This is a genomic window from Pseudomonas urethralis (genome assembly GCF_021602465.1).
In the GTDB taxonomy this organism is placed as follows: Bacteria; Pseudomonadota; Gammaproteobacteria; order Pseudomonadales; family Pseudomonadaceae; genus Aquipseudomonas; species Aquipseudomonas vlassakiae.
In genome coordinates this window covers 1-57,439 of the sequence record NZ_BQIJ01000007.1, presented here as the reverse complement: position 1 = coordinate 57,439, position 57,439 = coordinate 1, and the positions used below count along the sequence as shown (strand labels likewise).

The 57,439-nt window shown below is 64.9% G+C and carries 48 protein-coding genes and 4 tRNA genes (1 of these 52 cut by a window edge); 34 read left to right on the top strand and 18 right to left on the bottom strand.

The annotated features are described in order from the left end of the window. Positions 1-578, bottom strand: partial view of a PAS domain S-box protein gene (locus tag L6D64_RS13395; RefSeq protein ID WP_176510197.1) — the 5' portion only. The gene continues 2,719 nt to the left of window position 1, outside the view; the window shows 578 of its 3,297 coding nt (coding positions 1-578); its start codon is at positions 576-578; the stop codon falls past the left edge of the window. A 62-nt stretch (positions 579-640) separates the two neighbouring features. Next, positions 641-1,519, bottom strand: a complete 879-nt coding sequence (locus L6D64_RS13390; protein WP_176510196.1) for a LysR family transcriptional regulator — start codon at positions 1,517-1,519, stop codon at positions 641-643. A gap of 131 nt (positions 1,520-1,650) precedes the next feature. Here L6D64_RS13390 and leuC point away from each other — a divergent pair, with 131 nt between their 5' ends. From leuC to L6D64_RS13285, 21 genes are all read left to right on the top strand, one after another. Then, positions 1,651-3,084 carry a 3-isopropylmalate dehydratase large subunit gene (gene leuC, locus L6D64_RS13385; RefSeq protein WP_176510195.1) on the top strand — a complete coding sequence of 478 codons (1,434 nt, stop codon included), beginning with the start codon at positions 1,651-1,653 and terminating at the stop codon, positions 3,082-3,084. Next, the gene (gene leuD, locus L6D64_RS13380) at positions 3,081-3,725 is read left to right on the top strand and encodes a 3-isopropylmalate dehydratase small subunit (RefSeq protein WP_176510194.1); all 645 of its coding nucleotides are present in this window, start codon (positions 3,081-3,083) and stop codon (positions 3,723-3,725) included. Before leuC ends, leuD begins: the two co-directional genes overlap by 4 nt. Positions 3,726-3,845: 120 nt before the next feature. Beyond that, positions 3,846-4,610, top strand: coding sequence for a class I SAM-dependent methyltransferase (locus L6D64_RS13375; protein ID WP_176510193.1), 765 nt, complete (start codon positions 3,846-3,848; stop codon positions 4,608-4,610). Between the two features lie 54 nt (positions 4,611-4,664). Next, positions 4,665-5,747: a 3-isopropylmalate dehydrogenase gene (gene leuB, locus L6D64_RS13370; protein ID WP_176510192.1), complete on the top strand. Its 1,083-nt coding sequence runs from the start codon at positions 4,665-4,667 to the stop codon at positions 5,745-5,747. A 63-nt stretch (positions 5,748-5,810) separates the two neighbouring features. Next, positions 5,811-6,923 (top strand): aspartate-semialdehyde dehydrogenase, encoded by a 1,113-nt coding sequence (gene asd, locus L6D64_RS13365; protein ID WP_176510191.1) that lies wholly within the window; start codon positions 5,811-5,813, stop codon positions 6,921-6,923. 247 nt (positions 6,924-7,170) lie between these two features. Further along, positions 7,171-8,175: an aspartate-semialdehyde dehydrogenase gene (locus L6D64_RS13360; RefSeq protein WP_176510190.1), complete on the top strand. Its 1,005-nt coding sequence runs from the start codon at positions 7,171-7,173 to the stop codon at positions 8,173-8,175. Positions 8,176-8,247: 72 nt separating this feature from the next. Next, on the top strand, positions 8,248-10,941 hold the full coding sequence (locus tag L6D64_RS13355; protein WP_176510189.1) for a motility hub landmark protein FimV: 2,694 nt from the start codon (positions 8,248-8,250) through the stop codon (positions 10,939-10,941). 137 nt (positions 10,942-11,078) lie between these two features. Further along, complete coding sequence (truA, locus tag L6D64_RS13350) at positions 11,079-11,933, top strand: tRNA pseudouridine(38-40) synthase TruA (RefSeq protein ID WP_176510188.1); 855 nt, start codon at positions 11,079-11,081, stop codon at positions 11,931-11,933. A 60-nt stretch (positions 11,934-11,993) separates the two neighbouring features. After that, entirely contained in the window at positions 11,994-12,614 is a 621-nt protein-coding gene (locus L6D64_RS13345; protein WP_176510187.1) for a phosphoribosylanthranilate isomerase, read from the top strand. Positions 12,615-12,836: 222 nt separating this feature from the next. Further along, on the top strand, positions 12,837-13,730 hold the full coding sequence (accD, locus tag L6D64_RS13340) for an acetyl-CoA carboxylase, carboxyltransferase subunit beta (RefSeq protein WP_054885750.1): 894 nt from the start codon (positions 12,837-12,839) through the stop codon (positions 13,728-13,730). Beyond that, positions 13,730-15,016 carry a bifunctional tetrahydrofolate synthase/dihydrofolate synthase gene (gene folC / locus L6D64_RS13335; RefSeq protein WP_176510186.1) on the top strand — a complete coding sequence of 429 codons (1,287 nt, stop codon included), beginning with the start codon at positions 13,730-13,732 and terminating at the stop codon, positions 15,014-15,016. The genes accD and folC overlap by 1 nt, the downstream gene beginning before the upstream one ends. Positions 15,017-15,020: 4 nt before the next feature. Continuing rightward, entirely contained in the window at positions 15,021-15,698 is a 678-nt protein-coding gene (locus L6D64_RS13330) for an SPOR domain-containing protein (RefSeq protein WP_176510185.1), read from the top strand. A 130-nt stretch (positions 15,699-15,828) separates the two neighbouring features. Continuing rightward, a complete protein-coding gene (locus L6D64_RS13325) occupies positions 15,829-16,386 on the top strand; it encodes a CvpA family protein (RefSeq protein ID WP_054885753.1) in 558 nt (185 codons plus the stop codon). A gap of 42 nt (positions 16,387-16,428) precedes the next feature. Then, positions 16,429-17,934: an amidophosphoribosyltransferase gene (gene purF, locus L6D64_RS13320; RefSeq protein ID WP_176510184.1), complete on the top strand. Its 1,506-nt coding sequence runs from the start codon at positions 16,429-16,431 to the stop codon at positions 17,932-17,934. Positions 17,935-17,949: 15 nt separating this feature from the next. Next, complete coding sequence (locus L6D64_RS13315; protein ID WP_176510183.1) at positions 17,950-19,161, top strand: O-succinylhomoserine sulfhydrylase; 1,212 nt, start codon at positions 17,950-17,952, stop codon at positions 19,159-19,161. Continuing rightward, the gene (locus L6D64_RS13310) at positions 19,161-19,931 is read left to right on the top strand and encodes an SDR family oxidoreductase (protein ID WP_165837365.1); all 771 of its coding nucleotides are present in this window, start codon (positions 19,161-19,163) and stop codon (positions 19,929-19,931) included. The genes L6D64_RS13315 and L6D64_RS13310 overlap by 1 nt, the downstream gene beginning before the upstream one ends. A 148-nt stretch (positions 19,932-20,079) precedes the next feature. Further along, positions 20,080-20,155 (top strand) — tRNA-Val (locus L6D64_RS13305). Between the two features lie 67 nt (positions 20,156-20,222). Then, a tRNA-Asp gene (locus tag L6D64_RS13300) sits at positions 20,223-20,299 on the top strand. Between the two features lie 99 nt (positions 20,300-20,398). Then, positions 20,399-20,475: transfer RNA gene (locus tag L6D64_RS13295), tRNA-Asp, on the top strand. A 140-nt stretch (positions 20,476-20,615) separates the two neighbouring features. Then, positions 20,616-20,692, top strand: a tRNA-Asp gene (locus L6D64_RS13290). Positions 20,693-20,881: 189 nt separating this feature from the next. Further along, a complete protein-coding gene (locus L6D64_RS13285) occupies positions 20,882-21,706 on the top strand; it encodes a DUF2242 domain-containing protein (protein WP_054885757.1) in 825 nt (274 codons plus the stop codon). 224 nt (positions 21,707-21,930) lie between these two features. Here the strand turns inward: L6D64_RS13285 and L6D64_RS13280 are convergent, their stop codons facing one another. Next, complete coding sequence (locus L6D64_RS13280) at positions 21,931-22,971, bottom strand: AraC family transcriptional regulator (protein WP_176510182.1); 1,041 nt, start codon at positions 22,969-22,971, stop codon at positions 21,931-21,933. Positions 22,972-22,975: 4 nt separating this feature from the next. Next, on the bottom strand, positions 22,976-24,094 hold the full coding sequence (locus L6D64_RS13275; RefSeq protein WP_176510181.1) for a nitrilase-related carbon-nitrogen hydrolase: 1,119 nt from the start codon (positions 24,092-24,094) through the stop codon (positions 22,976-22,978). A gap of 190 nt (positions 24,095-24,284) precedes the next feature. Between L6D64_RS13275 and L6D64_RS13270 the strand changes: the two genes are divergently transcribed. Both L6D64_RS13270 and L6D64_RS13265 read left to right on the top strand, forming a co-directional pair. Further along, the gene (locus L6D64_RS13270) at positions 24,285-26,321 is read left to right on the top strand and encodes an NADPH-dependent 2,4-dienoyl-CoA reductase (RefSeq protein WP_176510180.1); all 2,037 of its coding nucleotides are present in this window, start codon (positions 24,285-24,287) and stop codon (positions 26,319-26,321) included. Positions 26,322-26,477: 156 nt separating this feature from the next. Beyond that, positions 26,478-27,368: a 1-aminocyclopropane-1-carboxylate deaminase/D-cysteine desulfhydrase gene (locus L6D64_RS13265; protein ID WP_176510179.1), complete on the top strand. Its 891-nt coding sequence runs from the start codon at positions 26,478-26,480 to the stop codon at positions 27,366-27,368. On the opposite strand, the gene cybB is transcribed toward L6D64_RS13265, so the two are convergent. Together cybB and L6D64_RS13255 are read right to left on the bottom strand one after the other, a co-directional pair. Next, entirely contained in the window at positions 27,359-27,904 is a 546-nt protein-coding gene (gene cybB / locus L6D64_RS13260) for a cytochrome b561 (protein ID WP_176510178.1), read from the bottom strand. The genes L6D64_RS13265 and cybB overlap by 10 nt on opposite strands. A gap of 56 nt (positions 27,905-27,960) precedes the next feature. Beyond that, entirely contained in the window at positions 27,961-28,941 is a 981-nt protein-coding gene (locus L6D64_RS13255) for a DUF1853 family protein (RefSeq protein ID WP_176510177.1), read from the bottom strand. 88 nt (positions 28,942-29,029) lie between these two features. On the opposite strand from L6D64_RS13255, the gene L6D64_RS13250 reads away from it, so the two are divergent. The 11 genes from L6D64_RS13250 (at position 29,030) to L6D64_RS13200 (ending at position 40,988) form a co-directional block, all read left to right on the top strand. Continuing rightward, positions 29,030-29,920, top strand: a complete 891-nt coding sequence (locus L6D64_RS13250) for an NAD(+) kinase (protein WP_054885764.1) — start codon at positions 29,030-29,032, stop codon at positions 29,918-29,920. Next, a complete protein-coding gene (locus tag L6D64_RS13245; RefSeq protein ID WP_054885765.1) occupies positions 29,920-30,891 on the top strand; it encodes a metallophosphoesterase in 972 nt (323 codons plus the stop codon). Before L6D64_RS13250 ends, L6D64_RS13245 begins: the two co-directional genes overlap by 1 nt. Then, complete coding sequence (locus tag L6D64_RS13240) at positions 30,888-31,754, top strand: rhomboid family intramembrane serine protease (protein WP_176510176.1); 867 nt, start codon at positions 30,888-30,890, stop codon at positions 31,752-31,754. Before L6D64_RS13245 ends, L6D64_RS13240 begins: the two co-directional genes overlap by 4 nt. 13 nt (positions 31,755-31,767) lie before the next feature. Continuing rightward, positions 31,768-32,028 carry a YeaC family protein gene (locus L6D64_RS13235; protein WP_054885767.1) on the top strand — a complete coding sequence of 87 codons (261 nt, stop codon included), beginning with the start codon at positions 31,768-31,770 and terminating at the stop codon, positions 32,026-32,028. Next, on the top strand, positions 32,025-32,855 hold the full coding sequence (locus tag L6D64_RS13230) for a DUF2797 domain-containing protein (RefSeq protein WP_176510175.1): 831 nt from the start codon (positions 32,025-32,027) through the stop codon (positions 32,853-32,855). The genes L6D64_RS13235 and L6D64_RS13230 overlap by 4 nt, the downstream gene beginning before the upstream one ends. Before the next feature lie 13 nt (positions 32,856-32,868). Then, positions 32,869-35,526, top strand: coding sequence for an aminopeptidase N (pepN, locus tag L6D64_RS13225; protein WP_176510174.1), 2,658 nt, complete (start codon positions 32,869-32,871; stop codon positions 35,524-35,526). A gap of 286 nt (positions 35,527-35,812) precedes the next feature. Continuing rightward, on the top strand, positions 35,813-36,838 hold the full coding sequence (locus L6D64_RS13220; protein ID WP_371870339.1) for a WD40/YVTN/BNR-like repeat-containing protein: 1,026 nt from the start codon (positions 35,813-35,815) through the stop codon (positions 36,836-36,838). 20 nt (positions 36,839-36,858) lie between these two features. Beyond that, positions 36,859-39,234, top strand: coding sequence for an efflux RND transporter permease subunit (locus L6D64_RS13215; protein WP_176510211.1), 2,376 nt, complete (start codon positions 36,859-36,861; stop codon positions 39,232-39,234). 67 nt (positions 39,235-39,301) lie between these two features. Continuing rightward, positions 39,302-39,592, top strand: a complete 291-nt coding sequence (locus tag L6D64_RS13210) for a DUF5629 family protein (protein ID WP_176510172.1) — start codon at positions 39,302-39,304, stop codon at positions 39,590-39,592. Then, positions 39,558-40,688 carry a lactonase family protein gene (locus L6D64_RS13205; protein WP_176510171.1) on the top strand — a complete coding sequence of 377 codons (1,131 nt, stop codon included), beginning with the start codon at positions 39,558-39,560 and terminating at the stop codon, positions 40,686-40,688. Before L6D64_RS13210 ends, L6D64_RS13205 begins: the two co-directional genes overlap by 35 nt. 123 nt (positions 40,689-40,811) lie before the next feature. Then, positions 40,812-40,988: a hypothetical protein gene (locus L6D64_RS13200; protein ID WP_176510170.1), complete on the top strand. Its 177-nt coding sequence runs from the start codon at positions 40,812-40,814 to the stop codon at positions 40,986-40,988. Between the two features lie 132 nt (positions 40,989-41,120). On the opposite strand, the gene L6D64_RS13195 is transcribed toward L6D64_RS13200, so the two are convergent. From L6D64_RS13195 to L6D64_RS13140, 12 genes are all read right to left on the bottom strand, one after another. After that, positions 41,121-41,714 carry a glutathione S-transferase gene (locus tag L6D64_RS13195; RefSeq protein ID WP_176510169.1) on the bottom strand — a complete coding sequence of 198 codons (594 nt, stop codon included), beginning with the start codon at positions 41,712-41,714 and terminating at the stop codon, positions 41,121-41,123. Next, positions 41,711-45,355, bottom strand: a complete 3,645-nt coding sequence (locus L6D64_RS13190) for an AAA family ATPase (RefSeq protein WP_176510168.1) — start codon at positions 45,353-45,355, stop codon at positions 41,711-41,713. The genes L6D64_RS13195 and L6D64_RS13190 overlap by 4 nt, the downstream gene beginning before the upstream one ends. Next, complete coding sequence (locus L6D64_RS13185) at positions 45,352-46,590, bottom strand: exonuclease SbcCD subunit D C-terminal domain-containing protein (protein ID WP_176510167.1); 1,239 nt, start codon at positions 46,588-46,590, stop codon at positions 45,352-45,354. The genes L6D64_RS13190 and L6D64_RS13185 overlap by 4 nt, the downstream gene beginning before the upstream one ends. A 446-nt stretch (positions 46,591-47,036) precedes the next feature. Further along, the gene (locus L6D64_RS13180; protein ID WP_176510166.1) at positions 47,037-48,662 is read right to left on the bottom strand and encodes a BatD family protein; all 1,626 of its coding nucleotides are present in this window, start codon (positions 48,660-48,662) and stop codon (positions 47,037-47,039) included. Beyond that, positions 48,659-50,377: a tetratricopeptide repeat protein gene (locus L6D64_RS13175; RefSeq protein ID WP_176510165.1), complete on the bottom strand. Its 1,719-nt coding sequence runs from the start codon at positions 50,375-50,377 to the stop codon at positions 48,659-48,661. The genes L6D64_RS13180 and L6D64_RS13175 overlap by 4 nt, the downstream gene beginning before the upstream one ends. After that, positions 50,374-51,450 (bottom strand): vWA domain-containing protein, encoded by a 1,077-nt coding sequence (locus L6D64_RS13170; RefSeq protein WP_176510164.1) that lies wholly within the window; start codon positions 51,448-51,450, stop codon positions 50,374-50,376. Before L6D64_RS13170 ends, L6D64_RS13175 begins: the two co-directional genes overlap by 4 nt. Continuing rightward, complete coding sequence (locus tag L6D64_RS13165; protein ID WP_027919336.1) at positions 51,443-51,937, bottom strand: DUF4381 domain-containing protein; 495 nt, start codon at positions 51,935-51,937, stop codon at positions 51,443-51,445. Before L6D64_RS13165 ends, L6D64_RS13170 begins: the two co-directional genes overlap by 8 nt. Then, complete coding sequence (locus L6D64_RS13160; protein WP_054885779.1) at positions 51,934-52,878, bottom strand: DUF58 domain-containing protein; 945 nt, start codon at positions 52,876-52,878, stop codon at positions 51,934-51,936. The genes L6D64_RS13165 and L6D64_RS13160 overlap by 4 nt, the downstream gene beginning before the upstream one ends. A 3-nt stretch (positions 52,879-52,881) precedes the next feature. After that, positions 52,882-53,841, bottom strand: coding sequence for an AAA family ATPase (locus L6D64_RS13155; protein WP_027919334.1), 960 nt, complete (start codon positions 53,839-53,841; stop codon positions 52,882-52,884). Between the two features lie 147 nt (positions 53,842-53,988). Next, on the bottom strand, positions 53,989-55,320 hold the full coding sequence (locus L6D64_RS13150; protein WP_176510163.1) for an MFS transporter: 1,332 nt from the start codon (positions 55,318-55,320) through the stop codon (positions 53,989-53,991). Between the two features lie 43 nt (positions 55,321-55,363). Further along, entirely contained in the window at positions 55,364-56,557 is a 1,194-nt protein-coding gene (gene lhgO, locus L6D64_RS13145; RefSeq protein WP_176510162.1) for an L-2-hydroxyglutarate oxidase, read from the bottom strand. A gap of 103 nt (positions 56,558-56,660) precedes the next feature. Beyond that, complete coding sequence (locus tag L6D64_RS13140) at positions 56,661-57,371, bottom strand: FadR/GntR family transcriptional regulator (RefSeq protein WP_176510161.1); 711 nt, start codon at positions 57,369-57,371, stop codon at positions 56,661-56,663. Positions 57,372-57,439: the final 68 nt, after the last annotated feature.

Genomic DNA, 57,439 nt, shown 5'->3' with positions numbered 1-57,439 from the left:
CCGAACATGTCTTCGAAGTGCTGGTTGACTTCGATGATCATGCCGTCCTGGCGGCGGCTCAGCAAAATGGCGTTGGGGCTCAGGTGGAACAGCGTGGCGAAGCGCTTTTCCGAGTTGATCAACGCGGTTTCCCGTTCGCGCTGGCGGGTGATCTCGCGGATCACCCCGATCATCTGGCGCCGGCCGTGAGGATCATGGGTCAGGCTGCCGTTGATCTCCAGCCAGTGCAGGGTGCCATCCGGCCACCGGATGCGATGGCGCATGGCTTGTTCCACCGGCTCGCCATTGACCACCGCGTGGAACAGTTGCCGGGTACGCGCACGGTCTTCTTCCGGCAGCAGGTCGAGGTAATCGATGTCGTTGGGCAGCGGGCGTTGCGGGTCGAAGCCGAACAGCGCCTGGGTGCCCCGTGACCAGCTGATCCTGCCGGTGTCGATATCCCACAGCCAGGCGCCCAGACGTGCGCCGTTGAGGGCGGCCAGCAGCTGCGGGGCGTTCTGCCAGGCCTGTTCCGATTCCTGCGGGTCGGCCGCTGGGATGCGCGGCAGGCGCGGAAAACGTTTTGCTGATTTGGGCATTGGTACCAGACCTTTGGCGTGTGACGCGTCCATGAAGTTGGAAATGCCGAGCTGACGACCGGTCAGGCGGACCCTGCGTGGCTGTCGAGCAGGGCCATGAAGGCCCTGGCAGCGTTCGATAGCGTTCGCTCCGTGTGCAAAATGTAGCCTAGCTGGCGCGACAGCTGTATGCCGGGCAAGGCGATGGGTGCAACCTGATCATCCAGCATAGTCCGGGGCAGCACGCTCCACGCCAGGCCGATCGACACCATCATCTTGATGGTTTCCAGGTAGTTGGTGCTCATGGCGATGTTCGGTGTCAGGCCCTGGCTTTCGAACAGGCGCTGGACGATATGGTGGGTGAAGGTATTGCCGCCGGGGAAGACCGCCGGGTGCCGGGCGACATCGGCCAGGTTCACCGCCTGGTTGCTGGCCAGTGGATGCTCGGGCGCCGCCACGAAGTCCAGGGCGTCGTCCCACACCGGTGCGGCCTTGACCAGGTGGTGAGGCTCGGGGGCGAGGGTGATGACGGCAATTTCAGCGCGGCCATGGAGGATTTCATCGTAGGCCTGTTCCGAATCCATGAACTGAATATCCAACGCCACAGCCGGGTACTGCCGGGTAAAAGCCCGTAAAAGCGGGGGCAGGCGGTGCAAACCGATGTGGTGGCTGGTGGCCAGGGTGAGTCGACCGCTCACTTCCCCCGTCAAATTGGTCAGCGCCCGTCGGGTATCATCGAGGACGTTGAGGATCTGGTAGGCACGCGGCAGCAATGCGCGGCCGGCCTCGGTCAAGGTCACTTCGCGGCCCAGGCGGTCGAACAGGCGCACGTCCAGTTGCTGTTCCAGGCCAGCGATACGTTTGCTGATCGCTGGCTGGGTCAGGAACAGGCGCTCGCCGGCGCCCGAGAAGCTGCCGGTCTCGGCAATGGCAATGAATGCGCTGAGGTTGGCCAGGTCCACGATTTCGGATTCCTTTTGGTTATCCAAAGCATAAAAATTATGAATTTGAGTTATTCAATCTAACCCCATAGCATCGTCCGTACAAGCCAAGGGGTCTTTGGCATAGAAAGACGCTGATGAGGAACAGTCTGATGGCTGGCAAAACGCTCTACGACAAACTCTGGGAAGCCCATGAGGTCAAGCGCCGTGATGACGGCTCGTCCTTGATCTACATCGACCGCCATATCATTCACGAAGTGACGTCGCCCCAGGCCTTCGAAGGCCTGCGCCTGGCCAATCGCAAGCCGTGGCGCATCGATGCCAACATCGCCACCCCGGACCACAACGTGCCGACCACGCCGGAGCGCAAGGGCGGCATCGAAGCCATCGCCGACCAGGTGTCGCGCCTGCAGGTGCAGACCCTCGATGAGAACTGTGACGAATATGGCATCGTCGAATTCAAGATGAACGACGAACGCCAGGGCATCGTCCACGTCATCAGCCCGGAGCAGGGCGCCACCTTGCCGGGCATGACCGTGGTCTGCGGTGACTCGCACACCTCCACCCACGGCGCTTTCGGCGCCTTGGCCCATGGCATCGGTACCTCCGAGGTCGAGCATGTGCTCGCCACCCAGTGCCTGGTCGCCAAGAAGATGAAGAACATGCTGGTACGGGTTGAAGGCCAGTTGCCAGCCGGTGTCACCGCCAAGGACATCGTCCTTGCCGTGATCGGCAAGATCGGCACGGCCGGTGGTAATGGCCACGCCATGGAGTTCGCTGGCAGCGCCATCCGTGAATTGTCCATGGAAGGCCGCATGACCATCTGCAACATGTCCATCGAAGCCGGTGCCCGTGTGGGCCTGGTAGCGACCGACGCCACCACCATCGCCTACGTCGAAGGCCGCCCGTATGCGCCCAAGGGCGAGGACTGGAAGCGTGCCGTCGAGGCATGGAAGGACCTGGTTTCCGACGACGATGCCGTGTTCGACACCGTGGTCGAACTCGACGCTGCGCAGATCAAGCCGCAAGTCAGCTGGGGCACTTCACCGGAAATGGTCTTGGCTGTCGACCAGCGCGTCCCGGACCCGGCTGCCGAGCCAGACCTGATCAAGCGTGGTTCGATCGAGCGCGCCCTCAAGTACATGGGCCTTGCCGCCAACCAGGCGATTACCGACATCAAGCTCGACCGCGTATTCATCGGTTCGTGCACCAACTCGCGCATCGAAGACCTGCGCGCCGCCGCCGAGATCGCCAAGGGCCGCAAGGTTGCCGCGACGGTCAAGCAGGCGCTGGTCGTGCCAGGTTCGGGTCTGGTCAAGGCCCAGGCCGAACGTGAAGGCCTGGACAAGATCTTCCTCGAAGCCGGCTTCGAATGGCGTGAGCCCGGCTGCTCGATGTGCCTGGCAATGAACCCGGATCGCCTGGAAAGCGGCGAGCACTGTGCGTCCACGTCCAACCGCAACTTCGAAGGCCGTCAGGGCGCCGGTGGCCGTACCCACCTGGTCAGCCCGGCCATGGCCGCCGCCGCCGCGGTGACTGGCCACTTCATCGATGTCCGCGAGTTGATCCAAGGGAGCGCAGCATGAAAGCCTTTACCCAGCACACCGGTCTCGTCGCGCCGTTGGATCGTGCCAACGTCGACACCGACCAGATCATCCCCAAGCAGTTCCTCAAGTCGATCAAGCGCACCGGTTTCGGCCCCAACCTGTTCGACGAATGGCGTTACCTGGATGTCGGTCAGCCGTACCAGGACAACAGCAAGCGCCCGCTGAACCAGGAATTCGTGCTCAACCACGCGCGTTACCAGGGGGCCAGCGTACTGCTGGCACGGGAGAACTTCGGTTGCGGTTCGAGCCGTGAGCACGCGCCCTGGGCACTGGACGAATACGGCTTCCGCAGCGTGATCGCGCCGAGCTTCGCCGACATCTTCTTCAACAACAGCTTCAAGAACGGCCTGCTGCCGATCATCCTCAGCGACGAGGAAGTCGACGAGCTGTTCAAGCAGGTCGAAGCCAACCCGGGCTACCAGTTGACCATCGACCTGCAGGCGCAGGCGGTGACCCGCCCGGATGGCAAGGTGCTGCACTTCGAAATCGACGCGTTCCGCAAGCACTGCCTGCTCAATGGCCTGGACGACATCGGCCTGACCTTGCAGGACAGCGACGCGATCAAGGCTTTTGAACAGAAGCACCGTGCCGCGCAGCCCTGGTTGTTCCGGGATGCCTGATTGAGCGGCTGGCCTCATCGCGGATAAATCCGCTCCTACAGACCGTGCGCGATCCTTGTAGGAGCGGATTCATCCGCGAAAGGCCGGTGAAGGCAACACACCACCCAAGGATCGATACCCATGACCAGCACCACCCATACCGATGTGGTCCAACGCCAGTTCGGCGAACAGGCCAGCGCCTACCTCAGCAGCGCCGTGCATGCCCAGGGCAGCGAGTTCGCCCTGTTGCAGGCCGCGCTGGCAGGGCAGGGCGATGCCCGCGTGCTGGACCTGGGCTGCGGTGCCGGTCATGTCAGTTTCCACGTCGCGCCCCTGGTCGCTGAAGTGGTCGCCTACGATCTCTCGCAATCGATGCTCGACGTGGTTGCCAGCGCCGCCAGCGAGCGCGGCCTGGGCAATATCACCACCGAATGCGGTGCGGCCGAACGCTTGCCGTTCGCCGACGCTTCGTTCGACTTCGTCTTCAGCCGCTACTCGGCGCATCACTGGAGCGACCTGGGCGTGGCCCTGCGCGAAGTGCGCCGGGTGCTCAAGCCGGGCGGCGTGGCAGCGTTCATCGACGTGATGTCGCCGGGCAGCCCGTTGCTCGACACCTACCTGCAGGCCGTGGAAGTGCTGCGCGACACCAGTCACGTGCGCGACTACTCGGCCGCCGAATGGCAACGCCAGGTCAGCGAAGCCGGCCTGCACGTGCGCAGCCACACGCGCCAGCCACTGCGCCTGGAATTCAGCAGCTGGGTCGAGCGCATGCGCACCCCCGAGCCGATGCGCGTTGCCATTCTCCAATTGCAGCAAGCCATGGGCGCAGAAGTACGGCAGTATTACCAGATCGAGGCCGATGGCTCGTTCAGCACCGATGTGCTGGTGTTGTGGGCCGAGCGATAAGAACTTTTCGGTGAGGCCCGAATGGCCGCACCGCGTGAATGGATAGAGGAAAGCATGAGCAAGCAGATTCTGATTCTCCCAGGTGATGGCATTGGTCCGGAAATCATGGCCGAGGCGGTCAAGGTGCTGGAGTTGGCCAACGACAAGTTCCAGCTCGGCTTCAGCCTCGAGCACGACGTGATCGGCGGCGCCGCCATCGACAAGCACGGCGTACCGCTGGCTGACGAGACCCTGGAGCGTGCCCGCAAGGCCGACGCCGTGCTGCTGGGCGCCGTGGGCGGCCCGAAATGGGACAAGATCGAGCGCGACATCCGCCCGGAACGCGGCTTGCTGAAAATCCGTTCGCAACTGGGCCTGTTCGCCAACCTGCGCCCGGCCATTCTCTACCCGCAACTGGCCGATGCATCTTCGCTGAAGCCGGAAATCGTCTCGGGCCTGGATATCCTCATCGTCCGTGAGCTGACCGGCGGCATCTACTTCGGTGCCCCGCGTGGTCAGCGCGAACTGCAAGGTGGCGAGCGCCAGGCCTACGACACACTGCCCTACAGCGAAAGCGAAGTGCGCCGTATCGCCCGGGTCGGCTTCGACATGGCCCGCGTGCGTGGCAAGAAGCTGTGCTCGGTGGACAAGGCCAACGTCCTGGCCTCCAGCCAGCTGTGGCGTGAAGTGGTCGAAGACGTGGCCAAGGACTACCCGGACGTCGAACTGAGCCACATGTACGTCGATAACGCTGCCATGCAGCTGGTTCGCGCACCGAAACAGTTCGACGTGGTAGTGACCGACAACATGTTCGGTGACATTCTGTCGGATGAGGCTTCCATGCTGACCGGTTCCATCGGCATGCTGCCTTCGGCCTCCCTGGACGCCGAAAACAAGGGCATGTACGAGCCTTGTCACGGGTCGGCCCCGGACATCGCCGGGCAGGGCATCGCCAACCCGCTGGCGACCATCCTGTCGGTGTCGATGATGCTGCGTTACAGCTTCAACCAGCAGGCGGCTGCCGAGGCGATCGAGAAGGCGGTCAGCGTCGTGCTGGACCAGGGCCTGCGCACCGGTGACATCTGGTCGGCCGGCTGCAACAAAGTAGGCACGCAGGAAATGGGCGACGCAGTAGTCGCAGCGCTGCGGAATCTGTAATCTCTCTGGCCCGCCACCAAAAACTCGAGGTGGCGGCCCACTTTTAGCAAAGGTGTAGTTGCGATGAAACGTGTAGGTCTGATCGGTTGGCGCGGTATGGTCGGTTCCGTGCTCATGCAGCGGATGCTGGAGGAGCAGGATTTCGACCTTATCGAGCCGGTGTTCTTCACCACCTCCAACGTAGGTGGCCAGGGCCCGAACGTGGGCAAGGATATTGCTCCGCTCAAGGACGCTTATTCGATTGAAGAACTCAAGACCCTCGACGTGATCCTGACCTGTCAGGGCGGCGACTATACCAACGAGGTGTTCCCCAAGCTGCGTGAAGCCGGCTGGCAGGGTTACTGGATCGATGCCGCTTCGTCGCTGCGCATGCAGGACGATGCGGTGATCGTGCTGGACCCGGTCAACCGCAAGGTCATCGACCAGCAGCTCGATGCCGGTACCAAGAACTACATCGGCGGCAACTGCACGGTCAGCCTGATGCTGATGGGCCTGGGCGGCCTGTTCGAAGCCGGCCTGGTCGAGTGGATGAGCGCCATGACCTACCAGGCGGCTTCCGGTGCCGGCGCTCAGAACATGCGCGAGCTGATCAAGCAGATGGGGGCTACCCATGCAGCCGTTGCCGATGACCTGGCCAATCCGGCCAGCGCCATCCTCGACATCGACCGCAAGGTGGCCGAAACCATGCGTGGCGATGGGTTCCCGACCGAGAACTTCGGCGTGCCGCTGGCCGGTAGCCTGATCCCGTGGATCGACAAGGAGCTGCCGAACGGCCAGAGCCGCGAAGAGTGGAAGGCCCAGGCCGAAACCAACAAGATCCTCGGCCGCTTCAAGAGCCCGATCCCGGTCGATGGCATCTGCGTGCGCATCGGCGCCATGCGTTGCCACAGCCAGGCGCTGACCATCAAGCTGAACAAGGATGTGCCTCTGGCCGACATCGAAGGCATGATCAGCCAGCACAACCCGTGGGTGAAACTGGTGCCGAACCAGCGCGAGATCAGCATGCAAGAGCTGACCCCGACCAAGGTGACCGGTACCCTGAACATCCCGGTTGGCCGCCTGCGCAAGCTGAACATGGGGTCGCAGTACCTGGGTGCGTTCACCGTGGGTGACCAGCTGCTGTGGGGCGCCGCCGAACCGCTGCGCCGCATGCTGCGGATCCTGCTGGAGCGTTGATCGCTTGGGCTGCACCGAAAACCCGCGCTGGTGACAGCGCGGGTTTTTTTATGCCGGTCCGCCGGGGGATTTTCAGCGCCTGTGAGATCGAGCGCCGCCGGCGCGGCGCTCGATCTGAAGGGCGCTAAAAAATCTCATGGCGAGCACCTGGTGGCCTCAATGCAATCTCCACCCAGGCCAGCACAGACAAATCACTACAATCCAAGTAAAGTGCCGCCCCCGCCGTTTCAGCAAAAGGATCCCTACCATGACCACTCCCCTGGACATCGCCGTCGTCGGCGCCACCGGCAGCGTCGGTGAAACCCTCGTGCAGATCCTCGAAGAACTGGCCTTCCCGGTTGGCACCCTGCACCTGCTGGCCAGCATGGAATCGGCGGGCAGCAGCATGATGTTCGCCGGCAGGAAGCTCAAGGTGCGTGAGGTCGACAGTTTCGACTTCGCCCAGGTCAAGCTGGCCTTCTTCGCCACCAGTCCGGCCGTCAGCCGCAGTTTTGCCAGCAAGGCCGAGCAGGCCGGCTGCACGGTCATCGACCTTTCCGGCGGCCTGGACAATGCCCTCGCCGTGGTACCGGAGGCCAATGGTGACAGTGTCGCCAACCTCAGCCTGCCTGCGCGCATCACCAGCCCCAGCTGCGCCGCCGTGGCCTTGGCGGTTGCCCTGGCACCGCTCAAGGGCCAACTGGATATCGAGCGGGTGCAGGTCATGGCGGCCCTGGCGGTGTCCGCGCAAGGCCGTGAAGCGGTCAGTGAACTGGCCCGGCAAACCGCCGAGCTGCTCAATGCCCGCCCACTGGAGCCACGCTTCTTCGATCGCCAGATGGCCTTCAACGTGCTGGCCCAGGTCGGGGGCGTCGACGAGCAGGGGCATACTGCCGTAGAGCGGCGCCTGGTGGGTGAACTTCGCGTGCTGCTGGGCCTGCCGGAACTGAAGATTTCCGTGAGCTGCATTCAAGTCCCGGTGTTTTTCGGCGATAGCTTCAGTGTAGCGGTACAGAGCCGTCGCCCGGTCGATCTGGGCCAGGTCAACCAGGCACTGGAACAGGCCGAAAGCATCGAGCTGGTGGCAAACGACGATTATCCGACCCCGGTCGGTGACGCAGTCGGCCAAGACGTGGTCTATGTTGGTCGTGTACGCCATGGAATTGACGAAAAACAGCAGCTCAACCTTTGGTTGACCACCGACAATGCGCGCAAGGGCGCTGCTTTGAACGCCGTACAGGTGGCGCAATTGTTGATTAAACACATGGTGTAAAAGATACTGGCGAGCACTTTTGTCCCACGCCGCACGCAGGTTTTTGGGACGATTCATACAAGGGAAGAGGTCATGCTTCGAATTCGCAAACTGGTTCTGGCCATGGCGGCAGCTTCGGCGCTGACGTCTGGCATGGCGAATGCCCTGGGGTTGGGTGAACTGACATTGAAGTCGGCACAGAACCAGCCCCTGGACGCCGAGATCGAACTGCTCGATGTGCGCGACCTCACCGCAGCCGAAGTGGCGCCGAGCCTGGCGCCACCGGAAGAGTTCAGCAAGGCCGGTGTGGAGCTTCCAGGCTACCTCGAAGACCTGACCTTCACCCCGGTGATCAACCCCAACGGCAAGAGCGTGCTGCGGGTCACTTCCAGCCAGCCGTTGCCTGGCCCGGTGGTCAAGTTCCTGGTCCAGGTAATGTGGCCGCAGGGCCGCCTGCTGCGTGACTACAGCGTGTTGCTCGACCAGGCCAAGGCCCAGGGCCAGCAGCCTGCAGCCGGCAATGTCAATCCGGCCACCAGCAGCGCAGGCAGCTACACCACCAAACGCCGCGACACCCTGTGGCAGATCGCTGCCCGCAATACCCAGGGCGGTGGCTCGGTGCAGCAGACCATGATCGCCATCCAGGCACTCAACCCGGATGCCTTTATCGGCAATAACATCAACCAGCTGAAGGTGGGCCAGGTCCTGCGCCTGCCCGATCAGCAGCAGGTCCAGAGCATTCCTCAGGGCGAAGCCAATCGTGAAGTGGCCGAGCAGTATGCCGCCTGGCGTGAAGGCCGGCGCCTGGGGCCGCGTGCACGGCAGCTGGATGCCACCCGCCGCGGTGCCGCCGATGCCGCGCCCGAGCGTATCGCCCAGGGCGACAACCTGCGCCTGGTCAGCCCCGGCACGCAGGCTGGCGGCAACAGTGCCAAGGCCATCAGCGACAAGCTGGCGGTGGCCCAGGAAAGCCTGGATACCAGCCGTCGTGACAACGAAGAATTGAAGAGCCGGGTGAGTGACCTGCAGAGCCAGATGGACAAGCTGCAGAAGCTGATTCAGCTGAAGAATGACCAGTTGGCGCGCCTCGAAGCCCAGGGGGCGGCCGCTGAAGCACCGCCTGCGGGCGCCTTGCCGGGTGAGCCGGCCCCTGCGCAGCCACCGGCGGCAGGTTTGGCCCCGGCCGAACCGGTGGTCGCGCCAGCGCCGGCAGCAGTCGATACGGCCCCGGCTGCAGCTCCCGCCGACGAGGTTGCGCCTGCGCAGCCAGGTGCCATCGACGAGATGCTGGCCAATCCTGTGGTGCTGGGCCTGATCGCCGGCTCCGCGTTCCTCGTGCTGTTGCTCCTGCTGTTGCTGCTGGCGCGCAAGCGCAAGGCGCAGCAAGAGGCGGAAAAACACCTGCGCATGGCCCGCGCGCTGGCCGAGGAAGGCGAGCGCAGCCCGGACCTCGACCTGCCACCGAGCAGCTTCGATGGGCTGGAAGTGTCCGCGCCGAGCGTCACCCTGTCGCCTGCCGTGGTGGCGGCTTCTGCTGCCGCTGCCGTGGCTGCGGAAAAACCGGCCGCCCCCGCACCTGCGGCTGCGGTTGCCGAGCCCGAGCCGGTACAGGACCCGAATGCCGAATTGCTGGCTGAGGTGGATCTGAGCCTTTCGCGTGGTCGCCTGAACCACGCGGCCGACCTGCTGGAGGCAGCAGTGGCGGCGCAGCCGGAGAATGACACCCTGCGCCTCAAGCTGATGGACGTTTACGCTCGTCAGGGCGACCACAGCGCTTTCGTCGAGCAGGAGCGCAAGCTGCCTGGCAGCGAATCGAACACGGCGCAGGTCAACAGCCTCAAGGAGCGCTACCCGGCCATGCTGGGGGTCGCTGCCGCCGCTGGCGTGGGGGCTGCGGCACTGGCCGCGGAAATGGACGAGCAGTATGTCCAGGAGTTGCTGCAGGAACAGCCGCAAGCGCCAGCTGCAGCGCAACCTGAGTCGCAGGCGGTGGTCGAGCCGGAGCCGGCAACTGAGCCTGATCTGGAAGCAGCCGCCGAGGCTTTCACCGAGACCTCGGTGCTCGATGATAACGACCTGGACAGCGCCTTCGACCTGAGCCTCGGGGATGATCTGCCGTTGGATGATCAGCTTGAGCCGCCGACGCTGGATGAGGCGTCACTGGCTGAAGCGCAGGGGCCCGCTGAACCGGCTGCCGTGGCGCCGGAAACCGATGCCGATGCCGATTTCGAAGCCTTGCTGGCCCAAGCCCAGGCCGAGCCGCAGAGCGTCGACGACCTGGCCGATTTCGACCTGTCCGATTTCGATCTCGACAGTGGCGAGGCGGCTGCCCCGGCTGCGGCGGAAGAAGAACCGGTGGATGTCGCCGCCGAACTGGCAGCCTTCGACACGCTCCCGGAATTCGAGCCGATTTCCGAGCTGGAACTGCCGGAAGACTTCGATCTGTCGTTGTCACTGGAGGACGACTCGCCGGCGGCCAAGAGTTTTGCCTCGGAGCTGAACGACGTCAACGCCGAGCTGGACAAGCTGTCGCAGAGCCTGGAGTCGCCATCCCTGGAGCCACACTTCACCGCCGAGGACGCCGCAGCCGAACCCGAGCCGCTGGATGACCTGGACTTCGACTTCTTCTCCGGTGCCGACGAAGTCGCGACCAAGCTTGACCTCGCGCGTGCCTACATCGACATGGGCGACCATCAAGGGGCTCGTGACATCCTCGACGAGGTGGTCAAGGACGGTGATGACGGCCAGCGTCAGGAAGCCGAAGAGATGCTCTCGCGCCTGGTCTGAGTGCGCCTTCCAGGGCCTGTTCGCGGCTGAAGCCGCGAACAGGCCCTGGAAACTCATGCAAAATCAATGGCAGCCCTGCACGGCTGCCATTGTCGTTATAATCCCGCCATTCCGTATCACCCACAGGTTTCACGCTCTTGGACATCATCGACACTGCCGCCTCCGAATCGGCCGCCGAAGGCTTCACCCGCATTGCCCTGGGTGTGGAATACAAAGGCTCGCGCTATCGCGGCTGGCAGCGCCAGGCCAGCGGCGTACCCAGCGTCCAGCAGGCCCTGGAGCAGGCGCTGTCGAAGGTGGCCGATGAGCCGATCAACGTCATCTGCGCCGGGCGCACCGATGCCGGCGTGCACGGCTGCGGGCAGGTCGTGCATTTCGATACCCGCGCCGTACGTGACGAGCGTGCCTGGACCCTGGGCACCAATTTCAACCTGCCCCACGACATCAGCGTGGTCTGGTCGCGGCCGATGCCGGCGGACTTCCATGCGCGCTTCAAGGCTTGCGCCCGGCGCTACCGCTATGTGATCTACAACGACCCGATCCGTCCCGCGCACCTGGCCGAGGAAGTGACCTGGAACCACCGCCCGCTCGACGTCGAGCGCATGGCCCAGGCCGCCCAGTACCTGCTCGGTACCCATGATTTCAGCGCCTTCCGCGCCAGCCAGTGCCAGGCCAAGTCGCCGATCAAGCACATCCACCACCTGCGTGTGACCCGCCATGGCCAGATGATCGTGCTGGACGTGCGTGCCACCGCTTTCCTGCACCACATGGTGCGCAACATCGCCGGCGTGCTGATGACCATCGGTACAGGTGAGCGTCCGGTCGAGTGGGCCCGTGAAGTGCTGGAGGGGCGCAACCGCCGTGAAGGCGGGGTGACCGCGCACCCTTATGGCCTGTACCTGGTGCAAGTGGAGTACCCGGCAGAATTCCAGCTGCCTCAGCGTTACATCGGCCCACACTTTTTGACCGGTTACGAGGCGCTGGCCGACTGACGCGTCAGCAGTCATTTGCTACCATCGGGCCTTTCACCACTCACTCAAGGTTTGCTGTCCATGAGCAACGTTCGCAGCAAGATTTGCGGGATTACCCGCATCGAAGACGCGCTGGCCGCCGCCGAAGCGGGCGCCGATGCCATCGGCTTCGTCTTCTATGCCAGGAGCCCGCGTGCCGTGGACGTGCGCCAGGCACGGTCGATCATTGCCGAGCTGCCGCCGTTCGTGACCACGGTCGGGCTGTTCGTCAACGCCTCGCGTTGTGAGCTGAACGAGATCCTCGAGGTGGTGCCCCTGGACCTGCTACAGTTCCACGGCGATGAGACCCCGGCTGATTGCGAGGGCTATCATCGCCCCTGGATCAAGGCGCTGCGGGTGCGCCCGGGCGATGACCTGGAGGCCGCCTGCCAGCACTATGCCGGCGCCCGCGGCATTCTCCTCGACACTTACGTGGCCGGTGTACCGGGCGGTACCGGCGAGGCCTTCGACTGGTCGCTGGTCCCGGCGCGGCTGAGCAAGCCGATCATCCTCGCGGGCGGGCTGTCGGCCGACAACGTCGGCCAGGCAATCGCCCAGGTGCGGCCGTATGCGGTGGATGTCAGTGGCGGTGTGGAGCAGGCCAAGGGCATCAAGGATGCAGCGAAGATCGAAGCCTTCATGCGTGCGGTGAAACAGGCGTGACGGCAGATGTGACGGCTGGCGGCGCGCCATCGTCCATAGGTTTCGCAGCCCTGCGGGGCGGCCAGCGGCAAGCCGCGTGGCCAAACGACAGATTGAAGACGGCGCGGTGCGCAGGCAGCCCCTGTGGCCGGGTCGTCATCGTTTCATAGAAGAATTTGAGCTCAAGGGCAGGGCATGGCCGGCCAGTCCGGTCCCCGTCCGCCAATACTGGAGAAATAAAGCATGAGCAACTGGTTAGTCGACAAACTGATCCCTTCGATCATGCGTTCCGAGGTGAAGAAGAGCTCGGTGCCGGAAGGCCTGTGGCACAAGTGCCCGGCCTGCGAGGCCGTGCTGTATCGTCCGGAGCTGGAAAAGACCCTGGATGTCTGCCCCAAGTGCAACCACCACATGCGCATCGGCGCACGTGCCCGCATCGACATCTTCCTCGACCCGGAAGGCCGCGCCGAACTCGGTGCCGAGCTGGAGCCGGTCGACCGCCTGAAGTTCCGTGACGGCAAGAAGTACAAGGACCGCCTGGCCGGTGCGCAAAAGCAGACCGGCGAAAAAGACGCCCTGATCTCCATGAGCGGCACCCTGATGGGCATGCCGATCGTGGTCAGCGCCTTCGAGTTCTCGTTCATGGGGGGCTCCATGGGTGCCATCGTCGGTGAGCGTTTCGTGCGTGCCGCCAACTACGCCCTGGAAAACCGCTGCCCGATGGTCTGCTTCTCCGCCTCCGGCGGTGCGCGCATGCAGGAAGCGCTGATCTCGCTGATGCAGATGGCCAAGACGTCGGCCGTGCTGGCACGCCTGCGCGAAGAAGGCATCCCGTTCATCTCGGTGCTGACCGACCCCGTCTACGGCGGCGTTTCCGCCAGTCTGGCAATGCTTGGCGACGTCATCGTCGGTGAGCCGAAGGCCCTGATCGGCTTCGCCGGCCCACGCGTGATCGAGCAGACCGTGCGCGAAAAACTCCCGGAAGGCTTCCAGCGCAGCGAGTTCCTGCTGGAGCATGGCGCCATCGACCTGATCATCTCCCGTGGCGAACTACGCCCGCGTCTGGCTCGCCTGCTGGCACAAATGACCGGCCAGCAGACCCCGGAACAGGCCCGTGAGGTCGCTGCGGTCGCGTGATGAAACAACGATCCCTGGGCGAGTGGCTCGCCTACCTCGAGCAATTGCACCCCTCGGCCATCGACATGGGCCTGGAGCGGTCGCAGAAGGTGCTTGCCCGGCTGGCGCTGGGCAAACTGGCGCCACGGGTAGTCACCGTGACCGGCACCAACGGCAAGGGCTCGACCTGCGCCTTCGTGGCCTCGCTGCTGCGGGCCCAGGGGCTGAAGGTGGGGGTGTACAGTTCGCCCCACCTGTTGCGCTACAACGAACGGGTGCTGATCGATGGCCAGCAAGCCAGCGATGAGCGCCTGTGCGAGGCCTTCGCCGCCGTCGAGGCGGCGCGGGGCGAGATTTCCCTGACCTACTTCGAGATGGGCACGCTGGCGGCGTTCTGGTTGTTCTACCAGTCGCAGCTGGATGCCGTGGTGCTCGAAGTGGGGCTCGGTGGCCGCCTGGACACCGTGAACGTGGTGGATGCCGACCTGGCGCTGGTCACCAGCATTGGCGTCGACCATGTCGAATACCTTGGCGATACCCGCGAGCAGGTGGCCTTCGAGAAGGCTGGCATCTTCCGCCAGGGCAGGCCGGCGCTGTGCGGTGACCTCGACCCGCCGCAGCCGTTGCTGGACAAGGCCGCCGAACTGGCGGCGCCGCTGTTCCTGCGCGGCCGTGATTTCGATCTGGCAAGCAGCGACGGTGGCTGGGACTGGCGCGGCGTCACTGCAGATGGCAAGCCGGTAGCGTTGCATGGCCTGCCGCTGCTCGACCTGCCCATGGAAAACGCGACCCTGGCCCTGCAGGCCTACCTGCTGATGGGGCTGCCGTGGGAGGCCGGGCAGATCCGTCAGGCCTTGCTCGACACCCGCATCACCGGCCGTCTCGACCGTCGCCAGTTGACCTGGCAGGGTAGGCGCGTGGAGCTGTTGCTGGATGTCGGGCACAACCCGCACGCCGCCGAATATCTGGCCCGCCGCCTGGCTGCGCGTCCATTGAAGGGGCGGCGCCTGGCAGTGTTCGGCCTGCTCGCCGACAAGGACCTGCACGGCGTCATCGCGCCGTTGCACGGCCTGGTCGATGAGTGGGCGGTGGCGCCGCTGCATACCCCGCGCAGCCGTCCGGCTGGCGAATTGGCCGCTGCCTTGACGAACCACGGCGCCGCGGTGAAGTCTTACCCCAGCGTCGACGCAGCCCTTGAAGGGCAATGCGCGCAGGCGACGGCGGATGATCAGATTCTGCTGTTCGGTTCGTTTTTCTGTGTCGCCGAGGCCCTGGAATGGCTGGAGCGGCAGGCCCTGGAGGGGTGACTAGATGGCAGTGCTGGACAAAGGGATGAAGCAGCGCATGGTGGGTGCGTTGGTGCTGGTGGCGCTGGCGGTGATTTTCCTGCCAATGCTGTTCACCCGCCAGGACGAGATGCGCCAGGTACATGTCGACGCCCCGCAGGCGCCGGCCATGCCGACCCTGCCGGAGGTCAAGGTTGAGCCGGTGACGGTGCCGGAGCCGCAGCCGCTGCCTGAACAGCCTGAACAGCCCGAGCAACCGCCAGTGGTGGTCAGCGAGTCGACGGCGCCGGTGAAGGCGCCAAGCCAGCCGATCACGCCGTCGCCGCAGACCCAGGTGCAAGCCCAGCCCAAACCGCAGGCGGCAGTGCAAGCGCCAGCACCCGCTGCCAAGCCGGCCGCGCCAGTGGCCACTGCCCCCGCGCCTGCACCTGCACCTGCACCGTCGAAGATCGATGCCAATGGCCTGCCGGTAAGCTGGTCGATCCAGCTGGCCAGCCTGTCCAGCCGGGCCGGCGCCGAGAACCTGCAGAAGACCCTGCGCAGCCAGGGCTACAACGCCTACATCCGTTCGGCCGGTGGCATGAACCGGGTGTATGTCGGGCCCTTGATCGAGCGTGCCGAGGCAGACAAGCTCAAAGACGTGATCAACCGCCAGCAGAAGCTCAATGGCTTCGTGACGCGCTTCCAGCCTGAAAAGGGCTGAAACCGCGGCGCTCCCGCAGAGGATCGGCGCAGGCCGGAAAACCTGACCCGCCGATCCACCTGACATTCCGCTTACTCCCAGCCTTTTGCTCTGGTAAAATGCGCCGCCTCAAACGTCTGCAGGCAGCACCGTGGCCTTTACCCTGGTTGATTGGGCGATCATCGCGATCATCGCCGTCTCCACACTGATCAGTCTCAAGCGCGGCTTCGTCAAGGAGGCCTTGTCCCTGCTCATCTGGATCGTCGCAGGGGCGGTCGCCTGGATGTTCGGTGGTTCGCTTTCGGTGTACCTTGAGAGCTATATCCAGACGCCGTCGATGCGCACCATCGCCGGCTGCGCCATTCTTTTCGTCGCCACCCTGCTGGTGGGCGCCATGCTCAACTTCCTGATCGGCGAGCTGATCCGCGTGACCGGGCTGTCCGGCACCGATCGCTTCCTCGGCATGGCCTTTGGTGCCGCGCGCGGGGGCTTGCTGGTGGTGGTAGCGGTCGGCCTGCTCAGCCTGGGGCCGGTGCAGCAAGACAGCTGGTGGCAGGAATCTCGCCTGATACCACAGTTTCTATTGGTCGCTGACTGGTCGAAAAACCTGATCCTGGGTTTCACCCATCAGTGGTCTTCAAGTGGGGTGATCAGCGCTCCGGCTGATCTTCCATTCAAGGAGCAGTTGCTCGGGCCGGCAAAGCCCTGAGTGCTGTTCGTTCAAGTTTTATCAAAGTAGGGGTTGCGTCGCATGTGTGGCATCGTCGGTATCGTCGGTAAGTCGAACGTCAATCAGGCGCTGTATGACGCGCTTACGGTCCTCCAGCACCGCGGCCAGGACGCTGCCGGTATCGTGACCAGCCACGACGGCCGGTTGTTCCTGCGCAAGGACAATGGCCTGGTGCGCGATGTCTTCCAGCAGCGCCACATGCAGCGCCTGGTCGGCCACATCGGCATCGGCCATGTGCGCTACCCGACTGCGGGCAGCTCGACGTCGGCCGAGGCCCAGCCGTTCTACGTCAACTCGCCGTATGGCATCACCCTGGCGCACAACGGCAACCTGACCAACGTCGAGCAGCTGGCCAAGGAGATCTACGAGTCCGACCTGCGCCACGTCAACACCAATTCCGACTCGGAAGTGCTGCTGAACGTGTTCGCCCATGAGCTGGCCGTGCGTGGCAAGCTGCAGCCGACCGAAGAAGACGTGTTCGCCGCGGTTTCCCACGTGCACAGCCGTTGCGTCGGCGGCTACGCGGTCGTTGCGATGATCACAGGCTACGGTGTCGTGGGTTTCCGTGACCCGAACGGCATCCGCCCGGTGGTGTTCGGCCAGCGCCACACCGACGAAGGCGTGGAATACATGATCGCCTCGGAAAGCGTCGCCCTCGACGTGCTCGGCTTCACCCTGATCCGCGACCTGGCGCCGGGCGAAGCGGTGTACATCACCGAGGAAGGCCAACTGTTCACCAAACAGTGCGCCGATGCACCGAAGCTGCAGCCGTGCATCTTCGAGCACGTCTACCTGGCCCGCCCGGACTCGATCATCGACGGTATCTCGGTGTACAAGGCCCGTCTGCGCATGGGTGAAAAGCTCGCCGACAAGATCATGCGCGAGCGCCCGGAGCACGATATCGACGTGGTCATCCCGATCCCGGACACCAGCCGTACTGCCGCGCTGGAGCTGGCCAACCGTCTGGGCGTGAAGTTCCGCGAAGGCTTCGTCAAGAATCGCTACATCGGCCGTACCTTCATCATGCCTGGCCAGGCCGCACGCAAGAAGTCGGTACGCCAGAAGCTCAACGCCATCGAGCTCGAGTTCCGCGGCAAGAACGTGATGCTGGTGGACGACTCGATCGTCCGCGGCACCACGTGCAAGCAGATCATCCAGATGGCCCGCGAAGCCGGCGCCAAGAATGTCTACTTCTGCTCCGCAGCCCCTGCGGTGCGCTACCCCAACGTCTACGGCATCGACATGCCGAGTGTGCACGAACTGATCGCCCACAACCGTACCACCGAACAGGTGGCCGAGTTGATCGGCGCCGACTGGCTGGTCTACCAGGACCTGCCGGACCTGATCGACTCGGTCGGTGGCGGCAAGATCAAGATCGATCACTTCGATTGCGCGGTGTTCAACGGTGAATACGTCACCGGTGACATCGACGAAGCCTACCTTGACCGCATCGAGCAGGCCCGTAACGACCTGGCCAAGGTCAAGAACCAGGCGGTCAGCGCGATCATCGACCTCTACAACAACTGATTTGGGAGCGACGGCATGACGGATCAATGGGATGCCGGGCGACTGGACAGTGACCTCGAGGGTGTCGGTTTCGACACCCTGGCGGTGCGCGCCGGTCAAAGCCGTACACCGGAGGCCGAGCACAGCGAAGCGCTGTTCCTGACCTCCAGCTATGTGTTCCGCACGGCGGCCGATGCCGCTGCGCGTTTTGCCGGCGAAACGCCGGGCAACGTCTACTCGCGCTACACCAACCCGTCCGTGCGTGCCTTCGAAGAGCGCCTGGCGGCCATGGAAGGCGCCGAGCAGGCCGTGGGCACCTCCACCGGCATGGCGGCGATCCTCGCCGTGGTCATGTCGCTGTGCAGTGCCGGCGACCACGTGCTGGTCTCGCAGAGCGTGTTCGGCTCGACCATCAGCCTGTTCGAGAAGTACTTCAAGCGCTTCGGTGTGCAGGTGGACTACGTGCCCCTGGTCGACCTCACGGGCTGGGAAAAGGCCATCAAGGCCAACACCAAGCTGCTGATCGTCGAGTCCCCGTCCAACCCGCTGGCCGAGCTGGTCGACATCAGGGCACTGGCCGAAATCGCCCACGCCCGTGGCGCCATGCTGGTGGTGGACAACTGCTTCAGCACCCCGGCCTTGCAGCAGCCGCTCAAGCTGGGTGCCGACATCGTGTTCCACTCGGCCACCAAGTTCATCGACGGCCAGGGCCGTTGCATGGGCGGTGTGGTCGCCGGCCGTGCCGAGCAGATGAAAGAAGTGGTGGGCTTCCTGCGCACTGCTGGGCCGACCCTCAGCCCGTTCAACGCCTGGATCTTCACCAAGGGCCTGGAAACCCTCAAGCTGCGCATGCGTGCGCACTGCGAGAGCGCCCAGGTCCTGGCCGAATGGCTGGAACAACAGGAGGGCGTGGAGAAGGTGCATTACGCCGGCCTGCCAAGCCACCCGCAGCATGAGCTGGCCAAGCGCCAGATGAGCGGCTTCGGTGCGGTGGTCAGCTTCGAAGTCAAGGGCGGCAAAGAAGGTGCCTGGCGCTTCATCGACGCTACCCGGGTGATTTCGATCACTACCAACCTGGGTGACAGCAAGACCACCATCGCCCACCCGGCTACCACCTCCCACGGCCGCCTGACGCCGCAGGAGCGAGAAGCGGCGGGCATCCGCGACAGCCTGATCCGGGTTGCCGTGGGCCTGGAAGACGTGGCTGACCTGCAGGCGGACCTCGCCCGTGGGCTGGCGGCTCTCTGATGGAAATCCGCGGCGGTGTACCGGGCCATAATGGTCGGGTTGCCCTGGTCACCGGTGCCGCCCGCGGCATTGGCCTGGGTATTGCCGCCTGGCTGATCTGCGAAGGTTGGCAAGTGGTGCTCAGCGACCTCGACCGTCAGCGCGGTGCCAAGGTGGCCAAGGCCCTGGGCGAAAACGCCTGGTTCATCACCATGGACGTGGCCGACGAGGCCCAGGTCAGCGCGGGGGTGTCCGAGGTGCTCGGGCAGTTCGGGCGGCTGGATGCGCTGGTGTGCAACGCGGCCATTGCCAACCCGCACAACCAGACCCTCGAAAGCTTGAGCCTGGCGCAATGGAACCGGGTACTGGCGGTCAACCTCAATGGGCCGATGTTGCTGGCCAAGCATTGTGCGCCGTACCTGCGCGCGCACAACGGTGCGATCGTCAACCTGACCTCGACGCGTGCCCGGCAGTCCGAACCGGACACCGAGGCCTACGCGGCGAGCAAGGGTGGCCTGGTGGCCTTGACCCATGCGTTGGCCATGAGCCTGGGCCCGGAGATCCGGGTCAACGCGGTGAGCCCGGGCTGGATCGATGCCCGTGACCCGTCCCAGCGCCGTGCCGAACCCTTGACCGAGGCCGACCATGCCCAGCATCCGACGGGCAGGGTGGGTACGGTGGAGGATGTGGCCGCCATGGTCGCCTGGCTGCTGTCGCGCCAGGCCGGGTTCGTCACCGGCCAGGAGTTCGTGGTCGACGGCGGCATGACCCGCAAGATGATCTACACCTGAGCAGGCAGCGGTAAGCGAAGGGGACCGAAAGGTCCCTTTTGCGTTTTTGCCTTTTTTGAAAAAAATTCAACGGGGCTATTGACTTAGCATCGGCACCTGCGTAAATTTCGCGGCCTCAGCGAAGCAAACGCAACAAGCAACATCGCGAGGGTGATTAGCTCAGCCGGGAGAGCATCTGCCTTACAAGCAGAGGGTCGGCGGTTCGATCCCGTCATCACCCACCACTTCCTGAGACTGTTTCTAGTGCTGGACGCTTCCGATGAAGCCGATAGCCGGAGAGAAACGCACTGCGCAGCGGTAGTTCAGTCGGTTAGAATACCGGCCTGTCACGCCGGGGGTCGCGGGTTCGAGTCCCGTCCGCTGCGCCATTTTTCAGTAACAGATGGGTGCCTGGCACCGGTCTGGAGTCGAAGGCGAAATGCCTGAGGCTGATCCCAGTTTCAATCAGGCGCAAGCCTGAACGATACGCAGCGGTAGTTCAGTCGGTTAGAATACCGGCCTGTCACGCCGGGGGTCGCGGGTTCGAGTCCCGTCCGCTGCGCCATCTTCGTTTCGAGGTCCCTAGAACACCTTGAAGCAAACACAAATGAAGCGATCATCTGTCGCTTTTTTTGTGCCTGCCCTGAGGCCATCGCGCCGGAAGGGTAGACCCAGGTTTCAATCGGGCGCAAGCCTGAATGATACGCAGCGGTAGTTCAGTCGGTTAGAATACCGGCCTGTCACGCCGGGGGTCGCGGGTTCGAGTCCCGTCCGCTGCGCCATCTTCGCCTCGAGGCCCCTTGAACGCCTTGAAGCCACAAAAAAGCGACCTCAGGGTCGCTTTTTTCGTTTTAACGCCCTTACGGCGAGTAGATTTACACGAACCTGACACACTCTTCACCGATCAACGGTTCCTGTGCTTGCCTGCAGTGATGCACAATAGGCCTCTTTTGACTTACCCGGAATTCGCAATGACCAGATCCTCCGTCTTTGGTGCGCTCGGGCTGGCCCTGGTGCTGGCGGGCGTGACCGGTTGCTCTTCGAAAAAGGCCGCCATCTACGAGCACGAGAACTTCGACGACTCTGGGACTTACTCGCGCAGCTTTCCGGTGACCGATGCCGGTTCCTGCGAAGCCGCTCGCCGTGCGTTGCTCAGCCAGGGGTACATCATCACCAGCAGTGGTGCCAACCAGGTGATGGGGAACAAGAGCTTCCAGCAGAACAGCGAAAACCACCTGCAGATCAGCTTCAACGTGACCTGCGCGCCAGACGTCAACGACGACAAGCGTTCGACCATGTTCGCCAACGCCTTGCAGGACCGTTACAGCCTGAAGAAGTCCAACAGCTCTGCCAGCCTGGGTGTCGGCGTGCTCGGTTCGGTATCCATGCCGATCGGCTCCAGCGATGACTCGATGGTCAAGGTCGCCAGCGAGACGGTGACGGCGGCGCAGTTCTATGACCGCTACTTCGCCCTGGTCGAAAGTTTCCTGCCGAAACCGAAGAAGGTCGCCAAGGCCAAGGTCGAAGCGCCTGCGCCAAAGCCTGAGAAGCCGGCGCCAGACCTGGGTTTGCCGGAACAGGCCTCGGCAGCCCCGGCCGTTGCAGCGCCGGCGCCTGCGCCATTGGTTGAAGCCGCTCCCGCACCTGCGGCGGCTGTACCTGCCAGTGAAGCCGCGGCCAAACCCGTGGTCGATGATAGCCAGGGCTCGCAACCGGTGGCACCGCCAGCAGAGGCCGCACCGATCCAGGTGCAGCAGGATACGCAGCCTGCGCAGGAGGCACCGGCGTCGCTTTAATTCGCTGTTACAGATGCTCGGCGATAACTTCCTGAACACCTGCTATGTTTTCCACTCATAAGCTTGTCATCATTCCTTCACCCGGCCCGTTTAGGTTGAAGGCATGACCAACGAAGACAGATGAGAAGAGGACGCAGGACGATGGATGACTATCAGGAAGAGCTGCTCGAGTTTCAGGCTTACGAACTGGATCCGCCAGAACCGGCAGACGACGCCACGGAGCTTTAACCTGCCCGCCGCTGGCTGCGGCGAAACTCCCCCGGCGTAAGGCCCGTCCAGCGCTTGAATGCGCGTTGGAAGGCCTCCGCCGATGCAAACCCCAACAAATAAGCGATCTCGCCAAAGGCCAACTCCGTATCGCGGATGTAGGCTTCGGCAAGATCGCGTCGCGTGTCGTTGAGCAGGTCACGAAAGCGCGTGCCTTCTTCCGCCAGCTTGCGCCGCAGCGTCCAGGTGGGCAGTTGCAAGCGCAGCGCCACTTCTTCGAGGTCAGGTTCACGGCCGCCATTGAGCAGCGGGCCGAGGAGATGGGTAATGCGCTCGCCCAGGCTGCGCACGCGGGTGCGCTGGAGCATTTCTACCTCACACAATTGCAGCAGGTGGCTGAAGGTGCTCGGGCAATGCTGTGGGTTGGCCTGGTCAAGCGTGCGGCGGCCCAGCCGCAGACGATTGGCGCTGGCGCCGAACTGCAAGGGTGTGCTGCACAGTAGCTGGTATTGCGCAGCGTAGCCAGGCGCGTCGAATTCCACTTCCAGGCGCTCGGCCTGCACGGGGACGTCGCTCAGGGCGGCAAGCTGCGCCAGCCAGCCGCCCAGCAGTGAGTCGACCACAAAGCGGTTGTAGTCGTTGTAGGGGCTGATCGAGTAGAACGTCAGCCACGCGCCGTGCGCGTCTTCGTGATAGCTGCAATGGCCGCGGTAATTGGCCGCGTACAGTGGCTCGAAGCGCAGCAGTGTACGTGCCGCCTCGCCCAGCGTAGGGGCCTGGGCTGCGGTGACACCGGCCAGCCCGGCCTGGGCCAGGCGGCTCAGCCGGCCCATGCGCAGGCCCAGCGCAGGGTCGCCGCATAGCGCGATGGCCGCATGCCCCAGGTGCATGTAGCGAGGAATCGACAGCCGAGCTCCGGCTTCGGCCAGGCGTTCGGCATCGAGCCCGTATTGCTGCAGCAGCGGTGTCGGATCATGGCCTTGTTCGCGCAGGGCCTGGGCCAGGGGCTGGACGAAACCGACCGAAAGGTCGCCCAGGCGCACGCGGGGGCGGCTCATGTGCCTACAGCCACAGGTTCAGCAGGCGTGCGCCGCGGCTGGGAGGCCCTGCCAGCAATTCACCGGCTTGGTGGGCGAAGCCTTGGCCGTCGCTGCCCTGTTCCCAGAATTGCCCACGCATGAACACGCTCATGCTGCTGACGCTGTCACCTGCGGCCTGGGTCAGGCGTTGCCAGGCGGCCTGTTCGCTGACCTCGCCGCGTTGCAGGGGCAGTTCGGCAGCTGCATCCTGATGGCGATTGCCGCGCCAGGGGGTATCCCAACTGTTTTTGCCGCTGAGAAACACCGGGTTGGCGATCAGTTGGGCCTGTTGCTGCTGCAACTGGCGCTGGTTTTCCGGGTACCAGCTGTCGCTGCCGATCAGCACGCCAAGGCGCCCGGCGGGGGTCTGCAACACCTGCAGCGGGAAATGCCGGCCGTGATGGATGTAGCGCCGTGTCTCGCTGTCGGGGTATTGCTGGTGTTGCGGTTGGCCCAGCGGCAAGCCGTCCGCGGCGAACACCAGGCTGCTGTTGAACAGCGGCCCTTGCCCAATGTGCAGCACACCTCGTTCGACATAGGGGGCGGGCAGCACGATCGAGCCTGCCACCAGGGTCACACCGAATTCCTTGGCCAGGCCGCCGAACAGCTGCTGGTAGTCGCTGGCCATCTGGCGGGCCTTCATGCGCAGGTGGGCATCGGCGCGCCGGTCATCGCCATTGGCGCTCAGCATGGCCAGGCCATAGCGCAGCGGGTTGCTCAGCTCCAGCCATTGCTCGGCGTCGCGATTGCGGGTGACCTGGAACAGCTCGTTCTTTTCGCCCCGTGCCCACAGCCAGGTGCCGATGTGTTCCGGCAGCACCACGACCGTGCGGGGGCCAACCAGGCCTTGGGCGCGCGCTTGTTCCAGGTAGGCGGAAAGCTTGCGGTGCAGCCGTTGCAGGCTCTGGTAGTCGCTGGGGAACAGCAACGGCTCGATGCCAAGCAGGTTGCCATGCTCGCCAGGCACACCATGATTGAGCGCCAGCTCGATGCGCAAATCGGAGAGGTAATGGCCTTCCGGGCGCTGTTGGGTCCAGAAACCGTAGCCGCACAGAGCGGTGATCATTACCAGCGCCAGGGCGCCTGCCAGGAGTTTTCGCATCAAGCGGTACAGCGCCTTGGGAATCGAGGGTTCCCTAGGGTAGTCCCGCTGCGCGGGAGGATCAATAAGTTGTCAGTTTCGATCATTGAGCCCGTTCAAACGGCTGTTTAATGTCGCAGGCAGACAAACGACGGGACCCGCCGGCCGGTGAGGCACCCGCATCCGTGATCACGCCACCTGGGGACATTCCATGGCCGCCGACCGCTACCCGCATTTGCTGGCCCCGCTCGATCTGGGCTTCACCACCTTGCGCAACCGCACCCTGATGGGTTCGATGCACACCGGCCTCGAAGAGCGCCCGGGCGGTTTCGAACGCATGGCTGCGTATTTTGCCGAGCGCGCCCGGGGTGGCGTTGGCCTGATGGTCACTGGCGGCATCGCGCCGAACGATGAAGGCGGTGTGTATTCCGGCGCGGCCAAGCTCAGCACCGAGGAAGAAGCCGACAAACATCGCATCGTCACCCAGGCCGTGCATGCAGCCGGCGGCAAGATCTGCCTGCAGATCCTGCATGCCGGCCGCTACGCCTACAGCCCGCGCCAGGTGGCGCCCAGCGCGATCCAGGCACCGATCAACCCGTTCAAGCCCAAGGAGCTGGATGAAGCGGGCATCGAGAAGCAGATCGCCGACTTCGTCAATTGTGCCGTGCTGGCCCAGCGTGCCGGCTACGATGGCGTCGAGATCATGGGGTCCGAAGGCTACTTCATCAACCAGTTCCTCGCCGCCCACACCAACCATCGCACCGACCGCTGGGGTGGCAGCTACGAGAACCGCATGCGTCTGGCGGTGCAGATCGTCACCCGTGTGCGCGAGGCCGTAGGGCCAAACTTCATCATCATCTTCCGCCTGTCGATGCTCGATCTGGTCGAGGGCGGCAGCACCTGGGACGAGATCGAGCTGCTGGCCAAGGCCATCGAGCAGGCCGGCGCGACGCTGATCAACACCGGTATCGGCTGGCACGAGGCGCGCATCCCGACCATTGCCACCAAGGTGCCGCGTGCGGCGTTCAGCAAGGTCACCGCCAAGCTGCGCGGCGCCGTGAACATTCCGCTGATCACCACCAACCGTATCAATACCCCGGAAGTGGCAGAAACCGTGCTGGCCGAGGGCGATGCCGACATGGTTTCCATGGCCCGGCCGTTCCTCGCCGACGCCGACTTCGTCAACAAGGCGGCCGCAGGGCGTGCCGACGAGATCAACACCTGCATCGGTTGCAACCAGGCCTGCCTGGACCACACCTTCGGTGGCAAGTTGACCAGTTGCCTGGTCAACCCGCGCGCCTGCCACGAAACCGAGCTCAACTATCTGCCGGTGCGTGCCGTGAAGCGCATCGCCGTGGTCGGCGCAGGCCCTGCCGGCCTGGCAGCGGCCACCGTCGCGGCCGAGCGTGGCCATGAAGTGACGCTGTTCGATGCCGCCAGCGAGATTGGCGGGCAGTTCAATGTGGCCAAGCGGGTACCGGGCAAGGAGGAATTCCACGAGACCTTGCGTTACTTCCGCAACAAGGTGAAAAGCACCGGCGTCGATCTGCGCCTGAATACCTGGGTCGATGTGCAGGCGCTGGTGGCGGGTGGCTACGACGACATCATCCTGGCTACCGGTATCGCGCCACGTACTCCGGCCATCCCGGGTGTCGAGCATGCCAAGGTGCTCAGCTACCTGGACGTGCTGCTCGAGCGAAAACCGGTGGGCAAGTCGGTCGCGGTGATTGGTGCGGGCGGCATCGGTTTCGACGTTTCCGAGTACCTGGTGCATCAGGGCGTGGCCAGCAGCCAGGACCGCGACGCGTTCTGGAAAGAGTGGGGGATCGATACCCACCTGGAAGCACGCGGTGGCGTTGCCGGGATCACGGCCGAGCCGCATGCGCCGGCGCGCCAGGTGTACCTGTTGCAGCGCAAGAAGACCAAGGTTGGCGACGGGCTGGGCAAGACCACCGGCTGGATTCACCGTACCGGGCTGAAGAACAAGCAGGTGCAGATGCTCAATGGCGTCGAGTACCTGCAGATCGACGATGCTGGCCTGCACATTCGCGTTGGCGAAGGCGAACCGCAGGTGTTGGCGGTGGACAACGTGGTGATCTGCGCCGGGCAGGAGCCGTTGCGCGAGCTGCATGAAGGGCTGGTTGCGGCGGGGCAATCGGTGCACCTGATCGGCGGTGCCGACGTGGCGGCCGAGCTGGACGCCAAGCGGGCGATCAACCAAGGCTCGCGACTCGCTGCCGAACTGTGAGATCGCCGGGGCCGCTTTGCGGCCCTTTCGCGACACGAGGCCGCTCCCACAGGAGTACCGCGGCCCTTGAGGTTTTTGCAGGACCTGTGGGAGCGGCCTTGTGTCGCGAAAGGGGCGCAACGCGCCCCCAGGGGTTTCACTGATAAACTCCGTTCTATGTACCTTCATCTACCTCAACCGCCGTTGCAACATCTGGCTCTCCCTTGGCTGACAAAAGCCAAGGTTGAAGCCGCCATCCTGCGCCTGGACCTGATCGACCCCCTGATCAGCGGCAACAAATGGTTCAAGCTCCGCCACCACTTGCAGCATGCCCATGGCGCAGGTGCCCCCGGCCTGATAAGCCTCGGCGGCAACCACTCCAACCACCTGCACGCCCTGGCTGCCGCGGGCAAACGCTTTGGCTTCGCCACCGCCGGCCTGCTGCGCGGCCAGCGGCAAGACACCCCGACGGTGCGCGACCTGCAAGCCCTGGGCATGCAATTGCACTGGCTGGGCTACGGCGGTTATCGGGCACGTCATGAACCGGGCTTCTGGGCGCCTTGGCAGGCTCGATATCCAGGCTGGCATTGCATTCCCGAGGGAGGCGGCGGGGCGGCGGGTGCCGAAGGCTGTGCGCTGATCGTCGAGCAAGCCCGTTCGCAGCTGTCAGCGCTGGGGTGGTCTGGCTACGACGCCTGGTGGCTGGCAGCAGGTACCGGCACCACAGTGGCCGGCCTGGTCCGTGCCGAAGCAGGTGAACACCTTGTGCATGGCGCCTTGGCGGTGCCGCAGGGTCATGGCGTGGCGCAGACAGTCGCTGCACTGGCTGGCTCACAGGGCTACCAACTGCACGACGCCAGCCGCGCTGGTTTTGCCAGGTTCGATGATGATCTGCTGGCTTTCATCGCTGAGGGTGAGCGGCACTCTGGCGTGCCGCTGGAAGCCGTGTATACCGGCAAGGCCTTGCTGGCCCTGCATGATCAGGTCGAGGCCGGGCTGTTCGCGCCCGGTACCCGCCTGATCTTCGTCCACACCGGTGGCCTGCAGGGCCGGCGCGGTTACTTGTAGGGCAGCATGCGCAGCAGCGTGTTGTCGCGTTGCACATAATGGTGGTACAGCCCTGCCAGTGCATGCAGGCCGATCAGCCAGTAACCCCAGCTAGCGACCCGCTCGTGCCAGCCCTTGATGAACTTGGCCTGGTCAGGGTCAGCGCCGATCAGGTGCGGCAGCTCGAGGCCGTAGAAGGGCACGGGTTTGTCGGCGGCACTGAGAATCAGCCAACCGGCCACGGGCAGGCCGATCATCAACAGGTACAGCGCCAGGTGCACCAGGTGGGCAATGCCGGTCTGCCAGGCCGCTGGCTTGGGCACGATCGGCGGGGTCGGGCGGCTCAGGCGCACGGCCAGGCGCAGCCAGACCAGCACGAACACACTCAGGCCAAGCATGAAGTGCAGGTCTTTCATCAGGTTGCGTTCAGCGCTGTCCTTGGGGAACAGGCCGCGGAATTCGATACAGGCGTACACGGCGGCCAGCAGCAGCACCATCAGCCAGTGCAGGGCGATGGACAGGCGTGCGTAATGGGGCGCTGGGGTGGATGAAACCATGATCGGTCCTCGTCATCAGTGGGTAATGGCGCTCTTGGTGGCGCTCAGATAGCACTCTAATGGCTATTTGAAACAAATCTTTGCGCTGGATCTGTGAAAATTCTGTTGTCATGTAAATGTGGCCAACAATCCGCCACCAGAAACACCCGCTCGACTTCCTGCCAGGCACCTTCGCCATCCGGCTCCAGCCTGACCAGCAACTGCGCCGGGGCATGCTCATCCAGCCCGGCCAGCCAAGCCTCGAACTGCGGCACGGTCCAGCATGCGTCGGGCTCTGCCCGCGCCGGTGCCAGCCAGGCAAGCCTCGGCAACGGTTGCCAGCGTTGGTCTGCTGTGCTTTCCCAGTGCTGTCGGCGTACCCAGCGCCCGCGCAAATGCTCGGGATTGGCACCCGCAGGCGGCTCGGCGTGCCCCGGCCAGGGATAGAACAGGTAGCCACCCAGCCACAGGTGCGCCTGCACCTGGTCGGCCCCTACGGCGGCCAGTGCTGCGCGACTCTGCGCATCCGCCGACATGGGCAGCTGGTGCCCGGCCAGGTGGGCCAGTTTGCTGCCGAGACGATCGTGGCAGCCAGGCCCGAGCCAGTGCGCCGGATCGCCTCCGTTGCCTGCGGTCGGCCCCAGGTACAGTTTGATGGCCAACTCCAGGTGATGCGTGCCCTCGCCATCGCGCAGCAGAATGTCCAGCTCGCCCAGGGTCCGTCCCCCCGTGCGAATCGCCAGGTTGGCCGCCAGCAGCTCGACCCCGGGCGCTTGTTTCAGGGCGAACTGCCACAGACCTTCGTAGTACAGCCCCAGGCGCCGGCTGGTGATCCTTGCCAGCCAGTCGCGCAAGGGCAGGTCATCCGCATCCAGTGCGCGCAACCAGTCGTGCAGGTGCTGCGGATCGGCCGCCCAGGCGCTACCGGCCAGCGGATGGCGCTGGGGGCAGGGCGGGGCGCTGAGTAGCGCGGGCGACAGCAGGGTCCACGCCAGGTCGCGCACGGCAGGTCGGCGCAAGCGACGGGGCAGCTCATGGAGCTCGGCGAAAGGCATCATGCTGCGAGCATAGCCGGTTTGCCGCTACCCGGTCGTTTCGCCCATAATCGCGACATCGTCACCCGCCGCAGAGCCTTGCAGGAGCCCCATGGAGCAATTTCGCAATATCGGTATCATCGGCCGCCTTGGCAGCTCGCAGGTGCTCGACACCATTCGCCGACTGAAAAAATTCCTCCTCGAGCGCCACCTGCACGTGATCCTCGAGGACACCATCGCCGAGGTGCTGCCCGGCCACGGCCTGCAAACCTCCACGCGCAAGTTGCTGGGCGAGGTCTGCGACCTGGTCATCGTGGTCGGTGGCGATGGCAGCCTGCTCGGCGCCGCCCGCGCCCTGGCCCGGCACAATGTGCCGGTGCTGGGCATCAACCGCGGCAACCTGGGCTTCCTCACCGATATCCGCCCTGACGAGCTGGAACAGAAGGTGGCCGAAGTGCTCGACGGCCATTACCTGGTGGAAAACCGCTTCCTGCTGCAGGCCGAGGTGCGCCGCCATCACGAGGCCATTGGCCAGGGCGATGCGCTCAACGACGTGGTCCTGCACCCGGGCAAGTCGACGCGGATGATCGAGTTCGAGATCTACATCGACGGCCAGTTCGTCTGCAGCCAGAAGGCCGACGGCCTGATCGTCGCCACCCCGACCGGCTCCACCGCCTACGCCCTGTCGGCCGGCGGACCGATCATGCACCCCAAGCTCGACGCCATCGTCATCGTGCCGATGTACCCGCACACCCTGTCGGGGCGGCCGATCGTGGTCGACGGCAACAGTGAGCTGAAGATCGTGGTGTCCAAGGAGTTGCAGATTTACCCGCAAGTGTCCTGCGACGGCCAGAACCACTTCACCTGTGCGCCGGGCGACACCATCACGGTCAGCAAGAAGCCGCAGAAGCTGCGCCTGATCCACCCGCTCGACCACAATTACTATGAGGTGTGCCGCACCAAACTCGGCTGGGGCAGCCGCCTGGGAGGCAGGGACGACTGATGCTCGATCCGGCGCGCAGTTTCGACATCATCGGCGACGTGCACGGCTGTGCACTGACCCTCGAACGCCTGCTCGACGCCCTCGGCTACAAACGTGTCGGCGGGGTCTGGCGTCACCCGTGGCGTCAGGCGCTGTTCCTGGGCGACATCGTCGACCGTGGCCCGCGCATCCGCGAGGCGCTGCACATCGTCCATGACATGGTCGAGGCCGGTCAGGCGTTCTGCATCATGGGCAACCACGAGTACAACGCGCTTGGCTGGGTCACACCGGCACTGCCCGGCAGCGGCAAGTCGTTCGTGCGCGAACACACCCCGCGCCACGCCCGGCTGATCGACGAAACCCTGACCCAGTTCGCCCATCACCCGGGCGACTGGCACGACTTCGTGCAGTGGTTCTATGAACTGCCGCTGTTCGTCGATGCCGGGCGCTTCCGCCTGGTGCACGCCTGCTGGGACCCACGGCTGATCGAACCGCTGCGTCAGCAGTACCCGGGCGGGCGTATCGACGAGCACTTCATCCAGGCATCGGCGGTGCCCGGCAGCTTTGCCGCCACCGTGTGCAACCGCCTGCTGCGCGGCACCGACATGCGCCTGCCGGACGGCCTGACCCTGACCGGCGGCGATGGCCTGACCCGCGCCTTCTTCCGCACCAAGTTCTGGGAAGAAGACCCGCAGACCTACGGCGACATCGTCTTCCAGCCTGATGCGCTGCCCGAAGACGTAGCCCGCACACCACTGAGCCACAGCGAAAAAAATGCCCTGCTGCGCTACGCCGAGGACGAACCCCTGCTGTTCGTTGGCCACTACTGGCGCAGCGGCCGCCCGGCACCGATCCGTGCCAACCTGGCGTGCCTGGACTACAGCGCGGTGCTGTATGGCAAGCTGGCGGCCTACCGGCTGGATGATGAAACCCGCATCGACCCGCACAAGTTCGTCTGGGTCGACGTCGAACGCCCCCAGGCCAACCAATGAAAATCATCGAAGTGATGCGCCTGCCGCTGTCGGTCGACCTCAGCGGCTTCGTCAACCTGCTGCAGCGCCTGCAGGTACCGCACCGGGTCAGCGAGGAGGGTGAGGAGCAGGTGCTCTGGGCCCCCGACACCCTGGTCGCCGACGTGCGCGAGCTCTACCAGCGCTTCCCCGACGGTAACGCCGACGTAGGCGCGGATTTATCCGCGATGGCCACCCCACAGCCCTCCCTGGCCGACCAGGCCAAAGCCTGCAAGGTCACCGCCAGCGTGCTCGTCCTCTGCCTGATCGTCGCCGGTCTCACCGGCCTGGGCGACAACCTCAACGCCATTAGCTGGTTCACCTTCCTCGAATTCCGTGTCCAGGGCGAGTACCTGCATTTCACCCCATTGGCCCAGGGCCTCACCGAAGGCCAGTGGTGGCGCCTGGTCTCGCCCATGCTGCTGCATTTCGGCGTGCTGCACCTGGCCATGAACGGCCTGTGGTATTGGGAACTGGGCAAGCGTATCGAGCTGCGCCAGGGCCCCTGGCTGCTGCTCGGCCTGACCCTGCTGTTCAGCCTGGTGTCCAACCTGGCCCAGCACTACACCAGTGGGCCGAGCCTGTTCGGCGGCCTGTCCGGCGTGCTCTACGGTCTGCTCGGCCACGTCTGGCTATACCAGTGGCTGGCGCCCAACCCCTATTTCAACCTGCCCAAGGGCGTGCTGGTGATGATGCTCATCTGGCTGGTGATCTGCCTGACCGGCGTGGTCGGCCAGCTTGGCTTCGGCCAGATCGCCAATGCCGCCCACGTCGGCGGGCTGCTCATCGGATGCCTGACCGGGCTCTTGGGCGGGGCGCTGGCCCGGCGTAAACTGTCGGCTTGAATCAGGAGACACTATGTCCACTTTCGCGCAAATGATCGAAAACATCACCCCGGAAATCTACCAGAGCCTGAAGCTGGCCGTGGAAATCGGCAAATGGTCGGACGGGCGCAAGCTCACCGCCGAGCAGAAAGAACTGTCGCTGCAGGCGGTGATCGCCTGGGAGATGAAGAACCTGCCCGAAGAGCAGCGCACCGGCTACATGGGCCCGCAGGAGTGCGCGTCGAAGTCCGCCCCCATCGCCAACATTCTGTTCAAGTCGGACTCGGTACATTGATCGAACTCGCTCGTGGCTCTTTGAGCAAGATGGCGGTCAGCCTGCAGGCCCCCGTGGTGCAATACAGCTTCCGCCTGGATGACACCCAGGTGCCGGTCAACCCGCTGATCGGCCAGCGCCTGCGCCTGGAATACCTTGGCGCCATTCACTGCAGCCATTGCGGCAAGCGCACCAAGACCAGCTTCAGCCAGGGTTATTGCTACCCGTGCATGACCAAGCTGGCCCAGTGCGACGTGTGCATCATGGCCCCGGAAAAATGCCATTACGACGCCGGCACCTGCCGTGAGCCGTCGTGGGGCGAACAGTTCTGCATGACCGACCACGTGGTGTACCTGGCCAACTCGTCGGGTATCAAGGTCGGTATCACCCGTGCCACCCAGCTGCCCACCCGCTGGCTCGACCAGGGTGCCAGCCAGGCCCTGCCGATCATGCGCGTGGCTACCCGCCAGCAATCGGGCCTGGTCGAAGACATCCTGCGCAGCCAGGTGCCGGACCGCACCAACTGGCGCACGCTGCTCAAGGGCGACGCCGAGGTACTCGACCTGCCGGCCATCCGCGAACAGATCTTCGAGGCCTGCGCCGACGGCCTGCGTGAACTGCAGGGGCGCTTTGGTCTACAGGCGATCCAGCCTCTGTCCGACGCCGAAGTGGTAGAAATCCGCTACCCGGTCGAGGCCTACCCGAAGAAAATCGTCAGCTTCAACCTGGACAAGGACCCCGTGGCCGAAGGCACGCTGCTGGGTATCAAGGGTCAGTACCTGATCTTCGACACCGGCGTGATCAATATTCGCAAGTACACGGCCTACCAGTTGGCCGTGCTCCAGTAAAAAGGACCTGCACATGCGTACCGAACAACCGCAAGTGATCTACCTCAAGGATTACCAGGCGCCCGAGTACCTCATCGACGAGACGCACCTGACCTTCGAGCTGTTCGAGGACCACACCCTGGTCCACGTGCAACTGGTCATGCGCCGCAACCCGGCACGCGGTGCCGGCCTGCCGCCGCTGGAGCTGGACGGCCAGCAGCTGGAGCTGCTGCGCGCCGCGCTGGACGACCAGGAGCTGCAGCCGGGCGAGTATCAGCTTGACGCCGACAGCCTGATCGTACAGCCCAGGGCCGAACGCTTCACCCTCGACACCAGCGTGAAGATCCACCCGGAAAGCAACACCGCACTGGAAGGCCTGTACAAGTCCGGCAAGATGTTCTGCACCCAGTGCGAGGCCGAGGGCTTCCGCAAGATCACCTATTACCTCGACCGCCCGGACGTGATGAGCACCTTCACCACCACGGTGATCGCCGAGCAGCATCGCTATCCGGTGCTGCTCAGCAACGGCAACCCGATCGACAGCGGGCCGGCAGAAGATGGCCGCCACTGGGCAACCTGGGAAGACCCGTTCAAGAAACCGGCGTACCTGTTCGCGCTGGTGGCCGGTGACCTGTGGTGCGTCGAGGACAGTTTCGTCCGCCAGTCCGGCCGCGACGTGACCCTGCGCATCTACGTCGAACCCGAGAACATCGACAAGTGCGACCACGCCATGGTCAGCCTGAAGAAGTCCATGCGCTGGGACGAGGAGGTGTACGGTCGCGAGTACGACCTGGACATCTTCATGATCGTTGCGGTCAATGATTTCAACATGGGCGCCATGGAAAACAAGGGCCTGAACATCTTCAACTCGAGCTGCGTACTGGCCCGCGCCGAAACCGCCACCGACGCCGCCCACCAGCGCGTCGAAGGTGTGGTCGCCCACGAGTACTTCCACAACTGGTCGGGCAACCGCGTGACCTGCCGCGACTGGTTCCAGCTGTCGCTCAAGGAAGGCTTCACGGTGTTCCGCGATGCCGAGTTCAGCGCTGACATGAACTCGCGCACGGTCAAGCGCATCGAGGACGTCGCCTACCTGCGCACCCACCAGTTCGCCGAAGATGCCGGCCCCATGGCCCACCCGGTGCGCCCGGACAGCTTCATCGAGATCTCCAACTTCTACACCCTGACCGTGTACGAGAAGGGTGCCGAAGTGGTGCGCATGGTTCGCACGCTGCTGGGCGCTGATGGCTTCCGCAAAGGTAGCGACCTGTACTTCGAGCGCCACGATGGCCAGGCGGTGACCACTGACGACTTCATCAAGGCCATGGAAGATGCCAACGGCGTCGACCTCACCCAGTTCAAGCGCTGGTACAGCCAGGCGGGTACCCCGCGCCTGGACGTCAGCGAAGCCTATGACGCGGCCGCGCAGACCTACAGCCTGACCTTCCGCCAGAGCTGCCCGCAGACCCCGGACAAGGCCCAGAAGCTGCCGTTCGTGATCCCGGTCGAACTGGGCCTGCTCGATGCCGAGGGCAACGACCTGCCGCTGCAACTGGCCGGCGAAGGCTCGGCTGCCGGCACCAGCCGCGTGCTGTCGGTGACCGAAGCCGAGCAGACCTTCACCTTCCAGGGCATCACGGCCAAGCCGCTGCCGTCGCTGCTGCGCGGCTTCAGCGCGCCGGTCAAGCTGAGCTTCCCGTACGACCGCGACCAGCTGATGTTCCTCATGCAGCACGACAGCGATGGCTTCAACCGCTGGGAGGCGGGCCAGCAGCTGTCGGTGCAGGTGCTGCAGGAGCTGATTGGCCAGCATCAGCGCGGGGAGGCGTTGACGCTTGACCAGCGCCTGATCACCGCGCTCGGCACCGTGCTGGGCAACGCTTCGCTGGACCCTGCCATGGTCGCCGAAATGCTCTCGCTGCCAGGCGAGGCCTACCTGACCGAGATCAGCCAGCTGGCCGACGTCGATGCCATTCACGCCGCCCGCGAGTTCGCCCGCCAGCAGATCGCCGCGCAGCTGTTCGACGCCCTGTGGGCGCGCTACCAGGCCCACCGTGAAGTGTCGCGCAACACCCCTTATGTGGCCGCTGCCGAACACTTCGCTCGCCGCAGCCTGCAGAACATCGCCCTGTCGTACCTGATGTTGAGCGGCAAGCCGCAGGTGCTGGAGGCGACCCTGGAGCAGTTCGAACACTGCGACAACATGACCGAGCGCCTCACCGCGCTGGCCGTGCTGGTGAACTCGCCGTTCGAGGCTGAGCGTGCCAAGGCGCTGGAAAGCTTTGCCGAGCACTTCAAGGACAACCCGCTGGTCATGGACCAGTGGTTCAGCGTGCAGGCGGCCAGCACGCTGCCGGGCGGGCTGGCGCGGGTCAAGGCGCTGATGGAGCACCCGGCGTTCACCCTGAAGAACCCGAACAAGGTGCGGGCGCTGATCGGTGCCTTTGCCGGGCAGAACCTGGTCAACTTCCATGCTGCCGATGGTTCGGGGTATCGCTTCCTGGCGGACCTGGTGATCGAGCTGAATGCCCTGAACCCGCAGATTGCCTCGCGTCAACTGGCACCGCTGACCCGCTGGCGCAAGTATGACGATGCGCGGCAGGTGCTGATGAAGGGCGAACTGGAGCGGATTCTCGCTTCCGGTGAGTTGTCCAGTGATGTCTATGAAGTGGTGAGCAAGAGCCTGGCGTAAGCCCGGTAGATCCTGGGGCCGCTTTGCGGCCCTTTCGCGACACAAGGCCGCTCCCACAGGAGACCGCATGATTTCAAATGGATGCGATCTCCTGTGGGAGCGGCCTTGTGTCGCGAAAGTGCTGCACAGCAGCCCCCGTTTTTCCGGTTAACAAAACATAACGTCCCGCGCGTTGTAATCCTTCAACCTTCCCCGATACGATCCCCCCAAGCCTCTAACACAGGCTTTTCACAGCACAGACCCACCAACAAGAACACAACAGGGGATGGTCATGAAGCAGCGGGTGATGACGCAGGCCAGGCGTGGTGCCTGGCCGTTGGCGGCCGGCGCGATGCTGGCGCTGGCACTGGGGATGTGGGCCGACAGCGCGCAGGCCGCTGCGGCCGACGAATACTCGACCGAATCGGCCAAGGCCAGCCAGAGCCTGCTGATCGGCGCCGCCCATGCCGGCAAGCGCCTGGTGGTGGTTGGTGATCGCGGCCACATTCTGTTCTCCGACGACCAGGGCAATACCTGGACCCAGGCCCGGGTACCCACCCGGCAACTGCTCACCGCCGTGTTCTTCCTTGACGACAAGCGCGGTTGGGCGGTCGGCCACGATGCGCAGATCCTCGCCAGCAGCGACGGCGGCGCGACCTGGAGCAAGCAGTTCGAAGACCTGTCCCGTGAAGCACCGCTGTTGGACATCACCTTCCTCGACGCCCAGCATGGCTTTGCCGTGGGCGCCTACGGCGCGCTGCTGGAAACCACTGATGGCGGCCAGCATTGGCAGGACATCGCCGAACGCCTGGACAATGCTGATCAGCTGCACCTCAACGGCATTACCCGGGTGCGCGATGCCGGCCTGTTCATCGTCGGTGAGCAGGGCGGCATGTACCGCTCCAGCGACGACGGCCAGACCTGGGCCAAGGTTCAGGGTCCCTACGAGGGGTCGCTGTTCGGGGTGATCGCGACCACCAAAGCCAATACATTGTTAGCCTATGGCCTGCGCGGCAACCTGTTCCGCTCCACCGACTTCGGTGACAGCTGGCAGCCGATCACGCTCAAGGCCGCCCGTGGTGCGCTCGAATTCGGCCTGGCAGGCGCTACGCTTGTCGAAGATGGCAGCCTGGTGCTGGTCGGCAATGGCGGCAGCGTGCTGCGCAGCACCGATGATGGCCAGACCTTCAGCGTCTACAACCGCAGCGACCGCATCGCCCTGGCCGGTGTCAGTGGCCTGGCCAATGGTGGTTTGCTGCTGGTGGGGCAGGGCGGTGTGCACCTGGCCAACGCCGAAGGTGCAGAACCGGCTGCCGGGGAGGTGCGTCCATGACCAGCAGGGAGAGCATTACCATGCACCCGCACCATCAGGACAAGGCCACGCTGCTTGAACGGCTGATCTTCAACAACCGCCCGGTGGTCATCGCCCTGTGCCTCTTGGTCAGCATCTTCCTGTTCTGGCAGGCCACGCAGATCCGTCCCTCGACCAGCTTCGAGAAGATGATCCCGCTGCAGCACCCGTTCATCGAACAGATGATGGAGCACCGCAACGACCTGGCCAACCTCGGCAACACCGTGCGCATTTCGGTCGAGGCGGTCAACGGCGACATCTTCGACAAGGACTACATGGAAACGCTGCGGCAGATCCATGACGAGGTGTTCTACATCCCCGGGGTCGACCGCGCCGGCCTCAAGTCGCTGTGGAGCCCGAGCGTGCGCTGGAGCGAGGTCACCGAGGAGGGCTTTTCCGGTGGTGAAGTCATCCCTAATACCTACAACGGCTCCCAGGACAGCCTCGACACCCTGCGCGACAACGTGCTCAAGTCTGGCCAGGTCGGGCGCCTGGTAGGCAACAACTTCAAGTCCAGCATCGTCGACGTGCCGCTGCTGGAGAGCTTCCCCGACCCGCAGGACCCTGGCAAGCAGGTCAAGCTCGATTACCAGCAGTTCTCGCACCAGCTGGAAGAGAAGATCCGCGACAAGTTCCAGGCACAGAACCCCAACGTGAAGATCCACATCATCGGCTTCGCCAAGAAGGTCGGCGACCTGATCGACGGCCTGGTCATGGTGGCGATGTTCTTCGGCGTGGCCCTGGTGATCACCTGGGTCCTGTTGTACTGGTTTACCTGGTGCATCCGCAGCACCATCGCCGTGCTCATCACCACCCTGGTGGCAGTGGTCTGGCAACTAGGCCTGATGCATGCCGTGGGCTTCGGCCTTGACCCGTACTCGATGCTGGTACCGTTCCTGATCTTCGCCATCGGCATTTCCCACGGGGTACAGAAGATCAACGGCATCGCCTTGCAGTCGAGTGACGCCGACAATGCCTTGACCGCCGCCCGGCGCACCTTCCGTCAGCTGTTCCTGCCGGGAATGATCGCCATCCTCGCCGACGCCGTGGGCTTCATCACCCTGCTGATCATCGACATCGGCGTGATCCGCGAACTGGCCATCGGCGCGTCCATCGGTGTGGCGGTGATCGTGTTCACCAACCTGATTCTGCTGCCGGTTGCCATTTCCTACGTCGGCATCAGCAAAAAGGCCATCGAGCGCAGCAAGAAGGACGCGACCCGCGAGCACCCGTTCTGGCGCCTGCTGTCGAACTTTGCCAGCGCCAAGGTGGCCCCGGTGTCCATCACCCTGGCACTGATCGCCTTCGCCGGCGGCCTGTGGTACAGCCAGAACCTGAAGATCGGCGACCTTGACCAGGGCGCGCCGGAGCTGCGCCCGGATTCGCGCTACAACCAGGACAACAACTTCATCATCAGTAATTATTCGACCAGTTCCGACGTACTGGTGATCATGGTCAAGACACCGGCAGAGAGCTGCTCGATCCACTCGACCATGGCGCCGATCGACGAGCTGATGTGGACCATGCAGAACACCCCCGGCGTGCAGTCGGCGATCTCCCTGGTGACCGTGTCCAAGCAGGTGATCAAGGGCATGAACGAGGGCAGCTTGAAGTGGGAGACGCTGTCACGCAACCCGGACATCCTCAACAACTCCATCGCCCGCGCCGATGGCCTGTACAACGCCGACTGCTCGCTGGCGCCGGTGCTGGTGTTCCTCAACGACCACAAGGCCGAGACCCTGGAACGCGTGACCGCCGTCGCCAAGGCGTTCGCCGACAGCCACGACAAGGAGGGCCTGCAGTTTTTGCTGGCGGCAGGTAACGCCGGGATCGAGGCGGCCACCAACGAGGTGATCAAGTCGGCCGAGCTGACCATCCTGATCCTGGTCTACCTGTGCGTGGCGGTGATGTGCATGATCACCTTCCGCTCGTTCGCCGCGACCCTGTGCATTGTGTTGCCGCTGGTGTTGACCTCGGTGCTGGGCAACGCGCTGATGGCGTTCATGGGCATCGGCGTCAAAGTGGCCACCTTGCCGGTGGTGGCCTTGGGAGTGGGCATTGGTGTGGACTACGGCATCTACATCTATAGCCGCCTGGAAAGCTTCCTGCGTGCTGGCCTGCCGCTGCAGGAGGCTTACTACCAGACCTTGCGCTCGACCGGTAAAGCGGTGCTGTTCACCGGCCTGTGCCTGGCGATCGGCGTGTGCACCTGGATCTTCTCGGCCATCAAGTTCCAGGCCGACATGGGCTTGATGCTGACCTTCATGCTGCTGTGGAACATGTTCGGCGCGCTGTGGCTGCTGCCGGCGCTGGCGCGGTTCCTGATCAAGCCGGAGAGGATGGTGGGCAAGGAGGGCGGTTCGATCTTCGCCCATTGAGCCATCACCGAGGGCCGCATTGCGGCCCTCGGGTTATACTGCCGGCTCATTTCTGATCGGTATTCCCATGTCCCCCCTCGCCACTGCCCTGCAATCCTGCGACATGCTGCTGATCGACGGCTTGCATGCCTTCGACTTCACGTGCGACGAAACCGGCCTGACCATCGAATGCATGGATGGCCGCCAGCTGCGCCGGTGGTCCTTCACTCCCGAGCAGATCGCTGCCGCCGTCGGTGCCGATGATCAATGGCAACTCGCCGATGCTCAGGGCGAGCATCGTCTAGTCTGTATGAGTGCCTTTCGCGCCCCGGATGAAGACGACGATGAAGCGGATCTGGACCAGCCTGCTGAGCGCTAGCCTGATGAGCCTGACAATCACCTCCCACGCCGCCACGTTGCTGGTGGGCAGCTACACCGATGGCCAGAGCCAGGGCATCTACCGCTACGCCTTCGACAGCAAGACCGGGCAGATCGACCCGACGCCGCAACAAGTGGTCAAGAGCGTCAGCCCGTCGTGGCTGGTCCTGTCGGCCGACCAGCGCCAGTTGTCCGCGGTCAATGAAACCGTCAATGGCCATGTCAGCAGCTTCAGTGTCAGTGCCAAGGGCGAGATCAAGCCGCTGAACCAGGTGGCCAGCCGTGGCGACGAGCCGACCCATGCCAGCCTGAGCCGTGACCAGCGCTACCTGTTCGTCGCCAACTACGCTGTCGCCGCCGACCCGGGCGGCAGCCTGGCGGTGATTCCGGTGACCAGGGACGGCAAGCTCAAGGACGTGGTGCAGCAGTTGCGGCACAAGCCCAGCGGCGTCAACCCCGAGCGCCAGGCCGGCGCCCATGTGCATTCATTGGTGCTGTCACCGGATGGCCAGCATCTGTATGCCTGCGACCTGGGCGCCGACAAGGTGTTCATCTATCGCTACGACGGCGCCAGCGTCGATCACCCGTTGAGCCCGGCGATCCCCGCTGCGGTCGATTTGCCGCCGGGCAGCGGGCCACGGCATCTGCTGTTTGATGCCAAGGGCCGGCATGCGTACCTGACGCTGGAAATGAGTGGTGAAGTGGTGATGTTCGAGGTCCGGGATGATGCCTTGCTGGAACGCCAGCGCTTGCCGCTGACCGAACAGCAGGATGCCGCCGCCAAGGCGTCCGGTGGGCTGCACCTGTCGGCGGACGGGCGCTTCCTGTATGTCAGCAATCGTGGCACGGTGAACGAGATCGTGGTGTTCAGCGTGGGCAAGGACGATGGCCAGCTGACCTTGCTGCAGCGCCGTTCGGTGGAAGGCGACCACCCGCGCGAATTCGCCCTGGACCCGAGCGACAACTTCCTGCTGGTGGCCAACCAGAAGAGCAACCAGATCGTGGTCATGCGCCGCGACCCGCGCAGCGGCAAGCTTGGCGAGACGGTACAGACCTTGCCCCAGGATGCGCCTTCGGACCTCAAGTTCATCGACTGACTATCGATGGCGGTGATAACGCCTACCAGCGCAATGAATTTCTGCGGCTGACCTCAGCGGCGTAAGTTTGACCCAAGGCCCAAGCGGCTGAATGTCAAACCCCATCTGTCGAGGTCAGCCACCATGAACTTCAATCTCTTCCCTGTGATTGCCGCATCTGCCATCTCCGCTTCCGTCGTGCTGCCGGCCCATGCCCATGCCGATACCCGCAAGGCCACGTCCACCCACAGCTACACCGAGCAGTACCTGCGCCAGAGCGCCAATTTCCATGCGGCCTTGAGTGGCAAGCACAGCCACTGACCCAGGCTGACCCGGCCCCTGCAGGAGCGGGTTTACCCGCGCAAAAGCCACCACGGTGGATGGCACCGGTTTCGCCGGTGTTCGCGGGTAAACCCGCTCCTACAGGGGCCGTGACATGCCTGAAGAAGATGTTTAGCGAGCCATCACTGACTTGAACAGGTCTGAAGCCAGCCACCCCTCCAGCCAGCTCCGCAGCCGCGGATAAGCCGCCTCGGCGAACCACTGCGGTTCGACCCCGGCAAACTGGCGCATCAGGGGCAACAGGGCGGCATCGGCCAGGCTCGGGTGAGCGGCCAGCAGATATGGCCGGCCGTCGAGCAGTTGTTCCAGCTCCGCCAGCCAGGCTTCGGCCTGCTGGCGATAGTGCTCGCGGGAATACTCAGGGTAGCGCTCGGCGTACTTGTACAGGTTCACCTGTGCCTTGAACGTGCTGTCATTGCGGGCGATCAGCACCTCGGCATGTTGCGCGGCGGCCGGGTCGGCGTGCAGGCGCCAATCTTGTGGGTCGTGTTGCTCGAGCGCCCAGCGCATGATGTCGAGGCTCTCTTCCAGTACTGCGGCGCCGGTATCCAGTACCGGCACCGTGCCCTTGGGTGACAAGGCCAGCAGTGCTGCCGGCTTGTTCTTCATCGCCACCTCGACGATCTCCACTGCACAACCGGCATAGCGCAGCGCCAGGCGCGCACGCATGGCCCACGGGCAGCGGCGGAACGAATAGAGGATCACCCGCACACCTCCACGTCGCTCAGGCCATTGCCCTGGCGGCGTACCTGAATCTGCACCGGAATGCGCTCGTGCATGTCCTGCACGTGGGAGATCACCGCGACCTTGCGGCCCTGCGCCTGCAGGCCGTCGAGGGCGTCCATGGCCAATTGCAGCGACTCAGGATCAAGGCTGCCGAAACCTTCATCGATGAACAGCGACTCGATGCGCAAGGTGCTCGAGGCCATCGATGCCAGGCCCAGGGCCAATGCCAGCGAGACCAGGAAGGTTTCACCGCCGGACAGCGAGTGCACCGAACGCAGTTCGTCGCCCATTTCGGTGTCCAGCACCAACAGGCCCAGGGCGCTGCCACCGCGCTTGAGGCGGTAGCGGCGCGCCAGCTGGCGCAGCTGGGCATTGGCATGGTGCAGCAGCAGGTCGAGGTTGTAGCCCTGGGCGATCTTGCGGAATACATCGCCGGAGGCCGAGCCGATCAGCGCATTCAGCCGCGCCCAGCGCTGCCATTGCTGGTGGGCCTGCTCGATTTCCCCGGCCAGCGCCTGGCTCGCCTGCTGGCGACGCTGATCGTCGGCCTGCTGCGCGCGCAATTCGGCGCATTGCTGCTCATGGCCGGCCAAGCGCTCGCGCAGTTCGCCCAGCGCTTGCTCAAGGTCTTCGGCCGACGCTTCGACGGTCATCTGCGCGGCGTGTTGCTGCAGGCGCTGGTCGCGTTCCTGGAGCAGCACACGGCTCTGCTCGACGGCCTTCTCGGCAAGTTGCAGGCGCTGGCGCAGCTCGCCCAACTGGGCGTCGTCGATAGCCAGCAGGCGATCCAGCCCGGCGTCGTCCAGCTCTGGATGCTCGGCGCGCCACTGGGCGATGTCGCCCCGCAGCTGCTGGTACTCGCTTTCCAGCGCCTGCTGTTGCTGGGTATTGGCCTTGATTTCACTGGCCAGTTGCACGCCCTGGGTGCGCAGATCCTGCAGGTCCTGGGCGCTTTGCGCATCGATGGCACGGGCCTGCTCCAGCTGGCTGTCCATGTGCTGCTGCCAGGCTTCGGCGCTGGCCTGCTCACCGAGCAGCTCGGCCAGCGCGGCCTGGGCCTGCTGGCGTTGGCTTTCGAGGGTGGCGAGCTGCTGCTGCACGTGTGCCAGGGTTTGCTCGCGGGCTTGCTGCTGATCGCGCAGCTTGTCCAGTTGCACCTGGCGTGCCTGCAGTTCTTCCTGCTCGTCCTTGCGCTGCTCCAGTTGCTGCAGCCGCTGGGCGATTTGCTGGTCGAGGGCCAGGAAAGCGTTGGCCGGATCATCACCGAGGGCTTTGAGCACATCACCCGGCAGCACGTTGGCCAGGCCGTCCAGGCCCTGCTTAAGCTGTTGTTCATCGCTGGCCAAGGCCTGGTGCTGCTGGTCGAGATGGCGCTGGGCCTGCTGTTGGGCCTCCTGCGCCGCCTGCAGTTGCTGGTTGAGGCGCGCGGCATCCTTTTGCAGGGCAAGCAGGGCACTCTGGCGCTTCTCGTCCTTGCCGATCTCTTCGTCCAGGCGCCGCAGCTGGCTGTCGAGCCAGGCGCTGCGGGCCTTGTCGTCCTGCGGGGCGAGGGCGGGCCAGAGGCTGTGCGCCTGCAGCTGGGCCACCAGCGGTTGCACCTGTTCGGCAAGTTGCTGCTGTTGCTGTTGATAGTCCTTGAGCTGAGCGTTGATCACGCCCAGCTGGGTGCGCAGGTCGACCAGCTTGCCGTTGAGGGTTTCGACCTGTTTCTGCGCGGTTGCTTCTTCAGCCTGGTCATGGCGACCGAGGCTTTGCAGCAGGGCCTCGGGTTGATGGAACGGGTGTTCGGCACTGCCACATACCGGGCAGGGTTCGCCGTCGCGTAACTGGGCGCGCAGCGCTTCGACGCTGTTGGTGCGCGCCAGGCGCTGGCGCTCCAGCAACTGCCGAGTGAGGTTGAGCGCTTGTTCGGCAGCTTCCAGCTCGGCCTTGGCCGCAGTGCCTTCGCCGATCAGTTGCTGGCGTTGCTGCATGGCCTGCTGCTGACGCTCACGCAGGGCATCTAGCTGCTGGCGCAGCTCCTGTTCACGGCCGTGCAGGCGCGACAGTTCTTCGACGGCGCGTTGCTGCTTGCGGTTGTCCTGCAGCATGTTGCCGAGCAGGTCGATCTGTTCGGCCAGGGCCTGTGGTTCGGCCTTGGCTTCGCGGAACAGCAGCTCGAAGTGCTCGCGCTGGGCCTGCAAGTGAACATTGGCCTGGCTGGCCTGGGCCTGCAGGCCAGGCAGCTCGTCGCGGCCCTTGGCCAGGCGGCCACCGATCAGCATCACCTGCTTGAGTTGTGGCAGATAGGCCTGCCAGGCATTGGCCAGGCCGGCCAAATGCTGGCTGTCGGCCAGGGCGCTGTCGATCTGGGCCAGTTGCTGCTGGCTGCGCTGCTGGTTTGCTTGCATTTGCTGCAGTTGCTGCTGGCCTTCGGCAAGCTGCTGCGTGGCCAGCTCCAAGGCGCTGCGCTGCCCCGCCAGTTCCTGGTCAAGACGTATCAGGTTGTCCTGGGCAGCGAAGGCCTGGCGCAGGCGCGGGGCATTTTCGCTGTGCAAGGCCTGGCGTTGTGCCAGGGCCTCGCGAGACGCCAGCGATGCGTGTTCCAGCGCTACGGTGCGCGTTTGCAATTCGGTTTGCTGGCGCTGTTGCTCGGCGATTTGTGCCGCGAGTGGTGCCAGTTGCGCGCCGAGCGTCTGCTGCCGGTGGAACTGGTGGCGCTGCGGCGCCAGGCGCTCCAGGCGTTGCAGGTCGAGGCGTTGCTCATCCAGCTGTTGCCAGTCGTGTTCGGCTGCTTGAAGGGTGGCGCTGGCTTCGCCGTGCTGGGCCTGCAGCTGGCGTTGTTCATTGAGCCAGTTGCGTTGCTGCTCGAGTTGGCGCTCGCCGGCCTGGTCGGCCTTGAACTGCTGCAATGCCTGTTCCACGCGCTGGTCGAGTTCGGCGCGGGCCTCTGCGGCCATCGGCAGGAGGTGGCTGGCACGCTCCTTGAGGGCGTTGTAGGTTTCTGCAGCGTCCCGCGCCTTGCTGAAGGCACGTTGGCCGAGGCGGGTATAGATGGCGGTGTTGGTGAGCTTTTCCAGCAGCTCGCTGCGTTCTTTGTCGTCGGCCTTGAGGAAGGCGCCGAACTCACTCTGTGCCAGCATCACCGCGCGGGTGAACTGCTCGAAATTCAGGCCCAGGCGGGCTTCGATCAGTTGCTTGTATTCGTTCTTGCCGCTGCCCAGCAGCTGTTCGCTGTCCAGGTCATACAGGCTCTGGCGGCTCAACTGCAGCTTGCCGTTGGCCTTGTCGCGGGCGCGGTTGGCTTCCCAGCGGGCGCGGTAGCGGTGGCCGTCGATGCCGACGAAGTCGACTTCGGCAAAGCCGCTGCCGGTGCCCCGGCGCAGCAGGTTGCGGGGGTCGGACGTGGGGATTTCGCCGTCGGCGTCCGGCACCTTGGCTTCGCGGCCGATGTCGCTCAGGCGCGGCACGGTACCGAACAAGGCCAGGCACAGGGCATCGAGCAGGGTGCTCTTGCCGGCGCCGGTAGGCCCGGTGATGGCGAACAGGCCGGCGCTGGCCAGCGGCTCGGCGGTGAAGTCGATATCGACCGGGCCGGCCAGGGATGCCAGGTTCTTCAGGCGGATGGCGAGAATCTTCATGGCTGTTCCTCTTCCAGCTGGACGTCCTGCAGCAGCAGGGCGAAATCGGCCAGGGCCTGCTCGTCGACGGGGTTGCCGTAGGCCTGTTCCCAGGCGCGGCTGAACAGGTCCTGCGGGGTCATCTGCGCCAACTCGACGAATTGCAGGTCGTCGTCTTCGCTGTTGGTGCGGCCGGCGTATTCGGCGCTGATGCGGATCAACCGTACGGCCTTGCCCTCAAGCGCGGCTTCGATCTGCTGGCGCAGGTCGGGTTGCGGCTCGTCGAGAACCACCCGCACCTCCAGCCAAGGCTGACGGTTGGGGTCTTCGAGCAGGTCGATCACCGGCAGCTCGGCCAGTTGTTCGAGCAGTTCGCCGAGCGGCGCCGGGCCGACCCGCTGCAGGGCCACCGCACGCGGTACCGGGCGCGGCTCGACGCTGACCAGCTCGCTGCCTTCGAGTTCGACTTCCAGCACCTGGTGCGAGTAGTTGATTTCGGCGAACGACAGCGGGATCGGCGAGCCGCTGTAGCGGATGCGGTTTTCGCGGTTGACCTTCTGCGGCTTGTGCAGGTGGCCGAGCGCCACGTAGCTGATCGACTTGTCGAACAGCTTGGCCGGCAAGGCCTCGGCGTTGCCGATGATCAGGCTGCGCTCGGAGTCCTCCGACACCGCGCCACCGGCCATGTGCGCATGGCTGATGGCGATCAGTGCCTGGTCTTTCTTGCGCTTTTTCTGCGCCGCGCCAATCAGCTGCTGGTGCACCTGGGTGATACCTTGCAGGTAGTCGTCGCCCAGTTGCGGGCCGGTCACTTCGGCCGGGCGCAGGAAGGGCAGGGCCAGGCACCAGGCGGCGACCTTGCCACGGCCGTTGGTCAGCGGGATCAACAGGCGCTCGGCATCCAGCTGGCCCTCGTCGAGCCAGTGCACCCGGCCCAGCGCGTGGGTGCGCAGGCGGCGCATGAGCGCGGCAGGCAATTCGATACGCGAGCCGGAGTCGTGGTTGCCGGCGATCATCACGATGTCCAGCTTCGGCTGCTGCTCATGGGCCTGGACGATGAAGTCGTAGAGCCGCTCCTGGGCTTTGACCGGCGGGTTGACCGTGTCGAAGATGTCGCCGGCGATCAGCAGCGCGTCCGGCTGGCGCAGGCGCAGTTGGCCGAGCAGCCAGTCGAGGAAGCAGGCGTGTTCGAAGTCGCGTTCCTGGCCGTGCAGGCTTTGGCCCAGGTGCCAGTCGGAGGTGTGAAACAGACGCATGGATGACCTGTTGGTGTCGAGTCAGCAAGCCGGGGCTTGGCTTGGGAGTGGGCGTTGCGCAAGGGCGGTATGGTAACCCAAGATGGGTTCGAATCACGATTGCGTCAGGGCTGCCAGATGCTTGGCGGGAGAAATTCAGCGCCTGTGAGATCGAGCGCCGCCCGCGCGGCGCATCGCGGATAAATCCGCTCCCACATTTGTTTCGGGCCAATCTCTCCTGTGAAGCCAACAGGGACCGCCTTGTTGGCATGGCGATGCATCTCGGTGGGCGCTGATGCCGTTCCACCTGTCTCCAGTCATGCACCAAGGCTGATCCTGTTGGCGGCACAGGACAGACTGGCCCGAAACAAATGTGGGAGCGGATTTATCCGCGATGCGCCGCGCGGGCGGCGCTCGATCTCAAGGGCGCTGAAAATCCCGAGGCATGCACCTCTGAGCCACACCCCTCACTTCGGATAAAGCGGCGGCAAGCTCCCACTCTCCCCAGCAGGCAACAACACCTGCTCCGCCGGCGGTATGGTCCCGATCGCCCGCCACAAATCCTCCCCCTGCCAATACTGCCCACTCTCGCTGTACAGCGCCCCATTCAACCCATCCAGCGCATCCGACAACGGCACGAACCGCGCCGCCATCTCGGCCAGGGTCTCCGGCTGCTGCCTCGCCCAGGCATCGAGCGCCTGGCGCGTAGCCTGTGGGTCGTTGGCCTGGCAGGCGCGCTTGAGATCGTCCAGCAAGGTACGCGGGCTCGGCCCGTTCTGCGCCGCACGCAGCACCGCCGGCTGCGAGCGGGCGCGCCACCACAGGGCGAAACCCAGCACGGTGGTCAGGGCGAACAGCAGGGTGGCGAGCTGCCAAGGCCAGAGCAACTGATTCGCGCCGCCAAGGTCGCCAACCGGGGTGTCGGCGCTCAGCGCCGGGTTGTCTTGCACATCCAGCGTGCGCGCCGGCAGGCTGCTGTGTTCCAGGTGGTCTTCGCGGGTGTTCCACCAGGTGACTTCCACAGCCGGCAGGGCCAGCTTGCCGCTGTGGGTCGGCACCAGCGCTTCACGCTCCTCGCGGTTGGCAGTCATGCCGCGTTCGTTGATCTCGTTGCGCAGCACCGGCTGGTCCGGGTAGCGGCGCAGGCCGACGATCTCGGTGGCGGGCAGTTGTGGCAGCTGGGTGCTCGACAGGCCTTCGGCGCGCAGGGTGATGCTGCGCGTCAATGAGTCGCCAATCTGAGGCTGCTGGCTCGCCGGGTCCGGGTTCCAGTGTTCTTCCAGGCTCAGGTCTCGCGCCGGCAGCCAGGGCACGTTGGCCGGCCAGGCAGCGGGGATGGGGCGGACTGCCAGGCGCAGCGGCAGCGAACTGACCTGCACCTGGCGGCCGACCCGGGCGGTGCCGGCGGGTTGCTGGCTGTTGTCGGCGGCGGTGGCAGTGAAGGTCAGCGGCGGGATGTCCAGCTCGCCGCTCTGCTGCGGGTACACCGCGTAGCGGGTTTCGATCACCCCGTGGCGCACGCCGTTGATTTCCTTCTCGTAAGTGCGCGACTCACCCAGCGGCTCGACCTTGGCATTCTCCAGCTGCAGTGGGCTCAGGCTGCTGTCGTCGTACAGCGACACCGAGTGGTAGATGCGCAGGGTCAGCACGGCCTGTGCCTGGACGTACACTTCGTTGCTGTCCAGGGTGGCTTCGACGAAGACTTGCGAGGCGACTTCCGGGCGGCTGCTGTCGGCCTGCAGCACTTGCAGGTCGATGGCCTGGCTGCGCGACTGGCCCAGTTGCAGCTCGGGAATACGCAGGCTGCCGCTGCGCCGGGGCAGCAGGGTGATGATCCAGCGGGTGCTGGCGCGGGTTTCGCCGTCGAGGGTGTGCAAGCTGTTCAACTGGCGCGTGCCGCGCACTTCGAAGTCGCCTTCCAGGGCACGCAAATCGGGCTTGCCGAACTGGGTCACGTCCTGGCTTTCGAGGGTCAGTTCGAGGGTTTCGCCGGCCTCCAGGCGCGTGCGGTCGACGCTGGCCTGCAGCGTGGGTAGGGCCTGGGCCATGACGGCCCACAACAGGCCGAGAACAAAGACGCCGAAGCGACTCATCGTGTGTTTTCCTGATGCAATTGCTGTTCATACCAGAATTTGCGCCGCAACAGCTCCGCCGGGTTGTCGGGGATCTCGCGCAGCCATTGTTCCAGAGCCTGACGCTGTTCGGCATCGAGGCTGGTCGATACCGGGCGCTGCGGCGGTTGGGTGATGCTGTCGTCATCGCCGCTCTGGTTGCCAGGCGCCGCCTGGCTGTTGTTGTCGCCTTCCCCGGTTTGTTCGGCGCTGGCCTGTTCCTCCCCGCTCGGCGTCCCTTGGCCAGGGCTGCTGGCCGAGCTGCTGTTGCCTTCGGTTTCGCTGCCCGGAGTGCCTTGGGCGTCGCTCTCGGCCGGTTGTTCCTCGGCCTGGGCCTCGCGTTGCTGCAGCAACTGTTGCACCAGCGCCTGGTTGGCCAGTGCCGGCTGCAGGTCGGGCTGGCGCTCCAGAGCCTGTTCGTAGGCATCCAGGGCGGCTTCCAGCTCGCCGCTACGGGCCAGGGCATTGCCTCGATTGTAGTGGGCTGCGGCGCTGTCGCCCTGGGCGAAGGCTTCGGCGGCAGCGGCATAGTCGCCGGCCTGGTACAGCGCCATGCCGCGCCATTGCGGGTCCTGGAAATGCCGGGCGGCGTCTGCCGGGCGCTGCTTGTCCAGTAGCATCTGGCCCTGTTGATCGGGGCGCAGCCACAGGTCGTTGAACTCGAAGGCCTGGCTCGGTTGTGGCAGGGCCAGCAGCAGCGGCAGGCAGAACAGCCAGCCGCGGCGCCCGGCACAGGCGGCCAGCAACAACAATGGCAGCAACAGCCAGTAGCCCTGGTCGGCCCAGCTGTCCAGCTGCAGGGTCTGGCCGGCGTCGTGCAGGCGGCGCGGGTTGTCGAACAGGCCAAGGCCGCGCAGGTCGAGATCGTCGATGCGGGCATGGCGGTAGCGCCCGCCGGTGCCGCTGATGAAGGCCTTGAGGCTGGCACTGTCGAGCCGTGGCAGGAGGATGCCCCCCTGGTCATCCTTGAGGTATTCGCCATTGGCCTGGCGCACCGGCGCGCCGTCGCCGGTGCCGATGCCAAGCATCAGCAGGCTCGGGCCCTGGCGGCCGAGAGCCTGGCTGATGCCCTGGCGCTCCGCTGCGCTCAGCGCCGAGCCGACCAGCAGCAGACGGCCCTGGCCGAGGCCACTCTGGGCCAGCAGGGCCAGGCCTTTTTGCACGGCCAGGTCGGCGCGTTGGCCCGGTTTGGGCATGATCGATGGGTCGATGGCTTCCAGCAGGTTGCGCGTGGTGCCGAGGTCATCCGACAGCGGCACCAGCGTGTGCGCACTGCCAGCGTAGACGATCAGCGCGGTCTGGCTGTCGTTACGGTGTTCGAGCAAGTCGAGGACCTTGCGCCGCGCCTGCTCCAGGCGGTTGGGCGGAACATCCTCGGCCAGCATCTGCGGGGTCAGCTCGAGCAGGATCACCAGCGGGTCGGCGGGGCGCTGGCGGGTTTCTTCCAGGCGCTGCCAGCTCGGCCCGAGCAGGGCCAGCACCACCAGCAACCAGGCCAGGCCCAGGGCCACCCAGGGCAACTTGCTGTTGCTGCCGCTGCCTCCGCCGAGCAGCACCGGGTGGAACGCTGGCGGCAGGATCATCTGCCAGCGCCCGGCACGTTTGCGCCGGTGCCAGAGCTTGAACAGCAGCCAGCCGAGCAGGGGCACGACCAGCAGCCAGAGCGGGCGCAACCATTGTGGCCAGAGATCGATCATCGCCGTTTCCTCAGGCGCAGGCGTTTCAGGCGCTGGCGCCATTCCGGATGGGGCTGCAGGAAGCGGGGTTTGCGCAGCACCTTGTGCAGCAGGTTGTCGGGCCATTGCACGGCCACCACCAGCAACACGCTGAGCAGCAGGGCCAAGGCCAGCGGCCAGGCATACAGGGCTTTGGCCGTACGCGCCTGGGTTGGCTGCTGGGCCACCGGTTCAAGCTGGTCGAGGGTGTCGCCGATGGCGTTCAGCTCAGCGCCGTCATGAGCGCGGAAGTAGGCGCCGTGGGTGATTTCGGCAATTTCCCTGAGTGACGCTTCGTCGAGGTCCAGGCTCGGGTTCAGGCCGAGCAGGCCGGGCGTACCGCTGGCCTCGGGGTTGGCACCGATGCCAATGGTGTAGATGCGCACGCCTTCCTGGGCAGCCAGGCGGGCGGCCGTCAGTGGGTGGATCTGCCCGCCGTTGTTGGCGCCATCGGTGACCAGCACCAATACCCGGCTTTGCGCCGGGCGCTGGCGCAGGCGCTTGACCGCCAGGCCGATGGCGTCGCCGATGGCGGTGTTCTTGCCGGCGATGCCGATCTGCGCCTCGTCGAGGAAGGTGCGCACGGTGCGCCGGTCGAAGGTCAGCGGGGCTTGCAGGTAGGCCTGGCTGCCAAACAGGATCAAACCGACACGGTCGCCTTCGCGGTCCTGCAGGAAGTCGCCGAGCAGTGCCTTGACCAGGTCGAGGCGGCTGATGTCTTCGTCTTTCCATTGCATGTCGGGGAAGTCCATCGAGCCCGAGACATCCACCGCCACCAGCAGGTCGCGGCCACTGGAGGCCACCGGCACCGGCTCGCCAAGCCATTGCGGGCGCGCGGCGGCCAGCAGCAGCAACAGCCAGATCACCACATACGGCGCCTGTTGGCGCAGGGTCGGCAGGTTCAGCCGTGCACGGCGCCCGGCCAGGCCCTCCAGTTCGTCGAGGAAACCGACCTTGAGCACCGGCTCGCCGCTGTCGGCGGCGGGCAGCAGCAGGCGCGCCAGCCACGGTAGCGGCAGCAGCACGAAGATCCACGGCCAGGCCAGTTCAAACATGTTTGCGAATCCAGGTTTCGACCGCCTGGCTGAGCCCGACGATCGCCTTGTCGTCGAGCTTGCACTCGGGCTTGTAGGCGCCTTCGACCAGCACCATCCAGCGGGTCAGGCCGGCGGCCGGGCAGCGGTTGTCGAGAAAGGCCAGCCACTGACGGCCGTTCAAGGTATGGCTGTTGGCGCCAGGGTAGTGGTTGCGGCACAGGCGCTTGAGCAGGGCGTTGATCTGCTGCAGCCAGGCGCCGGCCGGTGCGCCGTCGTAGGGGCGCGGCAGGCGGGCGAGTTCGGCCAGGGCTTCCAGGCGCACCGGGTCGAGCGGCAACTCGGCGCGCACCACCGGGCGCTTGCCCGGGCGCCAGCGGCGCAACCGCCACAGGCCCCAGACCAGCAGCGGCAACAGCGCAAGCAACAGCCACCAGCCCGGTGCCGGCGGCCACAGGCCGATCGCTGGCGGTGCGATCAGCGGTTGCAGCTGGTCCAACGGGTTCACTGGCCACTCCCAGGGCGCTGGGCGTTCAGGTATTCGCGCAGTTGTTCGATCATCTCGCTCTGGGTGCTCAGCGGCATCAGCAGCACGCGCAGCTTCTGTGCCATCAGCTCCCAGCGTTCGATGCGCGCTTCGGCCTGGTGACGGTAAGCCTGGCGCAGGTTGGCGTCGAGGGTGTCGAGCTCCAGCTGCGCGCCGCGTTGGGCGAAGCGCAGCAGGCCGGCGGCGGGCAGGGCGTGGTCGAGCGGGTCGGACACCGGCATCAGCAGCAGGTCGCAATGGCGCGAGAGCATGGCCAGGTGTTGCTCGGCCTGGGCGCTGAGCGAGCGTTCGTCGCAGATGACAATGGCCAGGCTGCCAGGGCGCAGCACCTCACGGGCGCGGCGCAGGGCCAGGCCAAGGCTGTCGGCCTGGGGCGCGGCTTCGGTGTGCAGGGCCTGGTTGACCTTGGCCAGGCGGTTGAGCAGCTGCAGCAGGCTCTGCTTGCTGCGCCGGGGTTTGATCTCGTGGTGCTCGTTATCGCCGAACACCAGCCCGCCGATACGGTCGTTGTGGCCCAGCGCGGCCCAGCCGAACAGCGCGGCAGCTTCGGCTGCGAGCACCGATTTGAACATCAGCCCCGAGCCGAAGAACAGGCGCTGGCTCTGCTCGACGAGGATGAAGATCGGCCGTTCGCGTTCTTCGTGGAACAGCTTGGTGTGCGGCTCCTGGGTGCGTGCGGTGACGCGCCAGTCGATGTTGCGTACATCGTCACCGGCCTGGTAGACGCGCACCTGGTCGAAGTCCACGCCTCGCCCGCGCAGCTTGGAATGGTGCAGGCCGACCAGCGGGCTGCGCTGGCCCGGGCGGGAAAACAGCTGGATCTCGCGCACGCGGTGGCGCATGTCGATCAGTTCGGCGAGGCCGATGCGGATGCCGGGTTCGGCCTGCAGCGCGGTGGGCATGGGTCAGGCGACGGCCACGACGTCGAGGATGCGCTGGACCACGCGGTCCTGGTCGATCCCCGCGGCTTCGGCTTCGAACGACAGGATGATGCGGTGGCGCAGTACATCGAACAGCACCGCCTGGATGTCCTCGGGGCTGACGAAGTCGCGCCCGGCCAGCCAGGCATGGGCACGGGCGCAGCGGTCAAGCGCGATCGAGCCGCGCGGGCTGGCACCGTAGGCGATCCAGTCGGCCAACTCGGCATCGAACTTGGCCGGGGTGCGGGTAGCCATCACCAGTTGCACCAGGTATTCCTCCACGGCGTCGGCCATGTACAGGCCGAGGATTTCCTTGCGCGCGGCAAAGATTGCCTGCTGGCTGACCCGACGCTCGGGCTTCACTTCGCCGCCCAGTGCTTCGCCACGGGCCTGGGCGAGGATACGGCGCTCTACGGCGGCATCGGGGAAGCCGATCTTCACGTGCATCAGGAAGCGGTCGAGCTGGGCTTCGGGCAGCGGGTAGGTGCCTTCCTGCTCGATCGGGTTCTGTGTGGCCATCACCAGGAACAGCGGCGACAGGTCGTAGGTGCTGCGGCCCACGCTGACCTGGCGTTCGGCCATGGCTTCGAGCAGCGCCGACTGCACCTTGGCCGGGGCACGGTTGATTTCATCGGCCAGCACCAGGTTGTGGAAGATCGGCCCCTGCTGGAACACGAAGCTGCCGGTTTCCGGGCGATAGATCTCGGTGCCGGTGATGTCGGCGGGGAGCAGGTCGGGGGTGAACTGGATGCGATGGAACTGCGCCTCGATGCCTTCGGCCAGCTCTTTGATGGCCTTGGTCTTGGCCAGCCCCGGCGCACCTTCGACCAGCATGTGGCCGTCGGCCAACAGCACGATCAACAGCCGCTCGACCAGCTTCTCCTGGCCTAGGATCTGGGAGGAAAGAAAGGTGCGTAGCGCGATCAGCGCTTCACGGTGTTCCATCGGCGGCGGTTCCTGGGTTTGCGCCAGGTCGCGGACGACCTGGCAGGGGCTGATACTTTAATCTATCCAGGGGGGCGCCGACCAATGAAGGGCGGGATTTTTATCGCTGCCACAGTCGCTGCAGGGCGCGCCCGCACGCTTTTCGGCTCAGTTCTTCGAGGTGGAGTGCTTGCGCCCCTGGTCGCACAGGGCGAACAGCACGACCAGCACCCCGGCGATTGCCAGGATCAGCGCTACGCCGTCGGTGGAATGGGTCGCCGAGCCGGCCACCAGGGCCAGGCCGCCCAGCGGTGCCAGGCCACCGGCCACCGCCGTGCCGATCTCACGGCCTGTACCGAAGCCCGAGGCGCGCGTTTGGGTCGGGAACTGGCGGCTGAGGAACGAGCCTTGCGGGGCGAACATCATCGGCGCGAGGATGCCGGTGCCGATCGCGATGGCAATGTAGATCTGGGTGGGCTCACCGGTGCCCAGCAGCTGCAGGAACGGGTAGGCGAACAGTGCCGACAGGCCCCCGCCGAGCATCAGCACGGTCTTGCTGCTCCAGCGGTCGCACAGCCAGCCGAAGAACGGCACGGCGAAGATCGCCACGAGGCTGGCGATGGTCACCGACAGCGAGGTGACATGCGCCTCCACGCCCTTGAACTGGGTCAGGTAGGCCAGCGAGAAGGTCTTGAAGATGTAGCTCAGGGCGTTGTAGCCGATGGCCACGAAGAACACCACGGCCAGGCCCTTGAGGTCGTTCCTGAACAACAGCTTCAATGGCGACACCTGTGGCTTGCTGCTGTCGGCCTTGTCCAGCTCCTTGAAGTCCGGTGTCTCCGGGATGCTCTTGCGCACCCACAGGCCGATCGCCACCAGGGCGATGCTGGCGATGAACGGGATGCGCCAGCCACCGGCCAGGAGGAATTCGTTACCGTTCATGGTCAGCAGGTACACCGTCAGCGACGACAGCAGCAGCCCCAGGTTCAGCCCCAGCGCCGGCCAGGCGCCCTGGCTGCCGCGCTTGCCTTCGCTGGCATGTTCATAGGAGGTGACCGCCGCGCCGGACAGCTCGGCACCCGCGCCCAGGCCCTGGATGATGCGGATCACCACCAGCAGGATCGGTGCCCAGATGCCGATGCTGGCGTAGCTTGGGATCAGCCCGATCAGCGCCGTGCACACGCCCATCATGCAGAAGGTGATCACCAGCACATGCTTGCGCCCGAAGCGGTCGCCCAGGTAGCCGAACAGAATGCCGCCGAAGGGGCGGGCAATGAAGCCGATGGCGAAGGTGGAGAAGGCCAGCAGCGAGGCCACCGCCGGGTTGCTGGCATCAAAGAAGATCTTCGAAAACACGATCGCGGCCATCGTCGCGTAGAGGTAGAAGTCGTACCACTCCAGCATCGAGCCGAAGATGGTCGCCGCCGCCACCTTGCGCAGGCGCTTGCGTTGCTGTTGCGGGGTCTCGTGCGCGGCCGGGGCCGCCTCATGTACCGACATGGGGGGTTCCTTATTGTCTTTGTAGTTGTGGGTGAAGCAGATTTCAGCGGGCCTTGAGGATCTTCGCGGCGATCATCTGGCCGATTGGAATGGCCGAGGTGGCAGCCGGCGACGGGGCATTGCAGACATGCACCATGCGCGGGGTCTCGGCGAACAGGAAGTCATGCACCAGGGTGCCGTCGCGCATCACCGCCTGGGCGCGAATACCCGCCTCGCAGGGCAGCAGGTCTTCCACTTGCAGCGACGGGCAGTACTTGCGGCACTGTTCCAGGTAGCCGCGCTTGAACAGCGAGTTCTTCATCTCGGTGGTGCCGGAGCCGAGGTTGTTCCAGAGGGTTTTCCAGAAGCCCGGGAAGCTGGCGTACTCGGCGACGTCGCGCCAGTTGAGCGAAAACTTGCGGTAGTTCTCGCGACCTAAGCCGAGCACGGCATTCGGGCCGACGGTAACGCTGCCGTCGATCATGCGCGTCAGGTGCACGCCGAGGAATGGCAGCTCCGGGTCGGGGATCGGGTAGATCAGGTGGTTGACGATCTGGTTCTTGCTGGCCGGCAGGCGGTAGTACTCACCGCGGAAGGGGATGATCTGATGCTCGATCTTCACCCCGGCCAGGCGCGCCAGGCGGTCGGACTGCAGGCCGGCGCAGGCCACCAGCTGGCGTGCGCGCCAGGTGTGGCTGTCGGTGGCGACGGCGACATGGTCGGCGTGCTCCTGGATGGCACGCACGCAGGTGGACAGGTGCACTTCGCCGCCAGCCTGGCGGATCACCTTGGCCATGGCGTTGCACACCTGGGTGTAGTCGACGATGCCGGTGGCGTCGAGGAACAGCGCGCCCTTGCCGACGATGTTCGGCTCACGTTCGGCAAGGGCGGCCGCACCCAGGCGCTCGACGTTCAGGCCGTTCTGTTGCGAGCGCTCGTACAGCGCCTGCATGCGTTGCACTTCCAGGTCGCTGGAGGCCACCAGCAGCTTGCCGCAGACTTCGAAGGCAATGCCGTGCTCGGTGCAGAAGTCCTTGGTCGCCTGGGCGCCGCGCTTGCACAGTTCGGCCTTGAGGCTGCCAGGCGCATAGTAGATGCCCGCATGGATCACCCCGCTGTTGTGGCCGGTCTGGTGGCGGCCGAGGCTGGCTTCCTTCTCCAGGATCAGCAGGGATGCGCCCGGGCGTTGTTCGAGCAGGGCCATCGCGGTGGCAAGGCCGACGATGCCGCCGCCGATGATGCAGTAGTCATAAGTCATGCAGGGGTACCTTGGTGTTCTTGTCGGTGGATCTGCTTATCAGGTTGTCAGACTAAGTAGTGCGTAAAAGGGCCCGTGGCAGGCCGCGTCGGATTCTCCGGGGTCAGTCGAGGGCGGGGAGGTCGATCTTCAGGCGCTTGGCCGAGGCGCGCAGGTGCGCTTCAGCGCAGGCTGCGGCGGCCTGGCGGTCGCCATCGGCGATGGCCCGGTACAGCGCCTGGTGTTCGCGGTTGGCATCGGCCGAACCGCCCACCGAGTGGGCTGCGGAGTTTTCCCAGGCGGTGCGCCGTGCGCTGGCCAGCTGGCCGCCGAGGAAGTCGTGGAAGGCCACGAAGTAATCGTTCTTGCTGGCTTCGGCAATCGCCCGGTGGAAGGCCACGTCGGCGGCCGAGGCGGTGGCGAAGTCGCTGCGCTTGTCGAGCATTTCCTGCAGGGCCTTGGCCATGTGCGCCAGGTCCTGCTCATCACGACGGCGGGCGGCGATGGCGGCGGCCTGGGTCTCGATCCACAGGCGCATTTCGAACATCTGCGTAAGGTCCGGCGTGCGGCCTTGGCTACCGGGGAAGCGGAACACGGTGCCGGCGGGTGTCTGCGAGATGTAGGAACCGAGCCCGCGACGGGCGATCAGCACGCCATCGGCCTTGAGCTGGGCCACGGCCTCGCGCACCACCGAGCGGCTGACGTTCAGCTGTTCGGCCAGTTGCTGTTCGGTGGGCAGGCGCGATTCGGCGGCCAGGCGACCGGAATCGATTTCGGCGCGGATGGCGCTGACGACCCGGTCTACCAAGGTGTCAGGGCGCTGGAGCTCTAGCATGGGAACGCTTGCCTAGTTATCAGGTTGTCAGACAATGCCTGTAGTGGGGGTGGCGTGTCAATGGGGTC

What these genes read in the sequence shown, in the direction of transcription:
- L6D64_RS13355 (WP_176510189.1), top strand. Translation starts at nt 8,248, where the DNA reads ATGCTTCGAATTCGCAAACTGGTTCTGGCCATGGCGGCAGCTTCGGCG.
- accD (WP_054885750.1), top strand. Translation starts at nt 12,837, where the DNA reads ATGAGCAACTGGTTAGTCGACAAACTGATCCCTTCGATCATGCGTTCC.
- L6D64_RS13280 (WP_176510182.1), bottom strand. Translation starts at nt 22,971, where the DNA reads ATGAGCCGCCCCCGCGTGCGCCTGGGCGACCTTTCGGTCGGTTTCGTC.
- L6D64_RS13200 (WP_176510170.1), top strand. Translation starts at nt 40,812, where the DNA reads ATGAACTTCAATCTCTTCCCTGTGATTGCCGCATCTGCCATCTCCGCT.
- L6D64_RS13270 (WP_176510180.1), top strand. Translation starts at nt 24,285, where the DNA reads ATGGCCGCCGACCGCTACCCGCATTTGCTGGCCCCGCTCGATCTGGGC.
- L6D64_RS13240 (WP_176510176.1), top strand. Translation starts at nt 30,888, where the DNA reads ATGAAAATCATCGAAGTGATGCGCCTGCCGCTGTCGGTCGACCTCAGC.
- L6D64_RS13190 (WP_176510168.1), bottom strand. Translation starts at nt 45,355, where the DNA reads ATGAAGATTCTCGCCATCCGCCTGAAGAACCTGGCATCCCTGGCCGGC.
- lhgO (WP_176510162.1), bottom strand. Translation starts at nt 56,557, where the DNA reads ATGACTTATGACTACTGCATCATCGGCGGCGGCATCGTCGGCCTTGCC.
- L6D64_RS13150 (WP_176510163.1), bottom strand. Translation starts at nt 55,320, where the DNA reads ATGTCGGTACATGAGGCGGCCCCGGCCGCGCACGAGACCCCGCAACAG.
- L6D64_RS13140 (WP_176510161.1), bottom strand. Translation starts at nt 57,371, where the DNA reads ATGCTAGAGCTCCAGCGCCCTGACACCTTGGTAGACCGGGTCGTCAGC.
- L6D64_RS13170 (WP_176510164.1), bottom strand. Translation starts at nt 51,450, where the DNA reads ATGTTTGAACTGGCCTGGCCGTGGATCTTCGTGCTGCTGCCGCTACCG.
- L6D64_RS13160 (WP_054885779.1), bottom strand. Translation starts at nt 52,878, where the DNA reads ATGCCCACCGCGCTGCAGGCCGAACCCGGCATCCGCATCGGCCTCGCC.
- L6D64_RS13345 (WP_176510187.1), top strand. Translation starts at nt 11,994, where the DNA reads ATGAGCAACGTTCGCAGCAAGATTTGCGGGATTACCCGCATCGAAGAC.
- folC (WP_176510186.1), top strand. Translation starts at nt 13,730, where the DNA reads ATGAAACAACGATCCCTGGGCGAGTGGCTCGCCTACCTCGAGCAATTG.
- L6D64_RS13375 (WP_176510193.1), top strand. Translation starts at nt 3,846, where the DNA reads ATGACCAGCACCACCCATACCGATGTGGTCCAACGCCAGTTCGGCGAA.
- asd (WP_176510191.1), top strand. Translation starts at nt 5,811, where the DNA reads ATGAAACGTGTAGGTCTGATCGGTTGGCGCGGTATGGTCGGTTCCGTG.
- L6D64_RS13220 (WP_371870339.1), top strand. Translation starts at nt 35,813, where the DNA reads ATGACGCAGGCCAGGCGTGGTGCCTGGCCGTTGGCGGCCGGCGCGATG.
- leuD (WP_176510194.1), top strand. Translation starts at nt 3,081, where the DNA reads ATGAAAGCCTTTACCCAGCACACCGGTCTCGTCGCGCCGTTGGATCGT.
- L6D64_RS13215 (WP_176510211.1), top strand. Translation starts at nt 36,859, where the DNA reads ATGCACCCGCACCATCAGGACAAGGCCACGCTGCTTGAACGGCTGATC.
- cybB (WP_176510178.1), bottom strand. Translation starts at nt 27,904, where the DNA reads ATGGTTTCATCCACCCCAGCGCCCCATTACGCACGCCTGTCCATCGCC.
- L6D64_RS13255 (WP_176510177.1), bottom strand. Translation starts at nt 28,941, where the DNA reads ATGATGCCTTTCGCCGAGCTCCATGAGCTGCCCCGTCGCTTGCGCCGA.
- L6D64_RS13155 (WP_027919334.1), bottom strand. Translation starts at nt 53,841, where the DNA reads ATGGAACACCGTGAAGCGCTGATCGCGCTACGCACCTTTCTTTCCTCC.
- purF (WP_176510184.1), top strand. Translation starts at nt 16,429, where the DNA reads ATGTGTGGCATCGTCGGTATCGTCGGTAAGTCGAACGTCAATCAGGCG.
- L6D64_RS13205 (WP_176510171.1), top strand. Translation starts at nt 39,558, where the DNA reads ATGAAGCGGATCTGGACCAGCCTGCTGAGCGCTAGCCTGATGAGCCTG.
- L6D64_RS13250 (WP_054885764.1), top strand. Translation starts at nt 29,030, where the DNA reads ATGGAGCAATTTCGCAATATCGGTATCATCGGCCGCCTTGGCAGCTCG.
- L6D64_RS13315 (WP_176510183.1), top strand. Translation starts at nt 17,950, where the DNA reads ATGACGGATCAATGGGATGCCGGGCGACTGGACAGTGACCTCGAGGGT.
- L6D64_RS13235 (WP_054885767.1), top strand. Translation starts at nt 31,768, where the DNA reads ATGTCCACTTTCGCGCAAATGATCGAAAACATCACCCCGGAAATCTAC.
- L6D64_RS13360 (WP_176510190.1), top strand. Translation starts at nt 7,171, where the DNA reads ATGACCACTCCCCTGGACATCGCCGTCGTCGGCGCCACCGGCAGCGTC.
- pepN (WP_176510174.1), top strand. Translation starts at nt 32,869, where the DNA reads ATGCGTACCGAACAACCGCAAGTGATCTACCTCAAGGATTACCAGGCG.
- L6D64_RS13285 (WP_054885757.1), top strand. Translation starts at nt 20,882, where the DNA reads ATGACCAGATCCTCCGTCTTTGGTGCGCTCGGGCTGGCCCTGGTGCTG.
- L6D64_RS13180 (WP_176510166.1), bottom strand. Translation starts at nt 48,662, where the DNA reads ATGAGTCGCTTCGGCGTCTTTGTTCTCGGCCTGTTGTGGGCCGTCATG.
- leuB (WP_176510192.1), top strand. Translation starts at nt 4,665, where the DNA reads ATGAGCAAGCAGATTCTGATTCTCCCAGGTGATGGCATTGGTCCGGAA.
- L6D64_RS13175 (WP_176510165.1), bottom strand. Translation starts at nt 50,377, where the DNA reads ATGATCGATCTCTGGCCACAATGGTTGCGCCCGCTCTGGCTGCTGGTC.
- L6D64_RS13245 (WP_054885765.1), top strand. Translation starts at nt 29,920, where the DNA reads ATGCTCGATCCGGCGCGCAGTTTCGACATCATCGGCGACGTGCACGGC.
- L6D64_RS13265 (WP_176510179.1), top strand. Translation starts at nt 26,478, where the DNA reads ATGTACCTTCATCTACCTCAACCGCCGTTGCAACATCTGGCTCTCCCT.
- leuC (WP_176510195.1), top strand. Translation starts at nt 1,651, where the DNA reads ATGGCTGGCAAAACGCTCTACGACAAACTCTGGGAAGCCCATGAGGTC.
- L6D64_RS13185 (WP_176510167.1), bottom strand. Translation starts at nt 46,590, where the DNA reads ATGCGTCTGTTTCACACCTCCGACTGGCACCTGGGCCAAAGCCTGCAC.
- L6D64_RS13310 (WP_165837365.1), top strand. Translation starts at nt 19,161, where the DNA reads ATGGAAATCCGCGGCGGTGTACCGGGCCATAATGGTCGGGTTGCCCTG.
- L6D64_RS13330 (WP_176510185.1), top strand. Translation starts at nt 15,021, where the DNA reads ATGGCAGTGCTGGACAAAGGGATGAAGCAGCGCATGGTGGGTGCGTTG.
- L6D64_RS13210 (WP_176510172.1), top strand. Translation starts at nt 39,302, where the DNA reads ATGTCCCCCCTCGCCACTGCCCTGCAATCCTGCGACATGCTGCTGATC.
- L6D64_RS13275 (WP_176510181.1), bottom strand. Translation starts at nt 24,094, where the DNA reads ATGCGAAAACTCCTGGCAGGCGCCCTGGCGCTGGTAATGATCACCGCT.